The sequence below is a fragment of the Isoptericola sp. NPDC057653 genome (assembly GCF_042799955.1).
Taxonomy (GTDB): Bacteria; Actinomycetota; Actinomycetes; order Actinomycetales; family Cellulomonadaceae; genus Isoptericola.
On the sequence record NZ_JBHVHP010000001.1, the window covers coordinates 1,667,582 to 1,721,498 of the forward strand.

59 protein-coding genes (2 of these 59 cut by a window edge) are annotated in these 53,917 nt (G+C 75.1%); 29 read left to right on the forward strand and 30 right to left on the reverse strand.

Annotated features, from left to right (window positions below; all coding sequences use genetic code 11):
• On the forward strand, positions 1-589 hold the 3' portion of the coding sequence (gene truA / locus ACFU9A_RS07520; protein WP_430574609.1) for a tRNA pseudouridine(38-40) synthase TruA. 308 nt of this gene lie to the left of the window's left edge; the window shows 589 of its 897 coding nt (coding positions 309-897); the start codon falls outside the window, past its left edge; the stop codon is at positions 587-589.
• Positions 590-623: 34 nt separating this feature from the next.
• Here the strand turns inward: truA and ACFU9A_RS07525 are convergent, their stop codons facing one another.
• Positions 624-1,037 carry a DUF5709 domain-containing protein gene (locus ACFU9A_RS07525; RefSeq protein ID WP_430574610.1) on the reverse strand — a complete coding sequence of 138 codons (414 nt, stop codon included), beginning with the start codon at positions 1,035-1,037 and terminating at the stop codon, positions 624-626.
• Positions 1,038-1,174: 137 nt separating this feature from the next.
• On the opposite strand from ACFU9A_RS07525, the gene ACFU9A_RS07530 reads away from it, so the two are divergent.
• The 6 genes from ACFU9A_RS07530 (at position 1,175) to ACFU9A_RS07555 (ending at position 6,021) form a co-directional block, all read left to right on the forward strand.
• Positions 1,175-1,756 carry a DUF937 domain-containing protein gene (locus ACFU9A_RS07530; protein WP_430574611.1) on the forward strand — a complete coding sequence of 194 codons (582 nt, stop codon included), beginning with the start codon at positions 1,175-1,177 and terminating at the stop codon, positions 1,754-1,756.
• Between the two features lie 247 nt (positions 1,757-2,003).
• Positions 2,004-2,453 (forward strand): 50S ribosomal protein L13, encoded by a 450-nt coding sequence (rplM, locus tag ACFU9A_RS07535; RefSeq protein WP_430574612.1) that lies wholly within the window; start codon positions 2,004-2,006, stop codon positions 2,451-2,453.
• Between the two features lie 32 nt (positions 2,454-2,485).
• Positions 2,486-2,974: a 30S ribosomal protein S9 gene (rpsI, locus tag ACFU9A_RS07540; RefSeq protein ID WP_430574613.1), complete on the forward strand. Its 489-nt coding sequence runs from the start codon at positions 2,486-2,488 to the stop codon at positions 2,972-2,974.
• A 157-nt stretch (positions 2,975-3,131) separates the two neighbouring features.
• The gene (glmM, locus tag ACFU9A_RS07545; protein WP_430575355.1) at positions 3,132-4,496 is read left to right on the forward strand and encodes a phosphoglucosamine mutase; all 1,365 of its coding nucleotides are present in this window, start codon (positions 3,132-3,134) and stop codon (positions 4,494-4,496) included.
• Entirely contained in the window at positions 4,493-5,194 is a 702-nt protein-coding gene (locus ACFU9A_RS07550) for a peptide deformylase (protein ID WP_430574614.1), read from the forward strand. Before glmM ends, ACFU9A_RS07550 begins: the two co-directional genes overlap by 4 nt.
• A gap of 161 nt (positions 5,195-5,355) precedes the next feature.
• Positions 5,356-6,021, forward strand: coding sequence for a DedA family protein (locus ACFU9A_RS07555; RefSeq protein WP_430574615.1), 666 nt, complete (start codon positions 5,356-5,358; stop codon positions 6,019-6,021).
• 15 nt (positions 6,022-6,036) lie between these two features.
• On the opposite strand, the gene coaA is transcribed toward ACFU9A_RS07555, so the two are convergent.
• The gene (coaA, locus tag ACFU9A_RS07560; protein WP_430575356.1) at positions 6,037-6,996 is read right to left on the reverse strand and encodes a type I pantothenate kinase; all 960 of its coding nucleotides are present in this window, start codon (positions 6,994-6,996) and stop codon (positions 6,037-6,039) included.
• Positions 6,997-7,155: 159 nt separating this feature from the next.
• Between coaA and ACFU9A_RS07565 the strand changes: the two genes are divergently transcribed.
• Positions 7,156-7,503 (forward strand): pyrophosphatase, encoded by a 348-nt coding sequence (locus ACFU9A_RS07565; protein ID WP_430574616.1) that lies wholly within the window; start codon positions 7,156-7,158, stop codon positions 7,501-7,503.
• 13 nt (positions 7,504-7,516) lie between these two features.
• On the opposite strand, the gene ACFU9A_RS07570 is transcribed toward ACFU9A_RS07565, so the two are convergent.
• Positions 7,517-8,338, reverse strand: coding sequence for an alpha/beta fold hydrolase (locus tag ACFU9A_RS07570; protein ID WP_430574617.1), 822 nt, complete (start codon positions 8,336-8,338; stop codon positions 7,517-7,519).
• A 51-nt stretch (positions 8,339-8,389) separates the two neighbouring features.
• Here ACFU9A_RS07570 and ACFU9A_RS07575 point away from each other — a divergent pair, with 51 nt between their 5' ends.
• Entirely contained in the window at positions 8,390-8,740 is a 351-nt protein-coding gene (locus ACFU9A_RS07575) for a holo-ACP synthase (protein WP_380319364.1), read from the forward strand.
• 45 nt (positions 8,741-8,785) lie between these two features.
• Positions 8,786-9,589: an aminoglycoside N(3)-acetyltransferase gene (locus tag ACFU9A_RS07580; protein WP_430574618.1), complete on the forward strand. Its 804-nt coding sequence runs from the start codon at positions 8,786-8,788 to the stop codon at positions 9,587-9,589.
• Between the two features lie 51 nt (positions 9,590-9,640).
• Here the strand turns inward: ACFU9A_RS07580 and ACFU9A_RS07585 are convergent, their stop codons facing one another.
• Positions 9,641-10,696 (reverse strand): LLM class F420-dependent oxidoreductase, encoded by a 1,056-nt coding sequence (locus ACFU9A_RS07585; RefSeq protein WP_430574619.1) that lies wholly within the window; start codon positions 10,694-10,696, stop codon positions 9,641-9,643.
• 57 nt (positions 10,697-10,753) lie between these two features.
• Here ACFU9A_RS07585 and ACFU9A_RS07590 point away from each other — a divergent pair, with 57 nt between their 5' ends.
• Positions 10,754-12,355: a bifunctional ADP-dependent NAD(P)H-hydrate dehydratase/NAD(P)H-hydrate epimerase gene (locus tag ACFU9A_RS07590; RefSeq protein ID WP_430574620.1), complete on the forward strand. Its 1,602-nt coding sequence runs from the start codon at positions 10,754-10,756 to the stop codon at positions 12,353-12,355.
• Positions 12,356-12,393: 38 nt separating this feature from the next.
• The gene (locus tag ACFU9A_RS07595; RefSeq protein ID WP_430574621.1) at positions 12,394-13,026 is read left to right on the forward strand and encodes an acetyltransferase; all 633 of its coding nucleotides are present in this window, start codon (positions 12,394-12,396) and stop codon (positions 13,024-13,026) included.
• On the opposite strand, the gene ACFU9A_RS07600 is transcribed toward ACFU9A_RS07595, so the two are convergent.
• Positions 13,023-13,505 carry a glutathione peroxidase gene (locus ACFU9A_RS07600; RefSeq protein ID WP_430574622.1) on the reverse strand — a complete coding sequence of 161 codons (483 nt, stop codon included), beginning with the start codon at positions 13,503-13,505 and terminating at the stop codon, positions 13,023-13,025. The genes ACFU9A_RS07595 and ACFU9A_RS07600 overlap by 4 nt on opposite strands.
• A 52-nt stretch (positions 13,506-13,557) precedes the next feature.
• Here ACFU9A_RS07600 and ACFU9A_RS07605 point away from each other — a divergent pair, with 52 nt between their 5' ends.
• The 6 genes from ACFU9A_RS07605 to ACFU9A_RS07630 all read left to right on the forward strand — a co-directional run bounded on the left by ACFU9A_RS07605 (position 13,558) and on the right by ACFU9A_RS07630 (position 18,797).
• Positions 13,558-14,559 carry a pseudouridine synthase gene (locus tag ACFU9A_RS07605; protein ID WP_430574623.1) on the forward strand — a complete coding sequence of 334 codons (1,002 nt, stop codon included), beginning with the start codon at positions 13,558-13,560 and terminating at the stop codon, positions 14,557-14,559.
• A gap of 74 nt (positions 14,560-14,633) precedes the next feature.
• The gene (alr, locus tag ACFU9A_RS07610; RefSeq protein WP_430575357.1) at positions 14,634-15,896 is read left to right on the forward strand and encodes an alanine racemase; all 1,263 of its coding nucleotides are present in this window, start codon (positions 14,634-14,636) and stop codon (positions 15,894-15,896) included.
• Positions 15,893-16,444 carry a tRNA (adenosine(37)-N6)-threonylcarbamoyltransferase complex ATPase subunit type 1 TsaE gene (gene tsaE / locus ACFU9A_RS07615; RefSeq protein ID WP_430574624.1) on the forward strand — a complete coding sequence of 184 codons (552 nt, stop codon included), beginning with the start codon at positions 15,893-15,895 and terminating at the stop codon, positions 16,442-16,444. Before alr ends, tsaE begins: the two co-directional genes overlap by 4 nt.
• Positions 16,445-16,558: 114 nt before the next feature.
• Positions 16,559-17,290 carry a tRNA (adenosine(37)-N6)-threonylcarbamoyltransferase complex dimerization subunit type 1 TsaB gene (gene tsaB, locus ACFU9A_RS07620; protein WP_430574625.1) on the forward strand — a complete coding sequence of 244 codons (732 nt, stop codon included), beginning with the start codon at positions 16,559-16,561 and terminating at the stop codon, positions 17,288-17,290.
• Between the two features lie 104 nt (positions 17,291-17,394).
• On the forward strand, positions 17,395-17,895 hold the full coding sequence (gene rimI, locus ACFU9A_RS07625) for a ribosomal protein S18-alanine N-acetyltransferase (RefSeq protein WP_430575358.1): 501 nt from the start codon (positions 17,395-17,397) through the stop codon (positions 17,893-17,895).
• Positions 17,892-18,797 carry a sulfurtransferase gene (locus ACFU9A_RS07630; protein WP_430574626.1) on the forward strand — a complete coding sequence of 302 codons (906 nt, stop codon included), beginning with the start codon at positions 17,892-17,894 and terminating at the stop codon, positions 18,795-18,797. The genes rimI and ACFU9A_RS07630 overlap by 4 nt, the downstream gene beginning before the upstream one ends.
• An 89-nt stretch (positions 18,798-18,886) precedes the next feature.
• Here the strand turns inward: ACFU9A_RS07630 and ACFU9A_RS07635 are convergent, their stop codons facing one another.
• Both ACFU9A_RS07635 and ACFU9A_RS07640 read right to left on the reverse strand, forming a co-directional pair.
• Complete coding sequence (locus ACFU9A_RS07635; RefSeq protein ID WP_430574627.1) at positions 18,887-19,510, reverse strand: malonic semialdehyde reductase; 624 nt, start codon at positions 19,508-19,510, stop codon at positions 18,887-18,889.
• Positions 19,511-19,587: 77 nt separating this feature from the next.
• Positions 19,588-20,643 carry a substrate-binding domain-containing protein gene (locus ACFU9A_RS07640; RefSeq protein ID WP_430574628.1) on the reverse strand — a complete coding sequence of 352 codons (1,056 nt, stop codon included), beginning with the start codon at positions 20,641-20,643 and terminating at the stop codon, positions 19,588-19,590.
• Between the two features lie 86 nt (positions 20,644-20,729).
• On the opposite strand from ACFU9A_RS07640, the gene ACFU9A_RS07645 reads away from it, so the two are divergent.
• Positions 20,730-21,134 (forward strand): MarR family transcriptional regulator, encoded by a 405-nt coding sequence (locus ACFU9A_RS07645; RefSeq protein ID WP_430574629.1) that lies wholly within the window; start codon positions 20,730-20,732, stop codon positions 21,132-21,134.
• Here the strand turns inward: ACFU9A_RS07645 and ACFU9A_RS07650 are convergent.
• The 12 genes from ACFU9A_RS07650 to urtA all read right to left on the reverse strand — a co-directional run bounded on the left by ACFU9A_RS07650 (position 21,075) and on the right by urtA (position 31,835).
• Positions 21,075-22,058, reverse strand: coding sequence for a HoxN/HupN/NixA family nickel/cobalt transporter (locus tag ACFU9A_RS07650; protein WP_430574630.1), 984 nt, complete (start codon positions 22,056-22,058; stop codon positions 21,075-21,077). The two genes, ACFU9A_RS07645 and ACFU9A_RS07650, sit on opposite strands and share 60 nt — an antisense overlap.
• Entirely contained in the window at positions 22,055-22,816 is a 762-nt protein-coding gene (locus ACFU9A_RS07655) for an urease accessory protein UreD (protein WP_430574631.1), read from the reverse strand. The genes ACFU9A_RS07650 and ACFU9A_RS07655 overlap by 4 nt, the downstream gene beginning before the upstream one ends.
• Position 22,817: 1 nt before the next feature.
• Complete coding sequence (gene ureG, locus ACFU9A_RS07660) at positions 22,818-23,594, reverse strand: urease accessory protein UreG (RefSeq protein WP_430574632.1); 777 nt, start codon at positions 23,592-23,594, stop codon at positions 22,818-22,820.
• Positions 23,587-24,351 carry an urease accessory protein UreF gene (locus ACFU9A_RS07665; RefSeq protein ID WP_430574633.1) on the reverse strand — a complete coding sequence of 255 codons (765 nt, stop codon included), beginning with the start codon at positions 24,349-24,351 and terminating at the stop codon, positions 23,587-23,589. The genes ureG and ACFU9A_RS07665 overlap by 8 nt, the downstream gene beginning before the upstream one ends.
• A gap of 5 nt (positions 24,352-24,356) precedes the next feature.
• Entirely contained in the window at positions 24,357-26,060 is a 1,704-nt protein-coding gene (locus ACFU9A_RS07670; RefSeq protein ID WP_430574634.1) for an urease subunit alpha, read from the reverse strand.
• On the reverse strand, positions 26,060-26,458 hold the full coding sequence (ureB, locus tag ACFU9A_RS07675; RefSeq protein ID WP_430574635.1) for an urease subunit beta: 399 nt from the start codon (positions 26,456-26,458) through the stop codon (positions 26,060-26,062). Before ureB ends, ACFU9A_RS07670 begins: the two co-directional genes overlap by 1 nt.
• A gap of 70 nt (positions 26,459-26,528) precedes the next feature.
• A complete protein-coding gene (locus ACFU9A_RS07680) occupies positions 26,529-26,831 on the reverse strand; it encodes an urease subunit gamma (RefSeq protein ID WP_430574636.1) in 303 nt (100 codons plus the stop codon).
• A gap of 91 nt (positions 26,832-26,922) precedes the next feature.
• On the reverse strand, positions 26,923-27,624 hold the full coding sequence (locus ACFU9A_RS07685; RefSeq protein ID WP_430574637.1) for an ATP-binding cassette domain-containing protein: 702 nt from the start codon (positions 27,622-27,624) through the stop codon (positions 26,923-26,925).
• Entirely contained in the window at positions 27,621-28,481 is an 861-nt protein-coding gene (gene urtD / locus ACFU9A_RS07690) for an urea ABC transporter ATP-binding protein UrtD (RefSeq protein WP_430574638.1), read from the reverse strand. The genes ACFU9A_RS07685 and urtD overlap by 4 nt, the downstream gene beginning before the upstream one ends.
• The gene (gene urtC / locus ACFU9A_RS07695; RefSeq protein WP_430574639.1) at positions 28,478-29,629 is read right to left on the reverse strand and encodes an urea ABC transporter permease subunit UrtC; all 1,152 of its coding nucleotides are present in this window, start codon (positions 29,627-29,629) and stop codon (positions 28,478-28,480) included. Before urtC ends, urtD begins: the two co-directional genes overlap by 4 nt.
• Positions 29,626-30,510, reverse strand: a complete 885-nt coding sequence (gene urtB, locus ACFU9A_RS07700) for an urea ABC transporter permease subunit UrtB (protein ID WP_430574640.1) — start codon at positions 30,508-30,510, stop codon at positions 29,626-29,628. The genes urtC and urtB overlap by 4 nt, the downstream gene beginning before the upstream one ends.
• Positions 30,511-30,542: 32 nt before the next feature.
• Positions 30,543-31,835 carry an urea ABC transporter substrate-binding protein gene (urtA, locus tag ACFU9A_RS07705; protein ID WP_430574641.1) on the reverse strand — a complete coding sequence of 431 codons (1,293 nt, stop codon included), beginning with the start codon at positions 31,833-31,835 and terminating at the stop codon, positions 30,543-30,545.
• Positions 31,836-31,971: 136 nt separating this feature from the next.
• On the opposite strand from urtA, the gene tsaD reads away from it, so the two are divergent.
• Both tsaD and ACFU9A_RS07715 read left to right on the forward strand, forming a co-directional pair.
• Positions 31,972-33,021, forward strand: a complete 1,050-nt coding sequence (gene tsaD / locus ACFU9A_RS07710; protein ID WP_430574642.1) for a tRNA (adenosine(37)-N6)-threonylcarbamoyltransferase complex transferase subunit TsaD — start codon at positions 31,972-31,974, stop codon at positions 33,019-33,021.
• Positions 33,022-33,079: 58 nt separating this feature from the next.
• Positions 33,080-34,036, forward strand: a complete 957-nt coding sequence (locus ACFU9A_RS07715; protein ID WP_430574643.1) for a methyltransferase domain-containing protein — start codon at positions 33,080-33,082, stop codon at positions 34,034-34,036.
• Between the two features lie 12 nt (positions 34,037-34,048).
• On the opposite strand, the gene ACFU9A_RS07720 is transcribed toward ACFU9A_RS07715, so the two are convergent.
• Entirely contained in the window at positions 34,049-35,197 is a 1,149-nt protein-coding gene (locus tag ACFU9A_RS07720) for a glutamate--cysteine ligase (RefSeq protein WP_430574644.1), read from the reverse strand.
• A gap of 54 nt (positions 35,198-35,251) precedes the next feature.
• Positions 35,252-36,475, reverse strand: coding sequence for an SAM-dependent methyltransferase (locus ACFU9A_RS07725; protein WP_430574645.1), 1,224 nt, complete (start codon positions 36,473-36,475; stop codon positions 35,252-35,254).
• A 211-nt stretch (positions 36,476-36,686) separates the two neighbouring features.
• Between ACFU9A_RS07725 and groES the strand changes: the two genes are divergently transcribed.
• Entirely contained in the window at positions 36,687-36,983 is a 297-nt protein-coding gene (gene groES / locus ACFU9A_RS07730; protein WP_079572552.1) for a co-chaperone GroES, read from the forward strand.
• Between the two features lie 57 nt (positions 36,984-37,040).
• On the opposite strand, the gene ACFU9A_RS07735 is transcribed toward groES, so the two are convergent.
• Entirely contained in the window at positions 37,041-37,331 is a 291-nt protein-coding gene (locus ACFU9A_RS07735) for a WhiB family transcriptional regulator (protein WP_430574646.1), read from the reverse strand.
• A 203-nt stretch (positions 37,332-37,534) separates the two neighbouring features.
• Between ACFU9A_RS07735 and ACFU9A_RS07740 the strand changes: the two genes are divergently transcribed.
• Both ACFU9A_RS07740 and guaB read left to right on the forward strand, forming a co-directional pair.
• Entirely contained in the window at positions 37,535-38,659 is a 1,125-nt protein-coding gene (locus tag ACFU9A_RS07740; RefSeq protein WP_430574647.1) for a MerR family transcriptional regulator, read from the forward strand.
• A 96-nt stretch (positions 38,660-38,755) separates the two neighbouring features.
• Positions 38,756-40,273: an IMP dehydrogenase gene (gene guaB / locus ACFU9A_RS07745; protein ID WP_430574648.1), complete on the forward strand. Its 1,518-nt coding sequence runs from the start codon at positions 38,756-38,758 to the stop codon at positions 40,271-40,273.
• Between the two features lie 81 nt (positions 40,274-40,354).
• Here guaB and ACFU9A_RS07750 read toward each other — a convergent pair whose 3' ends face one another.
• Positions 40,355-41,980 carry a flavin monoamine oxidase family protein gene (locus ACFU9A_RS07750; RefSeq protein ID WP_430574649.1) on the reverse strand — a complete coding sequence of 542 codons (1,626 nt, stop codon included), beginning with the start codon at positions 41,978-41,980 and terminating at the stop codon, positions 40,355-40,357.
• A 274-nt stretch (positions 41,981-42,254) separates the two neighbouring features.
• Between ACFU9A_RS07750 and ACFU9A_RS07755 the strand changes: the two genes are divergently transcribed.
• A complete protein-coding gene (locus ACFU9A_RS07755) occupies positions 42,255-42,893 on the forward strand; it encodes a Rid family hydrolase (protein WP_430574650.1) in 639 nt (212 codons plus the stop codon).
• 72 nt (positions 42,894-42,965) lie between these two features.
• On the opposite strand, the gene ACFU9A_RS07760 is transcribed toward ACFU9A_RS07755, so the two are convergent.
• Both ACFU9A_RS07760 and ACFU9A_RS07765 read right to left on the reverse strand, forming a co-directional pair.
• Positions 42,966-44,501, reverse strand: a complete 1,536-nt coding sequence (locus ACFU9A_RS07760; RefSeq protein ID WP_430574651.1) for a helix-turn-helix domain-containing protein — start codon at positions 44,499-44,501, stop codon at positions 42,966-42,968.
• A 109-nt stretch (positions 44,502-44,610) separates the two neighbouring features.
• A complete protein-coding gene (locus tag ACFU9A_RS07765; RefSeq protein ID WP_430574652.1) occupies positions 44,611-45,381 on the reverse strand; it encodes an exonuclease domain-containing protein in 771 nt (256 codons plus the stop codon).
• A gap of 54 nt (positions 45,382-45,435) precedes the next feature.
• Between ACFU9A_RS07765 and ACFU9A_RS07770 the strand changes: the two genes are divergently transcribed.
• The 3 genes from ACFU9A_RS07770 to ACFU9A_RS07780 all read left to right on the forward strand — a co-directional run bounded on the left by ACFU9A_RS07770 (position 45,436) and on the right by ACFU9A_RS07780 (position 48,729).
• Positions 45,436-46,560: a GuaB3 family IMP dehydrogenase-related protein gene (locus ACFU9A_RS07770; protein WP_430574653.1), complete on the forward strand. Its 1,125-nt coding sequence runs from the start codon at positions 45,436-45,438 to the stop codon at positions 46,558-46,560.
• On the forward strand, positions 46,557-47,000 hold the full coding sequence (locus tag ACFU9A_RS07775; RefSeq protein WP_430574654.1) for a GNAT family acetyltransferase: 444 nt from the start codon (positions 46,557-46,559) through the stop codon (positions 46,998-47,000). Before ACFU9A_RS07770 ends, ACFU9A_RS07775 begins: the two co-directional genes overlap by 4 nt.
• 106 nt (positions 47,001-47,106) lie before the next feature.
• Positions 47,107-48,729, forward strand: coding sequence for a succinic semialdehyde dehydrogenase (locus ACFU9A_RS07780; protein ID WP_430574655.1), 1,623 nt, complete (start codon positions 47,107-47,109; stop codon positions 48,727-48,729).
• A gap of 27 nt (positions 48,730-48,756) precedes the next feature.
• Here ACFU9A_RS07780 and ACFU9A_RS07785 read toward each other — a convergent pair whose 3' ends face one another.
• The 3 genes from ACFU9A_RS07785 to ACFU9A_RS07795 are packed head-to-tail and all read right to left on the reverse strand — an operon-like array spanning position 48,757 to position 51,689.
• Entirely contained in the window at positions 48,757-49,404 is a 648-nt protein-coding gene (locus ACFU9A_RS07785) for a vancomycin high temperature exclusion protein (protein ID WP_430574656.1), read from the reverse strand.
• A 9-nt stretch (positions 49,405-49,413) separates the two neighbouring features.
• On the reverse strand, positions 49,414-50,364 hold the full coding sequence (locus ACFU9A_RS07790) for a DUF4031 domain-containing protein (RefSeq protein ID WP_430574657.1): 951 nt from the start codon (positions 50,362-50,364) through the stop codon (positions 49,414-49,416).
• The gene (locus tag ACFU9A_RS07795; RefSeq protein ID WP_430574658.1) at positions 50,361-51,689 is read right to left on the reverse strand and encodes a carboxylesterase family protein; all 1,329 of its coding nucleotides are present in this window, start codon (positions 51,687-51,689) and stop codon (positions 50,361-50,363) included. Before ACFU9A_RS07795 ends, ACFU9A_RS07790 begins: the two co-directional genes overlap by 4 nt.
• A 78-nt stretch (positions 51,690-51,767) precedes the next feature.
• Here ACFU9A_RS07795 and ACFU9A_RS07800 point away from each other — a divergent pair, with 78 nt between their 5' ends.
• Positions 51,768-52,286, forward strand: coding sequence for a gluconokinase (locus ACFU9A_RS07800; RefSeq protein ID WP_430574659.1), 519 nt, complete (start codon positions 51,768-51,770; stop codon positions 52,284-52,286).
• Here the strand turns inward: ACFU9A_RS07800 and ACFU9A_RS07805 are convergent.
• Positions 52,273-53,547 carry an acetate/propionate family kinase gene (locus tag ACFU9A_RS07805; RefSeq protein WP_430574660.1) on the reverse strand — a complete coding sequence of 425 codons (1,275 nt, stop codon included), beginning with the start codon at positions 53,545-53,547 and terminating at the stop codon, positions 52,273-52,275. The two genes, ACFU9A_RS07800 and ACFU9A_RS07805, sit on opposite strands and share 14 nt — an antisense overlap.
• A protein-coding gene (pta, locus tag ACFU9A_RS07810; protein WP_430574661.1) for a phosphate acetyltransferase crosses the window boundary here: on the reverse strand, positions 53,544-53,917 show its final stretch. Its footprint extends 1,765 nt past the window's final position; 374 of the gene's 2,139 nt are visible here — the last part of the coding sequence; its start codon lies beyond the right edge, outside the window; it ends in the stop codon at positions 53,544-53,546. The genes ACFU9A_RS07805 and pta overlap by 4 nt, the downstream gene beginning before the upstream one ends.

A 53,917-nucleotide genomic window follows, 5' to 3' on the forward strand; every position in this document is an offset into this window, starting at 1 on the left:
CCGCCTCGCGGGCGTCCTGCCGCCCGACGTCGTCGTGCACGGTGCCGCCCCTGCGCCCGACGGCTTCGACGCGCGCTTCTCCGCGCTGCACCGCCGCTACGCCTACCGCGTGGCCGACCGCCCGGCCCTGCGCGACCCGCTGCGCCGGGACTGGGTGCTGTGGAACCGGCGGCCCCTGGACGTCGAGGCGATGCACCGGGCGATGCAGCCGCTCGTCGGGCTGCACGACTTCGCGTCCTTCTGCAAGCCCCGTGAGGGCGCGACGACCATCCGCGAGCTCACCGAGCTGTCGTGGGACCGGCCGACCGGCGGCCCGGACGCGGGGCTGGCCGTGGCGACGGTGCAGGCGGACGCGTTCTGCCACTCGATGGTGCGGGCCCTGGTCGGCATGTCGCTGGCGGTGGGGGAGGGGCGCCGCTCGCCGGACGACCCCGCCGCGGTGCTGGCGGGCCGGTCGAGGTCCGCCGCCGCCGGCGTCGTCGCGGCGCGCGGGCTCGTGCTGGAGCGCGTCGCCTACCCGGACGACGACGAGCTCGCCGCCCGGGCCGAGCGCGTGCGGGCCAGGCGGGACCCGGGCGAGGTCGACTGACGTCGCGGGCCCGGCGAGGGTCGGTCGGGGACGCTCAGGGCTCCTCGACCCAGTGCACGGCGGCCTCCTCGGCGCTGGCCCCGGCGCCGTCGATGCCGGCGTCCTCGCCGTAGAGGTCGTTGTCGCGGCCACCGTCCTCGCCCGGGTCGGCGTCGCGGTCCTCGGTGAGGCGGCCGGCGCGGGTGGTGTCCGGGCGGTCGAGCGGGTCGAGCTCCCAGTAGTCCGGCTGCTCCTCGGCCAGGCGCTGGTCCAGCGGCTCGCCGGCGGACTCCTCCCAGGCCGTCTCGCCCCAGTGGTTCGACCTGGAGCGCTCCAGGGGCGAGTACCCCTCGTCCAGGACGTCGTCCAGGTCGGGGTCCCCGAGGGTGTCCTCGCGGGGGAGCTGGTCCTCGTCGCCCTCGGCCCCCGTCTCGGGGTCCGGGGCCGTGCCGGGTGTCGCGTCGGTCATGCCACCACGGTGCACCCGGAACGGCGCCCCTGCAACGAGGGCGGGGCCCGGCGGGCACCCGGTTGCAGGGCCTCCGGCGGCCGCTAGCGTGGCTCGCAGGTGCGCCCGCCGGGCGCGGCACGACTGAGGAGCCCACCATGGCCGGTGCATCCATCGACGACCTGCTCTCCGAGCTCCCGATCGACCAGATCGCCGGAGAGCTCGGCGTCGACGCCGACCATGCCCGGCGAGCCGTCGGGGGCGCGCTGCCCGCGCTGTTCGGCGGGCTGAAGGCGAACGCGGACGACCCCGCGGGCGCTCGGTCGCTCGCCGGCGCCCTGAGCCGGCACGACCCCGGCCTGGTGGAGGGCGGGGTCGACGTCGCCCAGGTCGACACCGCCGACGGCGCGAAGATCGTCGACCACGTGTTCGGCGCGCACAAGGACCAGGTCGTGGCGCAGGTGTCGGGGGCCGCGGGCACGGACCCGGGGGTGCTGCAGAAGCTGCTCCCGATCCTCGCGCCGCTCGCGCTGTCGTTCCTGTCCAAGAAGCTCGGCGCAGGCGGTCAGGCGGACGGCTCCGCCGGGTCCGGGGCCGAGACCCCGGCGGCGGGCGGCCTCGGGGACCTGCTCGGCGGGCTGCTCGGCGGCGGCGGGTCGGGCGCCTCGTCCGGCGGGGGGCTCGACGTCGGCGGGGTGCTGGGCAGCCTGGGCGGGCTGCTGGGTGGCGGCCGCCGCTGACCCGGCTCGCGGCCCCGCGCGCGGCCCCGCGCCGGCGTGACGGGGCTCGCTTTGACCCGTGTACCGGACGGCCGCTAAACTGGCTCGTCGTTGTGCTATGCCTCCGGCGTCCCGCGTCGTCAGCGCGCCCACTCGCACCGACGATGCCCCGGCCAGGACGCCACCCGGAGCACCCGCGCACAACAACCTGACTCTTCGGGCGCCGCTTCTCGCCCGACGACACCGAACACGAAAAGGTGACGCAACCGTGCGTACGTACACCCCCAAGCCCGGCGACGTCCAGCGCGACTGGTACGTCGTCGACGCGACCGACGTCGTCCTCGGCCGCCTCGCGAGCCAGGTCGCCACTCTCCTGCGCGGGAAGCACAAGCCGACCTTCGCCCCGCACGTCGACGGCGGTGACTTCGTCATCATCATCAACGCGGACAAGGTCGCCCTGAGCGGCAACAAGCGGGAGACCAAGCTGGCCTACCGCCACTCCGGCTACCCGGGCGGTCTGCGCTCCGTGGCCTACGGCGAGCTCCTCGAGAAGAACCCCGAGCGGGCCGTGGAGAAGGCCGTGCGCGGCATGCTCCCCAAGACCACCCTCGGTCGCGACCAGCTGGGCAAGCTGAAGGTCTACCGCGGCGCGGAGCACCCGCACGCGGCGCAGCAGCCCAAGCCGTTCGAGATCACCCAGGTTTCGCAGCAGGCCTGAGCCGCTGCCGGATGCAAAGCGAAGGATTCACAGTGGCCGAGACCACCGTCGACACCGAGCTGGACGAGAACACGCCCAGCACCTACACCTCTGAGTCCGCCGCGCCCGTCGCGGACGGCGGCCAGTCCATCACCGCTCCCGGCGCGGCCGTCGGTCGCCGCAAGGAGGCCGTGGCGCGCGTGCGCCTCGTCCCCGGCACCGGGACGTGGAAGATCAACGGTCGCACCCTCGAGGACTACTTCCCGAACAAGGTGCACCAGCAGCTCGTCAACTCGCCGCTGAAGCTGGTCGAGGTCGAGGGCCGCTTCGACGTCATCGTCCGCATCTCCGGTGGTGGCCCCTCGGGCCAGGCCGGTGCGGTGCGCCTGGGCATCGCCCGCGCGCTCAACGCGATCGACTCCGAGGCGAACCGCCCCGCGCTGAAGAAGGCCGGCTACCTCACGCGTGACCCGCGTGCGGTCGAGTCCAAGAAGGCCGGTCTCAAGAAGGCCCGCAAGGCGCCTCAGTACTCGAAGCGCTGATCGAGCGCTCCTGTCGACAGGAGCGTCAGCGCAAGGACGGCCCCGTCGGAAGTCTCCGGCGGGGCCGTCCGCACGTCCGGCTACGATCGGTGCGGCGTCCGACCGTGGACGTCGTGGGCGCCAGAGCGGAGCTCCCGCCGCGCCCGGAGGAGGAGACATCGTGCGACTGTTCGGCACCGACGGGGTCCGTGGCCTCGCCAACAGGGACGTCACCGCCGACCTGGCCCTCGGGCTCGGGAGCGCGGCGGCGCACGTCCTCGGCACGTCCGGGGACTTCGCGGGGCACCGCCCGCGCGCCGTGGTGGGTCGTGACCCCCGCGCGTCCGGCGAGTTCCTGTCGGCCGCCGTGAGCGCCGGGCTCGCCAGCTCCGGAGTGGACGTGGTCAACCTGGGCGTGCTGCCCACGCCGGCCCTCGCGCACCTCGTCGGTGCGATGGACATGGACCTCGGCGTGATGATCTCCGCGTCGCACAACGCGATGCCCGACAACGGCATCAAGTTCTTCGCCCGCGGCGGCTACAAGCTGGCCGACCACGTCGAGGACGAGATCGAGGCGCGCCTCGGCCAGGAGTGGGACCGCCCCACCGGCGCCGACGTCGGGCGCATGCGCTCCGACACCGGGATCGCCGCGCAGCAGTACGTGGAGCACCTCGTGGCCAGCATCGGCACGACGCCTGACGTGCGGCCCCTGGAGGGCCTGCGCATCGCCGTCGACGCGGCCAACGGCGCCGCCAGCCAGGTGGGCCCGGAGGCGCTGCGCGAGGCCGGCGCCGACGTCGTCGTCATCAACGCCAGCCCCGACGGCCGCAACATCAACGAGAAGGCCGGCTCCACGCACCCCGAGCAGCTGCAGGCGGTCGTCGTGGCGGCGGAGGCCGACTTCGGCGTCGCGTTCGACGGCGACGCGGACCGCTGCCTCGCCGTCGACCACGGCGGTGTGCTCGTCGACGGGGACCAGATCCTCGGCATCCTCGCCCGTGCGCTCAAGGAGGAGGGGCGGCTGCCCTCGGACACCCTCGTCGTCACGGTGATGAGCAACCTGGGCCTGCTGCTCGCGATGCGCGAGGCCGGCATCGCCACGATCCAGACGGGCGTGGGCGACCGGTACGTGCTCGAGGAGATGCGCGCGCACGGCTACGGCCTCGGCGGCGAGCAGTCGGGCCACATCATCCTGGCCGACCACGCCACGACCGGCGACGGCGTGCTCACCGCCCTGTACCTGGCCGCCCGTGTGAAGTCGAGCGGGCGCCGCCTGGCCGACCTCGCCGGCGACGTCCCGCGCCTCCCGCAGACCCTCGTCAACGTCAAGGGCGTGGACAAGGCGCGCGCGGGCGAGGACGAGGGCGTGCGCGCCGCCGTCGAGCGCGCCGAGGCGCAGCTCGGCGACACCGGCCGCGTGCTGCTGCGCCCGTCCGGCACCGAGCCGCTCGTGCGGGTGATGGTCGAGGCCGCCAGCCAGACGCAGGCCGACGGCGTGGCGAACACGCTCGCCGCCGTCGTGCGCGACCGCCTGGCGCTGTGACCGACCCGGTGACCGACGACGTGACCGGCCCGGCCAACCCCGGCCATGGCGGGCCGGCCGACGAGGCGCTGCGCGCCGCCGTCGTCGACCTGCTGGACCGCGCCGACGCGGCCGGGGACGGGCCGGGCACCGGCATCCTCCCGATCGTGCAGGCCGGCGCCCCCGTCCTGCGTGCCGTCGCCGCCCCGTACACGGGGCAGCTCGGCGACGTGCTGCCGCGCCTCGTCGAGGCGATGCGGCGCACGATGCACGCCGCGCCGGGCGTCGGGCTCGCCGCGCCGCAGATCGGCCTCGGGCTGGCGATCGCCGTCGTCGAGGACGCGGGGACCGAGGCGGACGACCCGCGCGAGCGGACGCCGCTGCCCTTCCGGGTGCTCGTCGACCCGCGGTACGAGCCCGCGCCCGGCCCGGACGGCGAGCCGGAGCGCGCGGCCTTCCACGAGGGCTGCCTGTCGGTGAGTGGCTGGCAGGCCGTCGTGGCGCGCCACCGCCGTGTCCGGCTCACCGGCCGCGACGAGACCGGGGCGCCGATCGACGAGGTCCTCACGGGCTGGCCGGCGCGCATCGTGCAGCACGAGACCGACCACCTCGCGGGCGAGCTCTACCTGGACCACGCGCACCTGCGGACCCTGACCTCGAACGAGAACCTCGTGCGCTACGGCCCGGTGGTGGAGCCGCGCCTTGTGGAACAGGGGTGAACATTCGGCGCTCAGGGTGGAACCGGGGGAATTCCCCATGCAGCCTGTGCCCCGGTTCTGCCTAGGCTGGGACCTGTGACGCCGTCCGGCGTCGAGCGACCGCCGGAGGCCCCCCTCCCGGCCGACGAACCGAGGGACAGTTGCTGGAGACTCTGTCGACGATGCTGGGTCAGCTGGAGAGCTGGATCCTCGACCTGGGCGCGTCCGCGTTGATCTACCCGGCCATGTACGTCTTCGCCACGATCGACGGGTTCTTCCCGCCGATCCCCAGCGAGTCGGTGGTCATCACCCTCACCGTCCTGGCGCACACGGAGGGCGTGCCGTGGCTGCCCGGCGTGCTCGCGCTCGCCATCGCCGGCGCATGGACGGGCGACCAGATCGCCTACCAGATCGGCCGCTCCGTCGGCACCGAGCGCTTCGCCTTCCTGCGCTCCGCGCGCGGGCGCAGGTCCGTCGAGTGGGCGCGGCACGCGCTCGACCACCGGGGCGCGTCGTTCATCCTCGCGGCCCGCTACGTGCCCATCGGCCGGGTCGCCGTCAACATGACCGCCGGCGCCGTGGGCTATCCGCGCCGCCGGTTCATGGTCTACTCCGGGATCGCCGCCGTCACGTGGGGCGTCTACTCGATGCTGATCGGTCTGGCGGCCGCGTCCTGGCTCGGCCACAACCCGCTGCTCGCGATGGTGGCCGGCGTGGTCGCCGGCATCCTGCTCGGCGTCCTGGTGGACCAGGTGGTGCAGCGCGTCGCCGGCCCCGCGAAGGTCGTGCCGGTTCCGGCCGACGAGGACGACGACGCCGAGACCGAGCCGACCAGCCGCGCGGCCTGACGCCCCGCGGCCGCCTCAGAGCTTGCGCAGCCGCACCCGCTGCACCGAGTGGTCCGAGCCCTTCGTCAGCACGAGCGTGGCCCGGCCGCGCGTCGGCAGCACGTTGTGCTCCAGGTTCGGCGCGTTGATCGACTCCCAGATGGACAGCGCCCGCTCCGTGGCCTCCGAGTCCGAGAGGTCCGCGTAGCGCCGGAAGTACGACTCCGGCCGGCTGAACGCCGTCTTGCGCAGCTGCAGGAAGCGCTCCACGTACCACTGGCGGATGTTGCGCGTGCGGGCGTCGACGTAGATCGAGAAGTCGAAGAAGTCGCTCACCGCGACCGTCGACTCGTCCACCGCGGACGGGCGCGCCGGCTGCAGCACGTTCAGTCCCTCGACGATGAGGACGTCGGGCTTGCGCACCACGACCTCCTCGCCCGGCACGATGTCGTACACGACGTGCGAGTACACGGGGGCGCGCACCTCCGCCTGCCCCGCCTTGACGCGGGACAGGAACCGGATGAGTGCCCGCCGGTCGTACGACTCCGGGAAGCCCTTGCGGTCCATGATCCCGCGGCGCTGCAGCTCCGCGTTCGGGTACAGGAAGCCGTCCGTGGTGACCAGCTCGACGTGCGGGGTGTCCGGCCAGCGCGCCATCATCTCGCGCAGGATGCGCGCCGTCGTCGACTTCCCGACCGCCACCGAGCCCGCGACCCCGATGACGTACGGCGTGCGCGGCGGCTCCTCGTGCAGGAACGTCGACGTGGCGCGGTGCAGCCCGGCGCTCGCGGCGACGTACAGGTTGAGCAGCCGGGACAGGGGCCGGAAGACGGCGTCCACCTCGGCCAGGTCGATCGGGTCGCCGAGGCCGCGCAGCCGCTCGACGTCGGCGTCGGTCAGCGGGAGCGGGGTCGACGCCGAGAGGCGGCTCCACGCCGCGCGATCGAGGTCGACGTACGGGGACGCCGGCGCGAGCCGGGTCAGGTGCTCGCCCAGCGGCTGCGGTGCGGTGCCGGGTGCGGTGTCGGAGGACTGCGGTGCCACCTGCACGATTCTGCCCGAGTCACCGGTTCGTCCCGCAACTCGGGGCGGGAAACGGGCGTGCCGGGGTGTCGGGCACGACGGGGCGGTCGCCCTCGTCCCTAGGGTGGGGGCGTGGAACTCACGGCGCTGGGCGACGAGGTCGAGATCATCTCGCGGGTGTACGAGCGGAGGTTCGGCGTCGCGCGCACCGACGACTGGCTGGTGCTGAAGCTGCACGAGGAGGTCGGCGAGCTCACGCAGGCCTACCTCGCGCGGTCGGGGCGGTCGCGGGACCGCGGCGAGGGCGACGGCGAGGTCGACGCGGCGTTCCGCGCGGAGCTCGCCGACGTGCTGGCGCAGCTGCTGCTCGTCGCCCGCCGTTTCGACGTCGACCTCGAGGCGGAGGTGGAGCGCAAGTGGTTCCGCTGGCGTCACCTGGTGGAGCCGCAGGACGAGGCGGGTGTCCGCCCGCCGGGCTGAGCCCGCGGCGCGGTCACCCGGCCGCGCCCGCCTCCTCGACGCGGTCGAGCCACTCGCGGACGAGGGCGTCGAACAGCTCCGGCTGCTCGATCTGCAGGTTGTGCCCGGCGCGGTCCAGGACGGCGAACGTGGCGCGCGGGTAGTGCTCGAGGAGCCGCCAGGCGTCGCGGTAGCCGGTGACGGCGTCCTGCCGGCCGAGCAGCAGGAGCGCCGGCCGGTCGTAGGGGTGCGGCTCGACCGGGAACGTGCCGGCGTAGTGCGCCCCGACCTGGCGGACCGTCTCCGGGTCGGCGGCCTCCAGCCCCGGGGTCACCTCCGCCTGCGTGCGGCGCCAGGTCTCCGGGGTCTGCACCACGCCGACGTCCTCCGCGTCGAGGGCCGCCGCGCCGACGTCGCGCAGCAGGCCGGCGTCGCGGACCAGCACCCGGTGCGGCGGGACGTCGCGCCGCTCGTGCTCCGGCACGACCAACGGGCACACGAGCGCGAGCCCACGGACCCGCTCCGGGTCGGCGGCCACGAGCCCGCGCGCCAGGTAGCCGCCGTACGACTCGCCCACCACGACGTAGGGCCCGGGCACGAGCCGGTCGATCGTGGCGCGGACCGCGGCCAGCACGTCGTCGGTGGACCCGACCCCCGACGGCGGGCTGGCGCCCATCCCGGGCAGGTCGAGGTAGACGCGGCGCCAGCCCGGGCGGGCGGCGAAGGCGCTCTCGAACGGCGTGAGCATGAGGCGGTGGTCCACGGGGAACCCGTGCAGCAGCACCACGGTCGGCGTGCCGGGCGCCGCGGCCGCGCCCCGCTCGACGTGGTGGAGCGGGGCGGGGAGGTCGGTCATGGCGGGCACGGTAGGTGACGGCACCGACAGCCGCGGACCTAGGCTGTGCGCATGATCATCGGCGTGGGCATCGACGTGGTGGACGTCGCCCGGTTCATGGCGACCGTCGAGCGGGTGCCGCGCCTGCGGGAGAAGCTCTTCACCGAGGCGGAGCGGGACCTCCCGGCGTCGTCCCTCGCGGCCCGGTTCGCCGCGAAGGAGGCCATCGCCAAGGCCCTGGGCGCCCCCGGCGACCTGCACTGGCACGACGCCACCGTGCACCGCGTGATCGGCGGGCCCCCGGAGGTCGAGCTGCGCGGCACCGTGCAGGCGCGGGCCGACGAGCTCGGCGTGAAGGCCTGGCACCTGTCCATCTCCCACGACGCCGGCATCGCCTCCGCCATGGTGGTCGCGGAGGGCTGACGGAGCCGGCGGGCCGGTGTCGGAGCCGTACGGCACGATCGGCGCATGGCGACATCCGGGGCCCTGCGCCACGACGAGATCCTCGACGGCTGGCGCGCGCTCGGTGTCCGCGCCGGGGACGTGCTCCTGGTGCACGCGTCCCTGTCCGCCTTCGGGCCCGTCGCCGGGGGTGCGGCCACCGTCGTCGACAGCCTGTGCGAAGCAGTGGGTGTCTCGGGCACGCTGGTCATGCCGGCGTTCACGCCGCAGATCGCGGACCCGGACCCGACGGTTCCCGGGCCGCCGACGCCGGACGTGCGGGCCAGGCGCGACGCCGTGCCCCTGTTCACCCCCGCGACGCCCAGCCGGATGGGCGCGGTCGCCGAGGAGCTCCGCGCGCGCGAGGGCACGCTGCGCAGCAGCCACCCCCAGGTGTCGGTCGTGGCTCACGGCCCGGCCGCGTCGCGCGTCGTGGCGCGCCAGAGCCTGGCCTACGGGGTCGGGGAGTCGTCGCCGTTCGGAGCGGTCCGTGCGCTCGGCGGCCGGGTCCTCCTGATCGGCGTCGGCCACAACCGCAACACGTTCCTGCACCACGCCGAGGGGCGCACCCCGCACCACCGCCGGAAGCTGCGCCGCTTCCCGACGTTGGTGGCGGGGGAGCGGGCCTGGGTCGAGACCCCGGACGTCGCGGACGACCTGGACACGCTGTTCCCCGTCGTCGGCGCGGAGTTCGAGGCGCGGGGGACGACCGCGACGCTCACCGTGGGTGGCGCCGTCTGCCGGTTGTTCGACGCCGACGAGCTGGTGCGGTTCGCGACCGGACGGTTCGACGAGCTGCTCCGCCCCGGGGTCGCCGAGCCCGCCGTCTGACAAGGACGCGGTCCCCCGCCCGCGGAGCCGCGGGCAGGGGACCGGCCGGGGTCAGTCCTGCAGGGCCGGGATGACCTGCCGCTGGAACAGCTCGATCTGGTCGCGGTCGGCCGCGACGTTCGGGAAGTACGTGATCGCGTACGTCATGCCGCGGGCCTTGAGGTCCGTCAGCTTCTCCACGATCTGTTCGGGCGTCCCGACGAGCGGGCCGTTGCGCCAGCTCGCGATCTCGCCCTCGCCGCGCTCGCCGGGGGCGTGCTTGCCGAAGTGGGACTCGATCCACGCGAACCGGTCGTCGATCTCGGCCTGGTTCTCCCCGATGACCACGTTGTAGTCGGCCGAGCGGGTGATCTCGCCGAAGTCGCGGCCGAGGTCGCGGCAGTGCTGCTCGAGGACGGACGACTTGTGCGTGAAGCCCTCGGGCGTGCCGTCGAAGTTCGTGTACTGCGCGAACCGCGCCGCGATGCGCAGGGTCTTCTTCTCGCCGCCGCCCGCGACCCACACCGGGATGCTGGGCACCTCGGCGCCGCCGTCGCCCACCGGCAGCCGCTGCAGCGGCTGCGGGTAGCAGAGCGCGCCGTCCACCTGGTACGTCTCGCCGTCGAACGTCCCGGACGACCCGGTGCGCCACATCTGCGTGATGATCTGGAGGCCCTCGTCGAGGGCGCGCAGCCGTTCGCCCGCCCGCGGGAAGCCGTAGCCGTACGCGCGCCACTCGTGCTCGTACCAGCCGGCGCCGATGCCGAGATGGGCCCGGCCGCCGGAGATCGCGTCCACCGTGGAGGCGACCTTCGCCAGGTAGGCCGGGTTCCGGTACGACATGCACGTGCACATCTGCCCCAGCTTGACCCGCTGGGACGCGGCGGCGAACGCCGCCATGAGCGTCCACGCCTCGTGCGTGGCCTCGGTGCTGGGGACCGGGACGGTGTGAAAATGGTCGTAGACCCAGACGGAGTCCCAGGCCCACGGGCCGCCGGGGAGGGGCTCCCCGGCCGCGGCGTTGTCGGCGTAGTGGAGGAGAGACAGCATCGTCTCCCAGTGCTGTTCCGGGGGGACGTCGGTGAGCGAGTGGCGCCAGCCCTGCGGGATGAAGAGTCCGAATCGCATGGGTGCGAGCCTATGCCCCACCTGCGACGTCAGGGCGGGAACGGCAGGATGCGTCTCATGATCCCGTCGTGGCCCGCGTCCGCCGTCCGTGCCGCCGAGGAGCCGCTGCTGGCGGCGGGCGTGCCCCTGATGGAGCGGGCGTCGTTCGCCCTGGCGACGCAGGTCGTGCGGGACGTGGCGGCGCGCCGTGGCCCGGTGCGTGGCGCGGGGGTCGTGCTGCTGGTGGGCGCGGGGAACAACGGCGGTGACGCGCTGCACGCGGGCGCGGTGCTGGCGCGGCGCGGGCTGGCGGTCACCGCCGTGCTGGTCGCCGAGCGGTTCCATACGGGCGGCCGCGCGGCGCTGGAGCGCGCGGGCGGGAGACTCATGGAGCTGTTCGCCGCCCCCGGGGGCCTGGGCGCGGCGGCCGAGGCGGCCGCGCGGGCCGACGCCGTCCTCGACGGCCTGGTGGGCATCGGCGCCCGCGGCCCGCTGCGGGGGCTCGCCGCCGACCTCGTGAGCGCGGTCTCGGGGGCGATCGAGGAGCGAGCTCGCCCCGGGGCCGCGGTCGCCACGTCCGGTCGGGGCCGGCCGTGGGTGGTGGCGGTCGACGTGCCCTCAGGCGTCGGGGTGGACGACGGCGCGGTGGCCGGACCGGTGCTCGCGGCCGACCGCACCGTGACGTTCGGCGCCGCCAAGCCGGGGCTGCTGCTGCCGCCGGCGGCCGCGCTCGCCGGGGAGCCGAGCGTCGTCGACCTCGGCCTGAGCCTCCCGGGGGACCCCGCGGTGCGCACCCTCGAGCCGGCCGACGTCGCGCGGTCGTGGCCGGTGCCGGGCCCCGAGGACCACAAGTACACCCGCGGCGTGGTCGGCGTCGTCGCGGGCACGGCGACGTACCCCGGCGCGGCGGTGCTCGCGACCACCGCCGCGGTGCGGGCGGGCGCGGGGATGGTGCGCTTCCGCGGGTCGGGGCCGGTGGCCGGGCGGGTGCTGACCGCTCGCCCCGAGGTCGTCACCGCGCCCGGGCGGGTGCAGGCGTGGGTGGTCGGGCCGGGCGTGCCGGGCGGGCCGGAGGCCGCGCACGAGGGCGAGGACACCGGCCAGGACGACGGGCAGCACGAGCGGGGCCGGGCGGGGCTCGCGGCCGCGGCGGGCCGCCTCGCCGGGACGGCGGGCGGGCCCGTGCCCGCGGTCGTCGACGCGGGCGGCCTCGGCCTGCTCGACGAGCGGGTGCCGCCGTGGTTCGTGCTCACGCCGCACGCGGGCGAGCTCACGTCGCTGCTGCGCTCGCGGGGCGAGGACGTGCGCCGCCCCGACGTCGAGGCCGAGCCCCTGCGCTGGGCCCGCCTGGCCCACGAGCTGACGGGCGCGACGGTGCTCCTCAAGGGCGGGGTGACGGTCGTCGTCGGGGAGGGCGTGGCGTACGCGCAGGCCGACGGGCCCGCATGGCTCGCGACGGCGGGCGCCGGCGACGTGCTGGCCGGCGTCCTGGGCGCGATGCTCGCGGCCCGCTCGACGGAGGCGGTCGAGCGCCCGGCGCTCGCGGCCGAGGTGGCGGCCGCCGCGGCGCTCGTGCACGGCCGCGCCGCGCACCGCGCCAACCCGGGCGGCCCCGTGGCCGCCCTCGACGTCGCCGACGCCGTGCCGGCCGAGGTCGCGGCGCTGCTCGACGCCCGGTGAGCCGCCCCGCCGCGGGGCCACCGCTACGCTGCGCCCCGATGACGACGAACCAGAACGCCGTGCGGGTCCTGCGCTCCGACGACCCCGAGGCCGCCCGGCTGCTGGACCTCGGCGCGCGCGTCGAGTCCGAGTCGTGGGGCGCCCGCCTCACCGTCACGCCGGAGGTGCTGGCCGGCTGCCGCGCGGCCGTCGACGCCGCCCGGTCGGCGGGCTGGGCGGTCCGCGCCCTCGCGCCGGAGGAGGCCGCGGCGCTCGTCGCGCTCGACACCACCGCCGCGGCGGACTACCCCGTGACGGCCGCGACCACGCACGACGTGCCCGACGCCGCGGGCCTCGCCACCGCGCTGGCGGCGGGGGAGCGCTGGGCCTTCGGGGCGTTCGCCGCCGACGGCCGGCTCGACGCCGCGACGGTGCTGTACCCCGAGCGCGACCGGGTCGACATCGACCTCACCGTGACGCGCGCGGCCGCGCGGCGCCGCGGGCTGGCGACCGCCGTCAAGGGGGCGGCCGTCCTCGCGCTCGCCGACGCCGGGCACACCCTCTTCGGCACCGGGGGCGCCGGGGACAGCGTGGCGTCGCGGCGCGCGAACGAGGCGCTGGGCTACGTGGTCACCGAGCGCTGGCTGCACCTGCGGGTGCGGTCGGCGGACCGGGCCGGGGCCGCCGACTAGCGGGGCAGCCCCTTCTCGATGAGGGCGACGATCTCCGGGGCGTCGGGCACGGTCTGCGGGGAGAAGCGGTGCACGTCGGCGCCCGGCAGCACGAGGAACTTCTCGAAGTTCCACCGCACGCGCCCGTCGTGCCCGCCGTCGTCGGGCGTCTTCTTCAGCTCGACGAACAGCGGGTGCGCGTGCCGCCCGTTGACCCGGACCTTGGAGACCACGGGGAACGTGACGCCGTAGGTGGTGGAGCAGAACTCGGCGATCTTCTCGTCGGTGGACAGCTCCTGCAGGAACTGGTTCGAGGGGAAGCCGAGCACCGTGAAGCCGCGGTCGGCGTAGTCCTTCTGCAGCTGCTCCAGCGCCTCGTACTGCGGGGTGAGCCCGCACCGCGAGGCGACGTTGACCACCAGCACGACGTCGTCGCGGTGCTCCGCGAGGGTCGTCGTCGTGCCGTCCATGCGCTCGAACGGGATGTCGTAGAGGCTCATGCGCCCATCATGCCCCCGCACCCCGAGAGCCGGGAGCCGGGAGAATGGGGCCGTGCCTCCCAGCCCCCGCCCGCACCGCCCGCCGCTGCCGGTGCGCGACGGGCTCAACCCGACGCGGCTCGTGCTGCCCCACGACGCGGCGAGCACCGCCCGGTTCGCGACGGCCGCGCAGTACCTGCTGGAGCGGTTCGCGCACGACGCCGACCGGCTGCGCGAGAAGCTGGCCGCCGGCGAGGTGGTGACGGGGGAGGGCGCCGTCGTCGACGACGCCACCCCCTACCAGCCGCGCGGCTTCCTCTACCTGTACCGCGACCCGCCCGCCGACGAGCCCGAGGTGCCCGCGCTCGCGGAGCTCGAGGTGCTGCACCGCGACGACGACCTGCTGGTGGTCGACAAGCCGCACCTGGTCGCGACGATGCCGCGCGGGCGGTGGGTGACGCGCACCGTGCTGGTGCACCTGCGCGCCACCCTCGACCTGCCGGAGCTGGTGCCCGCGCACCGCCTGGACCGGCCCACCGCGGGCGTGCTGGTGCTCACCGTCCGCCCCGAGGCGCGCGGCCCGTACCAGACGGCGTTCCAGGACCGCGCCGTGCGCAAGGTGTACGAGGCGGTGGCGGCGCTGCCCGCGCCGGGCAGCCCGCTCGACGTGGACGGCACCACGACGGTCCGCTCGCGCATCGTCAAGCACCGCGGCGTGGTGCGGGCGCAGGAGGAGGCGGGGGAGCCGAACGCCGAGTCGCGGGTGACGCTCGTCGCGCGGGACGACGCCCGCGGGCTGGGCCTCTACCGGCTGGAGCCGCACACGGGCAGGACGCACCAGCTGCGCCTGCACATGGCGTCCCTGGGTCTGCCGCTGCTGCACGACACGTTCTGGCCGGAGCTGCGCGAGGACGCGCCCGACGACCCGGCGCGGCCTCTGCAGCTGCTCTCGCGCTCGCTGGCGTTCGTCGACCCGCTCAGCGGCGAGCCGCGGGAGTTCCGCTCCCGGCGGCGGCTCGCGGAGTGGCCCGCGGCCCCCGACGGGGGCGACGGCGGGAGCCCGGTCGCGCGGTGAGAGAATCGGTGATCGTGAGCACCGAGGTCCCCTCCGAGGTCCCGACCGCCCCCACGGGTGACGCCGCCGTGGACCTGCCCTTCCCCGCCGACGCCCTCGCGCGCGCCGTCGTCGACCTGTCGGCCGTGCGCGACAACGTGCGGGCGCTGGCGGGGCACGCGCCGACCGCCGCGGTGATGGCCGTGGTCAAGGCGGACGGCTACGGGCACGGCATGCTCCCGGTGGCGCGGGCGGCGCTCGCGGGCGGGGCCACGTGGCTCGGCACCGCGGTGCCCGCCGAGGCGCTCGCGCTGCGCGCCGGCGGGATCACGCCGGCGGACTCCCGCGTCCTCACCTGGCTCGCGGCCCCCGGCGCGCCGTTCGACCGGCTGGTCGCCGCGGGCGTGGACGTGGGCGTCGCGGCGCCCTGGGCGCTGGACGAGGTGGCCGCCGGGGCTCGTGCCGCGGCCGTTCCCGCGCGGGTGCACCTCAAGGTCGACACGGGCCTCGGGCGCAGCGGGATCACGCCCGCGGACCTGCCGGACGTCGTGCGGCGCGCGGCCGCGCTGGAGGCCGAGGGCGTGCTGCGCGTGGTGGGCGTGATGTCCCACCTGGCGTGCGCGGACGACCCCGGGCACCCGTCGATCGCCCTCCAGGCCGCGGCCTTCGACGACGCCGTCCGCGTCGTCGAGGGCGCCGGGCTGAGCCTGGAGGTGCGCCACCTGGCCAACTCGGCGGCCGTGCTCACCGACCCGCGCCTGCACCACGACCTCGTGCGTCCCGGCGTCGCGGTCTACGGGCACTCGCCCGTGCCGCAGCTCGGCGCGCCCGGCGACTACGGGCTGCGGGGCGCGATGACCCTCCAGGCCCGGCTCGCGACGGTCAAGGACGTGCCCGCCGGCCACGGCGTGTCGTACGGGCACCACTACACGACGCCGCGGGCCACGCGCCTCGGCGTGGTGCCGCTGGGCTACGCGGACGGCATCCAGCGGCACGCGTCGGGCGGCGACCTCGGCGCCGGCGGTCCGGTGGCCGTCGGCGGGGGCGGCCCGGCGGGGGCGGGCGAGGCGCGCGTGCTGCGGGTCGCGGGCCGCGTCTGCATGGACCAGTTCGTCCTCGACCTCGGCCCCGACGCGCCGGAGCGCGCGGGGGACGTCGTGACGCTGTTCGGGGAGTCCGACGGCGTCGAGCGCGGCGCCGCCCGGCCGAACGCCGAGGACTGGGCCCGCGCCGCGGGCACCATCAGCTACGAGATCGTCACGGGCATCGGGGCGCGCGCCGCGCGCGTGTACACGGGCCTCGACCCGGCGGCCGTCACGGCGGCCGACACGCAGACCAGGAAGGAAGTGCAGCGGTGAGCGACGTCGTCGTGCGGACGGAGACGGACCTGCCGGACGCGGAGGCCACCCGCGCGCTGGGGGCGGCCCTGGCGGGCGTGCTCCGGGCGGGGGACCTCGTGATCCTCACGGGCGACCTGGGGGCGGGCAAGACGACGCTCACCCAGGGCCTCGGGGCCGCGCTGGGCGTGCGGGGCCAGGTGGCGTCGCCCACGTTCATCGTGGCGCGCGAGCACCCGCCGCTGCCCCGGGAGGACGGCACCCGCGGGCCCGCTCTCGTGCACGTGGACGCGTACCGCCTCGGCAGCCTCGACGAGCTGGACGCCCTCGACCTGGACTCCTCGCTCGAGGAGTCGGTGACGGTCGTCGAGTGGGGCCGCGGCCTGGCCGAGGCGCTCACGGAGGACCGCCTGGAGATCGACCTGGAGCGCCCGCGCGGCCGCGCCGCCGACGCGTCCGCCGCCGACGCCGAGGAGGCCGACCCGGGCGCCGGCACCCGGCACGCGACCCTGCGCGGCCTCGGCGACCGCTGGGCCGGCGTCGACCTGGCCGCGCTCGCCGCGCGCTGACCCTGCCAGGGGCATCGAGCGTGCTGGCTTGATCCTCAAACCTCAGGTTTGAGGATCAAGCCAGCACGCTCGACGCGTCCCGCGGTCGGTCCGGGGGAACCGTAGGCTGGGGCCGTGGCAGTTCTCGCTCTAGACACGTCCGCAGCCGTCGCCGTCGCACTCGTCGACGAGACGGGCGCCCGGCTCGCCTCGCGCTCGGCCGACGAGCGCCGCCGGCACGCCGAGTCGCTCGGCCCCCTCGTCGCCGAGGTGCTCGACGAGGCCGGGCTCGACCGCTCGGCCCTCACCGCCGTCGTCGCCGGCACCGGGCCCGCGCCGTTCACCGGCCTGCGGGTCGGGCTCGTCACCGCGCGCACCCTCGCCCTGAGCCTCGGGATCGACGTGCTCGGCGTGCCGAGCATCGACGCGGTCGCCGTGCAGGCGGTCGCCGACCTGGGCCTGACTCCGGGCGACGAGGTGCTCGTGGCGACCGACGCGCGCCGCAAGGAGGTCTACTGGGCGCACTACCGCGTCGTCGCGCACGAGGGCCCGCACGGCGTGCCGGTCGTCGAGACGCTCGCGGGCCCGGGCGTGGACAAGGCCGCGGAGGTCGGGGCGCGCCTCGAGGACGCCCCGACGGACGGCCGCCTGGTCGTCGTGGGGGAGGGCGCCACGCTGTACCCCGAGCACCTGCCCGCCGACGAGGACGCCCCGCTCGTGCCCGACGCCGCGGTCCTGGCCCGGCTCGCGCTCGCCCGCCGGGCCGCCGGCGAGGACCTGCCCACCGAGCCGCTGTACCTGCGCCGGCCCGACGTGCAGGAGCCCGCTCCGGCCCGCCTCGTGCCCGCCACCGGGAGCCCGGCGTGACCACGGACCAGCCGGCCGCCGGGCCGTCCGCCGAGCCGGCCGCCACGCCGGAGGCCGGGCCCGCGGCGCCCGACGCCGGCGGCCTGCCGCGCGTCGTGCAGCACGTGTACGCGCCGTCCTGCCGCCTGCGGCCGCTGCGCAGCACCGACTTCGACCGGGTGCTGCAGCTGGAGCGGGTGCTGTTCGGCGCCGGGGCGTGGACGTACGGCATGCTCACCGACGAGCTGGCCGGCCTCGGCCGCTGGTACGTCGTCGCCGAGCCCACGGGGACCGACGCCGTGGCCGTGTACGGCGCCGGGCCGAAGCCCGTGGTGGGGTACGCGGGGCTCTGGTTCGACGGCGACGTCGCGCAGGTCATGACCATCGGCGTGGACCCGCTCTACCAGCGGCACGGCGTCGGCCGCGCGCTGCTGGAGGCGCTCGTGGAGCGCGCGCGCACGCTGCGGGCGAGCGCCGTCCTGCTCGAGGTGCGCGTGGACAACGACCCGGCGCTGGCCCTGTACGAGCGGCTCGGCTTCGAGCGGATCGGGCTGCGCAAGCGGTACTACCAGCCGGAGGACAAGGACGCCTTCACCATGCGCCTGGACCTGGGGAGCGCCTCGTGAGCGCCGACGGGACGCCCCGCGCGCGGGTGCTCGTCTCCGTCGCCGAGCTCGCCGCGGACCTGCGCCTCAGCCCCGGGCCGGACCCGGCGGACGGGGCGCCCGTGCTCCTCGACGTGCGCTGGGCGCTCGGCATGACCGACGGCCGCGAGCGCTACCTCGAGGGCCACCTGCCCGACGCCGTCTACGTGGACCTGGAGTCGGAGCTGGCGGCCGAGCCGTCGCCGGAGGAGGGCCGGCACCCGCTGCCCTCGGCGTCGTCGTTCCAGCGCAGCGCGCGGGCCTGGGGTCTGCGCGACGGGTCGCGCGTGGTCGTCTACGACACGGTGGGCGGGCTGTCCGCGGCGCGCGCCTGGTGGCTGCTGCGCTTCTTCGGCGTCGACGACGTGCGCATCCTCGACGGTGGCCTGCCGGCCTGGGTGCGCGCGGGCTACGCGCTGGAGAGCGGCGACGTCGTGCACGCGCCCGGCGACCTCGTGGTGCGCCCGGGCCACCTGCCCGTGCTCGACGCCGACGACGCGGGGGAGCTGGCGGAGACGGGCACGCTCCTGGACGCCCGCGCCGCCGAGCGGTACCGGGGCGACACGGAGCCGGTCGACCCGCGCGCCGGGCACGTCCCCGGCGCCGTCGGCGCGCCGACCGCGGCGAACCTGGGCGACGACGGCACGTTCCTCGACGACGAGGCGCTGGAGGCGCGGTTCGCCGACCTCGGCCTGAGCGCGGCGGGCGCCGGTGGCGACGACGACGTGCTGTCCGTGGGCGTGTACTGCGGCTCCGGCGTGACGGCGGCGCACGAGATCGCGGCCCTGGCGTGCGCGGGCATCCCGGCGGCGCTGTACCCCGGGTCCTGGTCGCAGTGGTCGAACGACGACACCCGGTCCGCGGCGGTGGGCGACCGCCCGTAGCCGTCCGCGGGCTCCTCGGGCCCCTCCGGACACGGGTCGAGCCCGCCGGGACGGATCTCGACGGGCTCGACCGTGGTGCGGGCGGCGGGTCAGAGGACCTGCGCGACCTCGTCGAAGGACAGGCGCGGGGCGCGCGGGTACGGGGAGCCCTCGCCCTCGGCGTGGCCGACGTTGATGACGAGGAACGACTTCCAGCCGGACTCGCCGAAGAACTCGGTGTCCACGCCGGCGAAGTCCATGCCGTTCATCGGGCCGGCGGCGAGGCCGGCGGCGCGCAGGCCGACGATGAGGTACCCGGCCTGGATGAGGGCGTTGTTGCGGGCCATCTGCTCGCGGACGTCCGCGGCGGGCTCCAGCTGGTCCTTCATGCCCGGGTAGGCGGGGAACAGGGTGTCGAGGTGCTGGTGGAACGCCGGGTCGGCGGCGAGCACGAGCGAGACGGGCGCGTTGGCGACGCGGTCCTTGTTGTTGCCGCCCATGTGGGCCACGAGGCGCTCGCGCGCCTCGCCGGAGCGCAGCACGAGCACGCGCAGCGGCAGCGTGTTCATCGCGGTGGGCCCGAACTTGGCGAGGTCCCAGGCGGAGGTGAGCTGCTCGTCGGTGACGGGCTCGTCGGTCCACAGGGAGGTGGTGCGGGCGGCGCGGAACAGGAGGTCCGCCACGTCGTCGCCGACGGCGAGGGGCGTGGTCGGGTGCGTCAGGGTCTCGGTCATGGTTGCCTCAACCGATAGATGCAGACGCATGATTCCGGCCGGGGCCGTGACGTGCCCCACACCGATCCCGCCGCAGGTCAGAGTGCGGTGAGCGGCTCGAAGTCGTACCCGTCGGCGCGCGCCAGGTACAGCCGCTGCTCGGCGTGGTTGCCACGGAACCGGACGAGGCCGCGCGGCCCCTCGTACGCCAGGCCGTCGACCGAGCGGTCGGTCGCGGCGACGGCGGCGCTGCCCGCGTGCTCGACGATGGAGCGCAGCGCGAGGATCCCCTCGTAGCAGGCCTCCGCGGCGGCGCCCACCGCCGGGGCGTGCAGCCCGTGGTGCGCGGTGTACCGCCCCACGAGGTCGAGGGCCTCGCCGGTGGCCAGGCTGCGGAACCAGCCGCCCGCGGAGTACAGGTTCGCGGTGGCGGCGGCCCCGCTGCCCATGAGCATGTTCTCCTCCATGAGCGTGCTGAGCCGCACCACCCGCTCGTGCAGGCCGCGCCGGGCGAACATGCGGTTGAACCGCACCCCGTTCTGCCCGACCATCAGCAGCAGCACGCCCTCGGCGCCCGAGAGCTCGACCTCGTCGAGCGTGGCGCCGAGCTGCGCGGCGCTCGCGCCCTGCTCGGGCAGGAAGCGCGCGCCCGCGAACCCCGCGCCGAGGGCGGCGAGCTGCGGCGCCAGCGCGGCGTACGTGCCGCGCGGCCACGCGTAGTCGTCCCCGACGACGAACCACCGCCGCGCCCCCGTCTCCGCCCGCAGCCGGTCGATCGCGGGGAAGAGCTGCGCCGACGGCACCTCGCCGGTGACGTACAGGCCGGGCCGGGTCTCGGCTCCCTCGTAGGCCGCCGGGTACACGTACGGGACCCGGCGCTGCACCAGCGGCACGACGGCGTTCCGCACCGCCGACGTGTGCCAGCCGGTGAGGCCGTGCAGCCGACCGGCGTCGAGGGTGGCGCCGAGCCGTCGCCGCAGCCGGGGCAGCGGCTGTCCCGCGTCGAGCAGCTCGGCGCGCACCGGGCGCCCGAGGATGCCGCCCGTGGCGTTGAGCTCGGCGACCGCGAGCTCCGTGACGGCCTGGCACGAGGGGCCGTAGATCCCGCCCGGCCCCTGGAAGTGCAGCAGGACGCCGACGACGAAGTCCGACATGACGTCCCGTCCGCGCGAGGGGCACGTGTCCGGGCCCCGGCCTGTGATGGCCGGTAGTGTACGAGCACGGGAGAAGGCGGGTCAGCATGCGGACGGCAGCAGGTGCGGGCACCACGACGGTCACCGGCGCGACCGCGCCCGCGGAGCTGCTGCGCGAGTCCGTGCTCGCCGGCCGCAGGGCCGCCCGGAGCGCCGCCGAGATCCTGGCGGGCGCCGGCTGCACCGTGGACGAGTGGCTCGTGCTGGACGCGCTGGGGCGCCGGCCGGGGGCCACGATGTCCGAGCTCAGGTCGGCCACCGTCACGGACAAGGCGACGCTCGGCCGCCGCGTCGACGCCCTCGTCACCCGGGCGCTGGTGTTCCGCGAGGTGGACGCCTTCGACCGGCGCGTGATCCGGGTCCACCTGTCGTCCCGCGGCCGGGACCTGCTGTCAGGCCTCGGCGCGCGGCTGGCGCAGGCAGAGCAGCCCGACCACCCAGGCGACGAGTAGCACCCCGGCGAGCACCAGGCCGTACGGCTCGAGGCCGACGGACGCGCCCGGGACGCGGGCGAGCGCCGGTAGGTGCTCGGCGGCCACCTGCAGCAGCGTCACCCCGCCGATGCCCACCGCCGCGGCCGCGGACACGCCGGTGACGAGCACGTCGTAGCGCAGGCGGCCGCGGCCCGGGGCGCCGGTCCCCGCCTGGGCGTACGCCCGGCGCGCGGCCGAGCCCTGGACCGAGTCGAGCAGCGACATCCCGGCGGCGAACAGGACGGCCAGGGGCAGCGGCGCGTACCAGGGCACCTGCCCGAGCGCGGCCGACGCGGTCATCGCGAGCAGCCCGATCTCCGTGGCCGTGTCGAAGCCGAGCCCGAAGACGAGGCCCACGCCGTACATCCGGCCCGGGCGGTCGGTGGCCCAGGAGAACCGGTGCACCGCCCAGGCGACCGGGCCGCCGGCGGGCCCGTGGTCGTGGGTGGCGCCGGGCCCGCCGGAGCGGGCGGCGCGCAGGGCGCGTCGGAGCAGGAGCACGTTCACCACGGCGACGGTCAGCAGGAACGTGCCCGACACCACCGGCCCCCACACGCCGGTGAACCGGCGCCAGGGCGAGGACTCGTCCTCCAGCGCAGGCGCCAGCGCCTGCACGCCGACGGCGAGGAGCACCGCGGCCCCCACGACCACCGTCGAGTGACCGAGCGAGAACCACAGGCCCACCCCGCGCGCGTCGCGCCCCTCGCGCACCAGGCGGCGCGTCGTGTTGTCGATCGTGGCGATGTGGTCGGCGTCGAAGGCGTGCCGCAGCCCCAGCCCGTACGCGGTGAGCGCCATGACGAGGGTGATCGACCCGGCGCCCCCGTCGAGGACCAGGGTCGCGGCGAGGCCGCCGATCCCCACGACGTGCAGGGCGGCGACGACGAGGGCGGTGCGGGTCATGCTGTCTCCAGGGGTCGGACGGTCGGCGCGGTGCCGGACCGGTACGGGTGAGACCGGTGCAACGGGCTGAGATGAGCGGCGGCGCCGAGCCATCGCGTCAGGACGCCGCCGCGCTCCAGGCGCAGCGTGACGGCGCCGTCGGGGGCAGCGCCGACCGCGGTGACCTCGGGCTCGTCCTCCGGGGCGCCGTGCAGCTCGGTGAGCGTGTCGATCACGCGCTGCCCGCCGAGCACCCCGGGCACGGGCCGGTCGCCGGCGGCCGCCACCTCCTCGACGAGCAGGGGGCCCTCGTCGTCGTGCACGGCGCTGCGCAGCACGACCCGGCCGCCGCGCTCGCCGTCGCGGCCGAGCACGACCGTCTCGCGCAGCGTCAGCCGGGCGCCGGGGCCGAGCGCGACGTCGGTCGAGCGGGTGACGTCGGCGCCCGTCGAGACGACGAACGGGAGCCCGTGCCACGTGAGCCGGCTCCCGGCGCCGAGCCGCACGTCGACGTCCCAGCGGCAGGGCACGCCCTCGCCGTCGTACGCCACGGTGCCGCCGACGTCGGTCAGGGTGAGCGCGCACCCGTCGGCGACGCGCACGCGGACGGCCACGTGGTCGCCGCCGAGCAGCACGGCGCCGGTCGCGACCAGCGCCACCTCGGCGTGCGCCGTCCCGCGCGCGACGGTGCGCGCCGCGAGCAGGTCGTCCCGCGTGCGCACGCGCACCGGCGCGCCGGGCACGGCGCCGCGGTCGACCTCGACGAGGGTGAGGCGCATGTCAGCGCGCGTGCTCGTGGTCGTGCGCGTGCGCCCCGTCGCCGCCCTCGTGGCTGTGCAGCACGCCCTCGCCGTCGGCGTCGGCGTGGAAGTGCGGCGCCATCGGGCCCGGGTCCTGCGCCACGTGGACGCCGTCGCGGAACCGGTCCAGGACGCCGAGCAGCCAGGCCCGCAGGGCGGCGACGGACGCGGCGTCCGTGCGGGACAGCGCGACGACGTCCCGCCCCTCGCGGGCGGCCGTCGCGTCGGCGACCATCCGCTCGACGTCCACGCCCACGTAGGGCGCGAGGTCGGTCTTGTTCACCACGAGCAGGTCGGCGCGGCCGATGCCGGGCCCGCCCTTGCGGGCGACGTCGCCGCCGCCCGCGACGTCGAGCACGAAGATCTGCGCGTCGACGAGGGCGGGGGAGAACGTCGCGGTGAGGTTGTCCCCGCCGGACTCGATCACGACCAGGTCGAGCGGGGCGAAGTCCCGCTCGAGGTCCTCGGCCGCGAGCAGGTTGGCGGTGACGTCGTCGCGGATGGCGGTGTGCGGGCAGGCGCCCGTCTCGACGGCGCGGATGCGCTCGGGGTCCAGCACCCCGGCGGACCGCAGGAACCGCGCGTCCTCGTCGGTGTAGATGTCGTTGGTGATGACGCCGATCCGCAGCTCGTCCGCCAGCGCGCGGCACACCGTCGCGATGAGGGAGGACTTGCCGACGCCGACGGGGCCGGCGACGCCGAGGCGCAGGGCACGGGCGGGGGCGGCGGGGATCACGGGGGGAGCGGTCTCAGGCACGGAACAACCTCTGGGTCTGGCGGGCGTGGGCCTCGGCCCACCCCTCGGTCAACGGGGCACCCGAGGCCGGGACGGACTCCGGGGTGGCGCACGCCGCCACGCGGAGCACGTGCTCCTCCGTGGCGGCGCACGCGTCGAGGACCCACCGCGCGGGGGCGAGCGGGTCCAGCGGCTCGAGCTTGAGCAGGGCCGACGCCGCGGTCTGGGCGTCGTCGTAGACGGTCAGGCGCACCACGTCCTCGGGCGGCAGGCCCGCCGCCGCGGCGATCGCGCCGAGGACGACGGCGCGCGGCACGGTGCCCGTCCCGCGCGCCGTCTCGTAGGAGACGGCGGCGCGCACGGCCGCGCTGCCGGGCCACAGCGCGCGGGCCACGCGCAGGTAGCCGCGGCCGAGCAGCCGGGACGCGTCCCGCAGCGCGCGCGACGGCGTCCGCGCGGCCCAGGCGCGCACCACCGCGTCGAGGCGGTCCGCGGTCCCTGCCGTCCCGGCGGATCCGTCCCCGGGCGGCGGGGCGTCCGCGAGCAGCCGCGCGGCGACCACCGCGGTGCCGGCCTCGACCAGGCTGACCGTGGTGGCCCGCCCCACCATCCACGCGGGGACGTCGGCGGGGGTCAGGCCGCCGCGCAGCGCGGGCTCCAGGCTCGCGGAGTGGGCGTGCCCGCCGCCGGGCAGGCGCGCGTCGGCGAGCAGCAGCGCCACCGTCACTGGGTGCGGCGTCGCGCGCTCGGGGGCCCTGGTCGGGCTGTCGGGGCTCATCGGCGTCAGAACATCGAGTAGAGCTGGGCGAGGGGCAGCCGGACGGCGGGGGCGGGCTCCACGAGGTCGCCGTCCACGCGGATCTCGAACGTGTCCGGGCGGATGTCGATGGCCGGGAGGGCGTCGTTGTTGCGCATGTCGGCCTTGGTGAGGCCCCGCGTCGAGGCGATCGGGGCGAGCTCGCGGCGCAGGCCAAGCCGCCCCGCGAGGCCGTCGTCGATCGCGGCCGGCGCGACGAAGGCGAGCGAGAGGTCCGCGCCCACCGCGTCGCCGAAGGCGGGCCGCTGGAGCACCGGCTGCGGGGTGGGGATCGACGCGTTCGGGTCGCCGAGCGCGGCCCAGGCGATGACCCCGCCCTTGAGCACCACCTCCGGCCGGAACCCGAAGAACCGCGGGTCCCACAGCACGAGGTCGGCCAGCTTGCCGGGCTCCACGGAGCCGATGTGCGCGTCCACGCCGTGCGCGACCGCCGGGTTGATCGTGTACTTCGCGACGTACCGCCGCGCCCGCTCGTTGTCCGCCGGCTCCGCGGCCGACAGAGGGCCGCGGCGGTGCTTCATCACGTGCGCCACCTGCCAGGTGCGGGTGATCACCTCGCCGATGCGCCCCATCGCCTGGGCGTCCGAGGACGTGATCGAGATCGCGCCCATGTCGTGCAGCACGTCCTCGGCGGCGATCGTCGTCGCGCGGATGCGGGACTCGGCGAACGCGAGGTCCTCGGGGATCGCCGGGTTGAGGTGGTGGCAGACCGTGAGCATGTCCAGGTGCTCCGCCACGGTGTTGACCGTGTGCGGCAGCGTGGGGTTGGTCGACCCCGGCAGCACGTGCGGCAGGCTCGCGATGGTGAGGATGTCGGGGGCGTGCCCGCCGCCGGCGCCCTCCACGTGGTACGCGTGGATGCCGCGCCCGTCGATCGCGTCGATCGTGGACCGCACGAAGCCGGCCTCGTTGAGGGAGTCGGAGTGCAGGGCCACCTGCAGGCCCCACTCGTCCGCGGCCCGGAGCGCGGCGTCGAGCGCCGCGGGCGTGGACCCCCAGTCCTCGTGCACCTTGTAGCTCGCCGCCCCGGCGAGCGCCTGCTCGGCCAGCGACGCGGCGCTCACCGTGTTGCCCTTGCCCAGCAGCAGCACGTTGAGCGGCAGGGCGTCGAGCGCGCGCAGCATCGACCGCAGGTGCCAGGAGCTCGGCGTCACGGTGGTGGCCTTCGACCCCTCCGACGGGCCGGTGCCGCCGCCGGCGACCGTCGTGATGCCCGTGGCCAGGGCCTCGTGCAGGGCGGACGGCGACAGCAGGTGCACGTGCGGGTCGAAGCCCCCGGCCGTGAGGATCCTGCCCTCGCCCGAGATCACGTCGGTGGACGGGCCGATCACGAGGTCCGGGTGCACGCCGTCCGCGACGTCCGGGTTCCCGGCACGGCCCAGCGCGACGATCCGCCCGTCGCGCAGCCCCACGTCGGCCCGCACCACGCCCCACCAGTCGAGCACCACGGCGCCGGTGATCACCGTGTCGAGGGCGCCCTCGGCCCGGGTGCGGGTGGACTGCGCCATCGACTCCCGGATCGACTTGCCACCGCCGAAGACCGCCTCCTCGCCGCCCACCGTGCGGTCCTCGGTGACCTCGATCCACAGGTCGGTGTCGCCGAGGCGCACCTGGTCCCCGACGGTCGGCCCGTACAGGGCCGCGTAGCGCTCGCGGTCGATCCAGACCATCAGTCCTCCTGCTCCGTGTCCTGCTCGGCGTCCTGCTCGGTGTTCTGCTCGTGCCGGACGGCGCCGAGCGCGCCGCCGTCGTGCTTGCCGCGCTGGATGCCGGGGACCCTCCGCGCCCCGCGGATCGTCACGGCGTCCACCTCGCGGCTCACCCCGGGCTCGAACCGCTGCGAGGTGCCCGACGGCACGTCGAGCCGGAAGCCGTGGGCGGCCGCGCGGTCGAACCGCAGCGCGGTGTTGGCGTCGGGCAGGTGCACGTGCGAGCCCACCTGCACGGGCCGGTCGCCGGTGTTCTCGACGACGAGGCGCAGCCGTTCGTGGGCGGGGCGGGCGTTGAGCTCGATCCGGCCGGGGGCGACGCGGATCGCGCCCGGGCCGGTGGACGGGGCAGCGGACACGGGACCTCCTGTCAGTGCGGTTCGGGGTGGGGTCGGGACACCGGGGTCCAGGGGCCGGTCACGGGGCAGGTCACGGGACCGGGTGGTGCAGGGTGACGAGCTTGCGCCCGTCCGGGAACGTGGCCTCGACCTGCACGTCGGTGAGCAGCTCGGGGACACCGTCCATCACCTGCTCGCGGCCCAGCACCTCGCGGCCGGTCCGCATGAGCGTCGCGACGTCGGCGCCCTCCCGGGCGCGCTCGATCAACCAGCACGCCAGCAGCGCGACGGACTCCGGGTGGTTGAGGCGCACGCCGCGGTCGAGCCGGTCGCGCGCCACCATGCCCGCGACGGCGAGCAGCAGCTTCTCGGTGTCGGCGGGGGTCAGGTGCACGGTGCGTCCTCCGGACGGGTGGTGGGCGGGGTCGCAGCTCGGCTCGCTCTCCGGCTCGCTGCTCGGCTGGCTCCTCGGGTCACGTCCCGGGTCACAGGGCCATCGCCTCCCGGGCACCGGCGACGGCCGCCGCCCCGCCGCCCGAGCCCCGGCGCGTCACGCGGCCGGAGGCGAGCACGGCGTACTCGGCCGCGTGCTCCACGGCGAAGCCGAGGTGCTGCTCGACGAGCAGCGCCGACAGCCCGCCCGAGCCCGTCAACGTCGTGATCGCGGCGTAGATCTCGCTCACGACGTTCGGCTGGATGCCCTCGGCCGGCTCGTCGAGCACCAGCAGCCGCGGCCCGGTGACCAGGGCGCGGGCGATGGCGAGCTGCTGGCGCTGGCCGCCGGAGAGCAGGCCGGCCTGCCGGCCCAGCAGCTCGCGCAGCGCGGGGAACAGGTCGAGCGCGTCGTCCGTGCGCCGGCGCCCGGCGGCGCCGTGGGCGTCCGCGACCACCTGGAGGTTCTCGCGCGCGGTGAGCTGGCCGAACGACTGCTGGCCCTGCGGGACGTACGCGATCCCCGCCCGGACCCGGCGGTGCGTGGGCAGGCGGGTGACGTCCTCGCCGGCGAGGCGCACCGTCCCGGCCCGCGCCGGCAGCAGGCCCAGCACCGCCTTGAGGAGCGTCGTCTTGCCCGCCCCGTTGTGGCCGAGGACGGCGGTCAGCGCCCCGTCGCCCACGGCGAGGTCGACGTCGTGCACCACGACCGTGCGGCCGTACCCGGTGCTCAGACCGCTCAGCTCGAGCATCATGCGCCCGCCTCCGTCCCTGTGGTGGTCGCGCCCGCCGTGTCGACGGTCGGGGCGCCGAGGTACACCTCGACGACGGCCGGGTCCTGCTGCACCTCGGCGACGGTCCCCTCGGCGAGGACGCGGCCCTGGTGCATGACGGTCACGGAGTCGGCGTACGAGCGCAGGAACTCCATGTCGTGCTCGACGACCACGACGACGCGCTGCGAGCCGACCCGGCGCAACAGCTCCCCGGTCTCCTCGCGCTCCGCCTGCGTCATGCCGGCCACCGGCTCGTCGAGCAGCAGCAGGTGCGCGTCCTGCACCAGCAGCATCCCGATCTCCAGCCACTGCTTCTGACCGTGGGCGAGGACGCCGGCCGGGACGTCGCGCAGCGCGGCGAGCCCGACGGTCTCCATCGCCTGCTCCACGGCCTCGGGCGGGGCGCCGCGCCGCCGGAGCATCGTCGCCGGGCCGCGGCGGGCGCCCGCGGCGACGTCGAGGTTCTGCAGCACGGTGAGCTCCTCGAACACGCTCGCCGTCTGGAAGGTGCGGCCCACCCCGGCGCGCGCGACCCGGTGGGTGGCGCGGCCCAGCAGCTCGGCGCCGCCGAACCGCGCGGAGCCCGCCGCGGCGCGCACCAGGCCGGTGACGGCGTCGATGAGGGTCGTCTTGCCGGCGCCGTTGGGCCCGATGAGGAACCGCAGGTCGCCCTGCGTCACCGTGAGGTCGACGTCGCGGACGGCCACGAAGCCGCCGAACTCGACCCGCAGGCCGCGCACCTCGAGGTAGTCGTGCCGGAACCGGGCCGTGTCGTCGCCCAGCAGCGCCTCCGCGGCGGCGAGGTCGATCTCGGGCGTGGTGGTCGGCTGCTCGCTCATGCGCGGCTCCCCTCGGGCACGAGGTCGGATGACGGGGCGTCGTCGGGCACGACGTCGCCGGGCCCACGGTCCCGGGCGCGGAGCCGGCGCCGCGCCGACGTCACGAGCGACGCGAGACCGCCCGGCAGGAACGCCACGACGAGCACGAACAGCGCGCCCTGCAGGTAGATCCAGCCCGACGGGAACTGCTCCGACATCGTGGTCTGCGCCCAGCTCACGGCGACGGAGCCGAGCACCGGCCCGAGCAGGGTGGCCCGGCCGCCGATGGCGACCCCGACGAGGAAGCCGATGGACGGCACGACGCCGACGTCGGCGGGGGACACGATGCCGACGATCGGCACGAAGAGCGCCCCGCCGACGGCGGCCATCACGGCCGCGACCACGTAGACGACGGTCTTGACCGCGGCCGGGTCGTAGCCGAGGAACCGCACGCGGTCCTCCTGGTCGCGCACGGCGACGAGCACCTCGCCGAACCGGGACACCATGAGCTGCCGGGCCACGGCGACCATGACGAGCAGCACCCCGGCGGCGATGAGGTAGAGCATGCGCTGGTTGACCGGGTCCGCGAGGTCGTAGCCGAAGAACGACCGGAACCCGTTGAGCCCGTTGGTGCCGCCGGTGGTCTGCTGCTGCCCGATCAGGAGGATGGCGAAGGCGGCGGCGAGCGCCTGCGACAGGATCGCGAAGTACGCCCCGCGCACCCGTCGCGTGAAGACCGCCCAGCCGAGCACGGCGGCCAGGGCCGCCGGCAGCAGCAGGACCAGGGCGACCGCGACGCCCGGCGAGCGCAGCGGCTCCCACCAGCCGGGCAGCTCGCCCGTGCCGTACAGCAGCATGAAGTCGGGCACCCCGCCGGGCCCGGCGTCGGCCAGCTTGAGGTGCATCGCCATGAGGTAGGCGCCCAGGCCGAAGTAGACGCCCTGCCCGAGGGTGAGCAGGCCGCCGCGGCCCCAGGCCAGGCCGATCCCGACGGCCACCATCGCGAGGCAGAGGAACTTGCCCAGCAGGCCGAGCCGGAACGGGCTCAGGAGGACGGGGGCGACCGCGAGCAGCAGGACGGCGGCGAGGCCGAAGCCGGCCAGGGCGCGGGCGCGTCCGGAGCGGGTCAGGGCCGTGAGCCGGGACCGGGCGGGTGCGGGGGTGGTCATGCGAGGCTCCTGGTCCGGACCGAGACGAGGCCCTGGGGTCGTACCTGCAGGAACGCGACGATGACCACGAAGACGAGCACCTTCGCGACGGACGCCGTGGTGGAGAACTCGAAGAACGCCTGCAGCAGGCCGAGCGCGGTGGCCGCGATGACGGTCCCCTTGATCTGCCCGATGCCGCCCGCGACGACCACGAGGAACGCGTCGACGATGTAGCTGGTGCCGAGGGTCGGGCCGACGGAGCCGAGCAGGGTGAGCGCGACCCCGGCCACCCCGGCGAGGCCGGAGCCGACGAAGAACGTCAGACGGTCGGTGGCGCGCGAGGAGATCCCCGACGCCTCGGCGAGGTCCCGGTGCTGCACGACGGCCCGGATCCGCCGCCCGAGCGGGGTGCCCCGCATGACGAGGGCCAGCGCGACGACGCAGACGACGGCGAGCGCGAGGATGAAGAGCCGGGTCTTCGGCAGCGCGAGGCCGCCGACGGCGACCGCGCCCGACAGCCAGCCGGGCGCGGCCACGTCCACGTTGGGGGCGCCGAACACGTCCCGGGCCACCTGCTGCAGCAGCAGCGCGACGCCCCAGGTGACGAGCAGGGTGTCGAGCGGGCGCCGGTACATCCGGTGGATGAGCGTCGCCTCGAGCAGCAGCCCGAGCGCCCCGCCGACGACGAAGCCGAGCGGCAGCGACACGAGCAGGCTCGCGCCGGGGTCGCCGACGAGCCCCTGGATCACGAACGCCGTGTAGGCGCCCGCCATCATGAACTCGCCGTGGGCCATGTTGATCACGCCCATCTGACCGAAGGTCAGGGCGAGGCCCAGGGCCGCGAGCAGCAGCACGGAGCCGAGGCTCAGGCCCGCGAAGAGCTGGGAGAGGAGGGTGTCCATGTCGTGTCCGCCGTCGTGTCCGCCGCGCCGGGTCAGGAGAGCCCGTCGGCCCAGTCGTAGCCCTTGAGGAACGGGTCGGGCTCGATGGGCTCCTCGGAGCTCCACTCGGTGTGGATGAGGCCGTCGTCGCCGATGCGGCCGATGAGCGCCGTCTTGGCGACGTGGTGGTTCTCCCCGTCGACCACGACCGTGCCCTCGGGGGCGTCGAAGGTGACGCCGCCGGCCGCCTCCTGCACGTCCGCGACGTCGAAGGACCCGGCCTTCTCGACCATCGCCCTCCAGAGGTACAGCGACGTGTAGGCCGCCTCCATCGGGTCGGACGTCGGGCGGTCCTCGCCGTACTCGGCCTTGAACGCCTCGACGAACGCGTCGTTCTCGGGGCTGTCGACCGTCTGGTAGTAGTTCCAGGCGGTGAGCTGGCCCTCGACGTTGTCCACGCCGATGCCGCCCACCTCCTCCTCGGCGATGGACACCGACACGACGGGCATGTCGTCGGCCGACAGGCCGGCGTTGTTGTACTCCTTGAAGAACGCGACGTTGGAGTCGCCGTTGAGCGTGTTGAAGACGGCGTCCGCGCCGGCGGCCTTCACCTTGTTCACGATGGTGGAGAAGTCGGTGTGGCCGAGCGGCGCGTACTCCTCGCCGACGATCTCGATGCCGTGGGCGGCCGCGTAGGCGTTGATGATCTTGTTCGCCGTGCGCGGGAACACGTAGTCGGACCCGACGAGGAACAGGGACTTCGTGCCCTGCTCGGCGAGGTAGTCGAGAGCCGGCACGATCTGCTGGTTGGTCGTGGCGCCGGTGTAGAAGATGTTCGGCGACGACTCGAGGCCCTCGTACTGCACCGGGTAGAACAGCAGCGAGTCGTTCGCCTCGAACACGGGCAGCATCGCCTTGCGCGACGCGGAGGTCCAGCCGCCGAACACCGCCGCGACGCAGTCGCTGGTGATGAGCTTGGTGGCCTTCTCGGCGAAGACGGTCGGCTCGGACTGCCCGTCCTCGGAGACGATCTCGAGCTGCTTGCCGAGCACGCCGCCGTCGGCGTTGATCTCGGCGGCGGCCAGCTGGAGGGAGTCGTGCACCGTCTGCTCGGAGATCGCCATCGTGCCCGACAGCGAGTTGAGGAAGCCGATCTTGACCGCGTCGCCCGACGTGTCGACACAGCTCGCCGCGGCGGAGGACGAGGCGTCGCCACCCGCGGCGTCGACCCGGGACCCGCACGCGGAGAGGGCCGCGACGGCGAGGACGGCGAGCGCGGCGACGACAGGTCGGGTGGTGCCGGTGCGCGTGGTGCCCGTGGTGCCCGCGCTGCTTCGAGGACGCATGGTGCTCCGTTCGTGGCGGTGGCCCGAGGGCCTGGTTAGGTTCAGATGAACCCAAGTACGTCCACGTGTCCCCGCCGTGAGTTCGGCGTCACCATCGTGTTACGGCTGCCCCGGGCGCGGGTGCGATCATGGGGGCATGGCACACGGCGACCCCCTCGTCCTCGGTATCGAGACCTCCTGCGACGAGACGGGCGTCGCGCTCGTCCGCGGCGACGAGCTGCTGGTGGACGCCGTCGCCAGCTCCATGGACGAGCACGCGCGGTACGGCGGGATCATCCCGGAGGTCGCCAGCCGCGCCCACCTCGAGGCGATGGTCCCGACCATCACCCGGGCGCTGGGGGAGGCCGACGTCGACCTGTCCGAGATCGACGCCGTCGCCGTCACCGCGGGACCGGGCCTGGTCGGCCCCCTGACGATCGGCGCCTCCGCGGCGAAGGCGCTCGCGATCGGCCTGAACAAGCCGCTGTACGGCGTCAACCACGTCATCGGGCACGCCGCGGTCAACCAGCTCGTCGACGGCCCGTTCGACGGGCGCACGATGGCGCTGGTCGTCTCGGGCGGCCACAGCACCCTGATGCTCGTGGACGACATCGCGACCGGGGTGACGGAGCTCGGCTCCACCCTCGACGACGCGGCGGGGGAGGCGTTCGACAAGGTCGGCCGCCTGCTCGGCCTGCCGTACCCCGGCGGCCCGCACGTGGACCGCCTCGCGCGCGAGGGCGACCCCGAGGCCATCCGCTTCCCGCGCGGCCTCACGGCCGCCAAGGACCAGGCGAAGCACGCCTACGACTTCTCCTTCTCGGGCCTCAAGACCGCCGTGGCCCGCTGGATCGAGGCCTGCGTGGACTCCGGGCGCGAGGTGCCGGCGGCCGACGTCGCCGCGTCCTTCGCCGCGGCCGTGGCGGACGTGCTCACCGCCAAGACCATCGCCGCGTGCCGCCGGCACGACGTCGGCACGCTGGTCGTGGGCGGCGGGTTCTCCGCGAACAGCCAGCTGCGCGGCATGGCCGCAGAGCGGTGCGCGGAGGCCGGCATCGACCTCCGCATCCCGCCCATCCGGTACTGCACCGACAACGGCGCGATGATCGCCGCGCTCGGCTCCGCCGTCGTGCGCGCCGGGGCGGCGCCGTCGACCCTCGACTTCCCCGTCGAATCGTCGATGCCGATGACCACCATCACCGTCTGAACGGCTGCGCCGGAAAAGGTCTCGTCGCCGCGGGGGCGCGTCGGTAGCGTCGCGACCCGTGGACACCGCGCGCCCGAGCATCTACCAGCACCCGCTCGCCTACCTCGTCGGGCTCGAGGGGGTGGCGCTGATGCGGGCGTTCGCCGGCGAGCACGACCGGGCGTTCGTCGAGGCGCGGCTGGCCGACGTGCGCGCCCTGCTGGACGCGGCCGACCGGTTCGGCGACGGCCACGACGTGCCGCCGATCAGCACCCAGGACGGCTACCGGCACTGGGCCCCCCGCTACGACGGCCCGAACGGGTTCTGGGGGATGGAGGAGCCGCTCGTCCGGCCCCACCTGGAGCGGGCGGAGCCGGTCGTGGTGATCGACGCCGCGTGCGGCACGGGCCGGCACACGGAGTGGCTGGTGGAGCAGGGGCACGACGTGCTCGCGTTCGACTCCTCGCCCGACATGCTCGCGGTCGCCCGCGCGAAGGTGCCCGGCGCCCGGTTCGCGCAGGCCGACCTGTCCGCCCTGCCGGTGCCCGACGCCTCCGCTGACCTCGTGGTCGTCACGCTCGCCCTGTGCCACGTGCGGGACCTGGGCCCGGTGCTCGCCGAGCTGGCGCGCGTGCTGCGCCCCGGCGGCCGGCTCGTCGTCTCCGACACCCGCGGGTACTTCGTCGGGTCCCCGCTGTACCCGCTCGTCGAGGGCGCGGACGGCGAGTTCGGGTACATCCCGAACTGGCGGCACTCCACGAGCGAGTACCTGCAGGCGGCCCTGCCCGCGGGGCTCGTGCCGCGGTTCTGCCGCGAGTACGCCGGGGGCGGCGCGGACGACGTCGACGGCGGCCGCGAGTACACGGCGGCCGCGGACGCCGGCACCGGCGCGTTCGACCCGGCCGCCGACCTGGCGTTCGAGGACCCGACGAGGCCGCCGAACATCTGGGAGATGATGCCGTGGGTCGCCGCGGCCTCCCACGCGGCCTACTTCCGCGCGCCGGTGCTCATCGTGTGGGACTTCGAGAAGGCGTAGCGACCGGCGTCGTCAGGCCGCGGGCAGGGGGCGGCCCGCGTGCAGCTCGGCGACCAGCGACGCGACGACGGCCTCGAGCCCGTCCTGCCCGCCGCCGTGGGCGCGGGCCACGGCCCGCTGCCGCTGGTACGACGCGCCGGTGCGCACGATCTCCCGCACGCCGTCGAGCTCGGCGGCGCAGCCCAGCCGGTCCGCCACGGGTTCGAGGGTCGTGAGGAGGCGCGGGAGGGCGTCGGTGACGAGCTCCTCCTCCCCGGCGTCGTCGAGGATGATGATCGCGTCGGTGCCGTAGCGGGCGGCGCGCCACTTGTTCTCGTGCACGAACCATGGCGGCAGGGTGGGCAGGCGCCGGCCCTCGTCGAGCATCGTCGACAGGTGCTCCACGAGGCAGTGCACGAGCGCACCGAGCGCGGCCAGCTCGAGGGTGTTCGACGTGCCGTCGCAGATGCGCACCTCGACGGTGCCGAAGTGCGGGGCCGGGCGCACGTCCCAGCGCACCTCGGTGAAGTCGTCGATGACTCCGGTGTGCAGCATGTCGGCGACGTACCGCTCCAGCTCGGCCCAGCCGCCGAACTGGTACGGCAGCCCCGCCGTGGGGAGCTGCTGGAAGATCATCGTCCGCATCGAGGCGTAGCCGGTGTCGTCGCCCCCGAAGAACGGCGACGACGCGGACAGCACCTGCAGGTACGGCAGGTGCACGAGCAGCGAGTTCACGATCGGCAGCACCTTGGCCCGGTCCTCGATGCCCACGTGCGCGTGCACGCCGTAGACGATCTGCTGGCGCCCCACGACCTGCGCCCGGTCGACGACGGTGGCGTACCGCTCCTTGTCGGTGACCTTCTGCTGCGACCAGTGCGCGAACGGGTGCGTGCCCGCGCCCATGAGGTCGACCCGCATCGGGCCGGTCGCGTCGTGGATCGCGGCGATCCCGCGCTCGAGGTCGGCGATCGCGTCGGGGACCGTGCGCCGCACGCCGCTGATCACCTCGACGGTGTTGCGCAGGAACTCGGGCTTGACGTAGCGGTGGCGCACGTCGTCCGCGACCGCCTCGATGACCGCGGGGGCCACCTGCCGCAGGTTGCCGGAGTCGGCGTCGACCAGCGCGAGCTCCCACTCGAGGCCGACGCTCGACCGGTCGGAGGCGGCAAATTCCAGCACCATGCGGGCAATGCTTCCACGCCCGGGCGCTCGGGCGCGCGTCGGTCCCGCGGGGTCTCAGCGCAGGGGCTCGACGACGAGGACGTGCTGCACCCCGCCGACGCGCGTGAGCACGAGCGTCGCCTCCGCGTCGCCCTTCGGCGAGAGCTGGGCGCGCAGCTGCTCCGGCGTGACCGCCGTGCCGCGCTTCTTGATCGTCAGGCGGCCCACGCCGCGCTCGCGCAGGTACGCCTTGAGGCGCTTGAGGTTGAACGGCATGACGTCGAGCACCCGGTACCCCGTCGCCACCGGAGCGGCTCCGGCGGCGGGCGGCGGCGCGGGCTGGTCGGTGGTGACGTACGCGATGGTCCGGTCGAGCAGCCGGCCGCCGAGCTCGTCCGCGGCGTGGGCGACGAGCCCGGCCCGGATGACGGCGCCGTCCGGCTCGTACAGGTAGGCGCCGGCGGGCCCGACGTCGGGCACGAGGTCCGAGCCGTCGCCGTCGGAGCGCAGGGTGCGCGAGGCCGTCGCGCCGTCGCGCGTCGTGAGCACGAGGGCGGAGCGCCCGGGCCCGTCGGCCGCGAGCGGCCCGAACCACAGGCCCGCCTCGACGACGTCCCCGTCCACGGAGACCCACTGCGTCTCGGCGTCCGCGGGCAGGCCCTGGTGCGGGATGCCGGGCCCGACCTTGATGCCGAGCGCGGGGACCTGGTCGCGCAGCGCCCAGACGGCGTCGAGCGGGGGAGCGTAGGCGGCCGGGTCGAACACGCGCCGCCCGCCGCGGGTGCGCCGGGCCGGGTCGGCGTACACGCCGTCCACGCCCTCGGCGGCGAGGTCGAGCGCGAGCCCGTCGGTGTGCCGTACCTCCGCCTCGGGGAAGTGGCGCAGGTTCACGGTGGCGAGCGCGGCCGTCATCTCGTCGATGTCCGTGGCGAGCACCTGGAGGCCCACGCCCGCGAACGCGAGCGCGTCCGCGCCGATCCCGCTGGTGAGGTCGGCGACCTTCGAGACGCCGGCGGCGAGGTAGCGCCGCGCGTGCAGCGCCGCCACGACGAGGCGCGTCGCCTGCTCCACGCCGTCGGGCGTGAACAGCATCCCGTCCGCGAAGTCGCCGAGCTTGGCGCGGGCCTTGGCGCGCAGCCGCGACTGGGTGAGCGCGGCGGCGGCGAGGTCGGCGTCGACCCCCTCGGCACGCAGCCGCGTGGCGAGCGCCATCGCCTGCTTCTCGTCGTACGGGGGGAGCGAGTTGAGCAGCGCCCACCCGTCCGGGCTCAGCAGCTTGCTCACGGAGGCGGCGTCCATCGGGCCATCGTCTCAGGCGCCGGCGCGAGGGAGTTCGCATGACGCCCACGGCGAACTGCTGGCACTCGACTTGTCAGAGTGCTAACGCCTGCCTAGATTTGTCGTCAGCGACCGCAAGGCTGTACCGGCACCCGCGACGACGGCCAGCCCTCGGACGCGACCTGGTCAATCAGCAAGTCCATCCACGCATCGCGAATCAAGGAGGTCCGACGTGTCGGTCCCCATCAAGCCGCTCGAGGACCGGATCGTCGTCAAGGCCATCGAGGCCGAGACCACGACCGCTTCCGGCCTGGTCATCCCGGACACCGCCAAGGAGAAGCCCCAGGAGGGCGAGGTCCTGGCCGTGGGCGAGGGTCGCTTCGACGACAAGGGCAACCGCGTCCCGGTCGACGTCAAGGTCGGTGACAAGGTCATCTACAGCAAGTACGGCGGCACCGAGGTCAAGTACGCCGGCGAGGACTACCTCGTCCTGTCGGCCCGCGACATCCTCGCGGTCGTCGTCGCCTGACGACTCCGTGACGCAGAAGGCCTCGCACCGTCGTCGGTGCGGGGCCTTCGTGCTTCCTCAACCGGTCTTGCGCGCTCCGCCGGCGAGGATGGCCGACCGCTCGTCCTCGCTGAGCCCGCCCCACACCCCGTAGGGCTCGCGGACCCGGAGCGACTGCTCCCGGCACTGCATCATCACGGGGCAGGCGCGGCAGATGGCCTTCGCCGCCTCGGCCCGGCGTCGACGGGTGGACCCGCGCTCGCCCTCCGGGTGGAAGAACAGCGTGTCGTCCTCGTCGCGGCACGAACCCTGGTACTGCCACTCCCACAGCTCCATCACCGGGCCGGGCAGCCTCGAGATCTCCGTCATGTCGAACAACCTACAAGTTGTGCAGAAGTTGTTCAAGATGCCGATTTGTGACGAGGTTCGATGATTCAGTGTTCAACTTTTCGCCCGTCGCTGAACTGGTTCGACCGGGTTCTGAACCGCTTTGACCTGCATCGTCGACGTGTTCCGCGGCGCGCCCGGCGGCGCGGTGGCGACCCTCCGGTCCTCTCGGCAGAATCGACGCCATGACCTCATCCCGACCCGCCCCTCACGGGGGCGGGTCTCGCGCGTCGAGCCCGGGCCTCGCCGTCGCGGCGGTCGCCAGGCGCCTCGGGGTGGCACCCGCCACCCTGCGCACGTGGGACCGCCGCTACGGGCTCGGCCCGTCCGCCCGCACCGCAGGCTCGCACCGTCGCTACACGCCCGAGGACGTGGCGCGGCTGCTCGTCATGCGCCGGCTCACCCTGGAGGGGGTCGCGCCGGTCGACGCCGCCAAGGCGGCGCTCGATGCCGGCGTGGAGGAGCTGGAGGAGGCGACGGAGCAGGCCGCGTCGTCGGCGTCCGGCGAGGCCGACCAGGACGTCCCGGAGGGCGAGGACGAGCGCCCCGCCGCCCCGGCGGGCGAGGAGGCGCCGCGGCCCGGGCGCGCGCACCTGCGGGCGCTGCCCGGCGGCGGCGAACGAAGCATGGCCGCCAGCAGCCACGTCCCGGGTGGGAGCGCTTCCGGCCGGGTGTCCGCCGTCGTCGACGCCGCCCTCGCGTACGACCAGCAGGCCTGCGACGAGATCCTGGCCATCCCGGCGCAGGGCGACCCGGCGGTCTGGTGGACCGAGATCGCCGAGCCGGCGTGGCAGCGCGTCGCCCAGCGGACGGTGCTCGCCGGCCCCGGCGCCGTCCCGGAGGTCGTGCTCGCGACCGCCGCCCTGCGCGCGCTGCGCGACTTCACCGAGGCGTTCGAGCGGGCCATGGTGGCCGGGGGAGCGCCGCCGGCCAACCACCCGAGCCGGATGCGCAAGATCGTGCTCATCTTCGCCGCGCCCGACGAGGTGGTGCCGCTGTCGGCGCACGCCCTCGCCGCCGCGCTGACCGCCAAGGGCGCGACCGCGCGGATCGTCACCGGCCCCGCCAGCACCCACCGCTCGCTCGAGCTCGTGACGATGGTGCGGCCCGCCGCCCTCGTGCTCGCCACGTCGCAGCGACGCCCTGACCTCGACCTCGTCCACGCCGTGCACGAGGGGTTCGCGGAGCTGCCGATCATCGTCAGCCTGCGCCGCGACGACGCCGCCAGCGAGCTGCCGCTCGCGCCGACCGTGCAGCGGGTGCGGTCGTTCACCGCGATGCTGCACGAGGCCCTCGCCGTCGTGACGTGACGGCGGGCCGGGCCGGCGGCGTGAGGTCGGCCACGTGAGGTCCCGTGGGGCGGGACGGCCGGAATAAGGCCGGCGCCCAGAACGTAGACTCCTGTCATGACGGACTCGACCTCGCCCGCGCACGACCCGTTCGGATTCCTCGGCCTCACCTACGACGACGTCCTGCTGCTGCCGGGGTACTCGGACCTGGCCCCGTCGGACATCGACACCACGTCGCGCCTGACGCGCGAGATCTCCCTGCGGGTGCCGCTCGTCTCGGCCGCGATGGACACCGTCACGGAGTCGCGGATGGCGATCGCGATGGCCCGCCAGGGCGGCATCGGCGTCCTGCACCGCAACCTCTCGATCGAGGACCAGGCGTACCAGGTGGACCTGGTCAAGCGGACGCAGACCGGCATCATCTCCAACCCGGTGACGATCGGCCCGGACGTCACCCTCGAGGAGCTCGACAAGCGGGCGGGGGAGTACCGCATCTCCGGCTTCCCGGTCGTGGACGCGGGCGGCCGCCTCACCGGCATCGTCACCAACCGCGACCTGCGCTTCACGCCCGTCGCCGAGTGGGCCACGACCAAGGTCTCCGAGGTCATGACGCCCGCGCCGCTCATCACGGGCCCGGCCGGGATCTCGCGCGAGGACGCCACGCTGCTGCTGCGCAAGCACAAGCTCGAGCGCCTGCCGCTGGTCGACGAGGAGGGCCGCCTCGCCGGCCTCATCACCGTCAAGGACTTCGTGAAGTCCGAGCAGTTCCCGAACGCCTCCAAGGACGGCCAGGGCCGCCTGCTCGTCGGCGCGGCCATCGGCTACTTCGGCGACGCGTGGCAGCGCGCGACCACGCTGGTCGACGCCGGCGTCGACGTGCTCGTGGCGGACACCGCGCACGGCAACGTGCGCATGCTGGTCGACATGGTCCGCAAGCTCAAGACGGACCCCGCCACGCGCCACGTCCAGGTGATCGGGGGCAACGTCGGGACGAAGGAGGGCGCGCAGACCTTCGTCGACGCGGGCGCGGACGCGATCAAGGTCGGGGTCGGCCCGGGCTCGATCTGCACCACGCGCATCGTGACGGGCGTCGGCGTGCCGCAGATCACCGCGGTGTACGAGGCGTCGCTGGCCGCGCGCGCCGCCGGCGTCCCGGTCATCGCCGACGGAGGCATGCGCCACTCGGGCGAGATCGGCAAGGCTCTGGTGGCGGGCGCGGAGACCGTCATGCTCGGCTCGATGCTGGCCGGCACCGAGGAGGCGCCCGGCGACACGATCCTCGTCAACGGCAAGCAGTACAAGGCGTACCGCGGCATGGGCTCCATGGGCGCGATGTCGTCCCGCGGCAAGAAGTCCTACTCGAAGGACCGCTACTTCCAGGCCGAGGTCGCCAGCGACGACATGATCGTGCCCGAGGGCATCGAGGGGCAGGTCCCCTACAAGGGCACCCTCCACACGGTCGCCCACCAGCTCGTGGGCGGGCTGCACCAGTCGATGTTCTACGTCGGTGCGCGCACCATCCCCGAGCTGCAGGCCAAGGGGCGGTTCGTCCGCATCACGTCGGCGTCGCTCAAGGAGAGCCACCCGCACGACGTGCAGATGACCGTCGAGGCGCCGAACTACGCCGGCTTCTGAGCCGCGGTCCCCGCCCACGATGACGGCCCGGGCCCTCCCTCGCGGAGGACCCGGGCCGTCGTCATGACCGGACGAGGGCGGTCAGGACGCCATCACGCGCGCGTGCAGCGCCTGCACGGCGTACCGCGCGGACCAGAACGCGCCGTGCTGCCAGGCGGACACCTCGGACATCCAGTCGCCCGCGAAGAAGACGCGGCCGGCGCCCTGCTGCAGCAGCCTGAAGCCCGCCGACGACGTGTCCGGGTAGGCCCAGGCGCCCTCGATGTACGGCACCTTGTGCCAGGCGATCGAGAACGACGACTCCAGCTCGGTGCGGTACTTCTCGCCGTGGATCTTCACGCCCTGCGCGACGGCGCGCCGCTCCCGCTCGCGGGGCGTGAGGTCGGCGTAGGTGCGGGCGTTCGTCCCGGTGTTGTAGTAGCCGACCACGAGCCCCTTGCGCTCCCCGTACCCGTACGACGGGTACCAGACGTGCGCCAGGTCCATGTCGGTCTCGGTGATGCCGCCGAAGATGCGGTGGTCGTCCTCCCACCACCGGGACCGGTACTGCAGGCCGATCTTGCCGGCCGGCGAGCCGACGGCGAACTCGCCCAGGGCCGCGTCGATCCCGGCGCCCCAGTTCGTGTCCCACGTCCGCATCTGCCCGGCCGGCGCGGCGACGACGGCGAAGTCCGCCTCGATCTGCCGGGGCCGCCCGTGCGCGGGGGTGTACGTGACGCGCACGCCGCCCGGGGTGTTCTCGACCCCCGTCACCGGGGAGCCGAAGTGCACGTTCTGCTTGCCGATCGCCTTGACGAAGTACTGGTACGTGGTGTCCATCCCGCCCTTGGGCTGGAACATGAGCATCGACTGCTCCCAGTTGATCTCGAACGGGAAGTACTGCCCCACCTTCGAGGCGAGCACCTCCGAGACCGTGCCCGGGCCGGCGAGCGGCGTGCCGTGCTCGTTCCACGCCGACGGGTACGTCGCGAAACCGCGGTTGTCGCCGCCCGCGTAGGTGCCGTCCGCCTTCAGCGAGCCCCAGCTGCGCAGGAAGGAGCGCAGGTTCTCCTTGTCCGCGGCGGTGAGCCGCTGGTCCAGCGCGCCCTGGTCGGTGGCGTAGGACAGCAGCTCCGAGGTGTACCCGAAGACGTCCGCCTTGGCCGTGCGGTAGCGGACCGGGTTCCCGGGCGTCGCGCCGCTCTTCTCGTTGTAGAGGTAGGCGTCGGCGTTCGCGTTGGTGAACACCTCGTACGGCACGCCGAGCTCGCGCAGGTAGTCCATGGTCACCATCCACTGCGCGATGCGGCCGGCGCCGGCGTTCATGTAGACGCCGTCGTCGAACCGCGCCGTCTGCGTCACCCCGTCGACGTCGGTCTCGGAGTCCCCGCCGCGGATGGTCAGCGTGCGGCCGCCGGGCCGGTGCCGCGCCTCGAGCACCGTGACCCGGTACCCGGCCTTCTGCAGCTCGTACGCCGACGCGAGCCCTGCCGGGCCGGCCCCGACGACCACGACCTTCTTCGCCGAGCGTCCCGTGAGCGTGAAGTCGCTGCCGCGCGGCGGGGTCCAGGCGGCGGCGGTGGGCTGGGCGGCGGCCGTGGGGGCGAGGCCCATCGCCCCCATCGTGGCGAACATGACGCCGGCGCTGGACCCCACGCCGACGGCCTGGAGGAAGTTACGGCGGGAGAAGCCGGACGGGCGGCCGTCGGTGACGGTGTCAGTGACCATGGGCACTACCTCTCGTGTCGAAAGGCCTGACGGACGGACGCGGACGGCCCTCGATGCCGGGCGCCGCCGTCAGCACCGCGCCCGACGGTAGGAGGGGCGCGTCACGGCACGGGGTCGGTGGCGTTACCGGGTCGTCGCCCGCGGTAACGAGTGCGTTTCGACGACGTCGTCGCAGGTCGGAAGGCCGTGCCGCCACCTGCGGCGCCGCCGGCCGACCCCGGACGGACCCGCGGCCGTCATCCGGGCGAAACGGCGCGCACCTACGTTCCCGGGCATGAAGAACACCACGAAGGTCGTCCTCGCGGTCGTCGTCACGACCGCCGTCGCCGTGCCCGCCACCGCCGTCGCGGGCGGGCGTCTCTTCGAGCCCCGGCCCACCGAGGCGCACTCGTTCGTCACCGGCGACACCCCGTCGATCGCCGACGGCGTCGCCATCGGCAAGAACGTGGCCTGGTACAAGTCGTCCGGGCTGGGGCCGTCCGCGCTGAACCGGGCCCCGGGCGTGTCCGCCGAGGAGCGCTACGTCCCCACCGACGTGTTCCCTGGCGGCGAGCTGCCCGACGGGGTGACGCTCACCGAGGCCCAGGGGATCAACGCGCTGATGCGCATCGGGGAGAACCTCGAGCGCGCGGGCCTGTCGTACGACGACGTCGTCTCCATGCGCGTGTTCCTGCAGAACCCGGACGGCGAGGAGGCGATGGACTTCGCGGGCTGGAACCGCGCCTACCGCCAGTTCTTCGCCAACACGAACCTCGCCACCGGCAGGACCCTCGACGTCGCGCTGGGCTCGAAGACCGGCGCCCCCCTGGTGGTCAACGCGGCCCGGCCCTCGCGGTTCGCCCTGGAGATCGAGAACCTGCCCGTCGACGGGTGGCTGGTGGAGGTCGAGGTCGACGCCGTGTACGACCGCTAGGCCGACGGCGCGAGGGACGCGACCTCCCGGGCGGCGGGGCCTTCCGGCCCGCCGCCCGGGAGGTCGGGCGGGTCAGTCCTTGAAGGTCTCGATGTTGGCGCCGAGCTCGCGCAGGCGCTCGGTGAGGCCCTCGTAGCCGCGGGCGATGATGTCGACCCCGCGGAGCACGGAGGTGCCCTTCGCGGCGAGCATCGCGAGCAGGATGACGACGGCGGGCCGCAGCGCGGGCGGGCAGCTCACCTCGGCGCCGGACCAGCGCGTGGGCCCGGTGACCTGGAGGCGGTGCGCGTCCAGGAGCCGCACGTCGGCGCCGAGGCGCGTGAGGTCCGTGAGGTGGACGGCGCGGCCCTCGTAGACCCAGTCGTGGATGAGGGTGGTGCCCGTCGCGTTCGCGGCGATGACCGCGAAGAACGGCAGGTTGTCGATGTTGAGACCCGGGAACGGCATCGGGTGGATCTTGTCGATCGGCGCGTGCAGCTCGCTCGGGTGCACGGTGACGTCGACGAGGCGCGTGCGCCCGTTGCGTGCGAGGTACTCGTCGCTCTGGGTGTAGCGCAGCCCCATCTCGGCGAGCGTGGCGAGCTCGATCTCCATGAACTCGATGGGGACGCGGGCCACCGTGATCTCCGACCCGGTGACGATCCCGGCGGTGAGCAGGCTCATCGCCTCGACCGGATCCTCGGAGACGGCGTACTCCACGTCCACGTCGATGTCCGTGCGCCCGTGGACGCGGAGCGTCGTCGTGCCGATGCCCTCCACCCGGACGCCGAGCAGCTCCAGGTAGAAGCACAGGTCCTGGACCATGTAGTTGGGGCTGGCGTTGCGGATGGTGGTCACGCCGTCGCGGCGGGCTGCGGCCATGAGCGCGTTCTCGGTGACGGTGTCGCCGCGCTCGGTGAGTACGACGGACAGGTCGGCGCCCGACGCCGGCGCGACCGTGGCGTGGTAGTTGCCGCCGGTCGCGGTGACGGCGAGGCCGAACGGCCGCAGCGCGATCATGTGCGGCTCGACCGTGCGGGTCCCGAGGTCGCAGCCGCCCGCGTACGGCAGCTCGAAGGTGTCGCGCAGGCCCAGCAGCGGGCCGAGGAACATGATGATCGACCGGGTGCGGCGCGCCGCGTCCACGTCGATCGCGGCGAGGTCGAGCTGGTCGGGCACCACGATCTCGAGGTCGCGGCCGCCGGTGGTCCAGGTCGCGCGGACGCCGACGGAGCGCAGCACGTCGACGATCCGGTCGACCTCCACGATGCGGGCGACGCCGCGCAGCGTGGTGCGGCCGCGGTTGAGGAGCGACGCGCACAGCAGCGCGACCGCGCCGTTCTTCGAGGAGTTGACGTCGATGCGGCCGGAGAGGGTCTGGCCGCCGCGCACGCGCAGGTGCGCGTGCTTGGGGCCACCGAGGCTGATGATCTCGGAGTCGAGCGCGAGGCCGATCCGGTTCAGCATCTCGAGGCTGACGTTCTGCGCGCCCTGCTCGATCCGGTGGACGGCGCTCTGGCTGGTGCCGAGCTGTTCAGCGAGCTGGGTCTGGGTGAGGCCGCGGTTCTGGCGGGCGCCGCGGATGAGGGCGCCGACCTGACTCAGGGGTGCATCGTCGATCATCGTCATGCGAGCGACGATATCTCATGGATGAGATATTGGAGACCCGATCGACCCTCGTGACGCCGGATCCGACCTTCTGGGCAGGTCCTTCATCCGTGTGGTGAGATGCGACTCGTCAGCGGGCGCCCGCCGCCGGCCAGGCCGTCGAGGTGGGCGGTCGGCTGTCGGCCTCGGCGGCGCGCTCGGCGTTGACCCGCTCGGCCCACGCCCGGTGCGCGCCCGACTGCGCGGCGTGCAGCGCGTCGAGGGCGACGCTCCGCAGGTGCGGGTGCGCCGCGAGCTGGGCGTCGAGGACGTCGAGGGTGGCCAGGACGTCGACGTCCGCCGTGTGCAGGGCGCCTTCGCCCTCGATCCCGTACAGGGCGCACAGGTCGCCGAGGCGGCGCTTGCCCGCGCGGGCGCCGTCGAGCCAGCGGTCGAGGACGAGCGGGTCGAGGACCGGCGCGACCGGGCGGCCGAGCCGCTGCGGGACGGTGGGCAGGCCGTGCCGGGCGAGCTCGACGTCCAGGAGCGTCAGGTCGAAGGAGGCGTTGTACGCGACGAGGGGCACGCCGTCACGCACCTGGGCCACGAGGATCGCGGCGATCTCCTCGAGCGCGCCGATGGGCTCGCGCCCCTGCGCCCGGGCGTGGGCCGTGGTGATGCCGTGGATGGCGGTGGCCTCGGCGGGGATCTCGACGCCGGGGTCGAGCAACCAGGTCCGCACGGTGCTTCCGCCGCCGGGGGAGCGCAGCACGAGCGCCGCGGTGACGATGCGGTCGGACCCGACGTCGAGCCCCGTGGTCTCCGTGTCGAAGCCCAGCAGGGGGCCGCGGGACCAGCCGGGCTCGGGCGGGGTCGCGACCGGCGCCGCCCCCGCTGCCTCGTGGTCCGCGTACGTCGTCATGTCCACGGACTGTGCCACCGGCCACCGACAGGACCGCGCCGGTAGGCTGTCCTGGTGAGCAACGAGATCGAGATCGGGCGCGGAAAGCGCGGCCGCCGCGCATACTCCTTCGACGACATCGCGATCGTGCCCTCGCGGCGCACGCGCGACCCGAAGGACGTCTCGGTGGAGTGGCAGATCGACGCGTACCACTTCGACCTGCCGATCCTGTCGGCGCCGATGGACTCCGTCATGAGCCCCGCCACCGCCGTCGCGCTCGGCAACCACGGCGGCCTCGGCGTCCTCGACCTCGAGGGCCTGTGGACGCGGTACGAGTCGCCCGAGCTGCTGCTGGCCGAGATCCGCGACCTGCCCGCCGAGTCCGCGACGCGGCGCATGCAGGAGATCTACGCCGAGCCCATCAAGCCCGAGCTGATCACGCAGCGCCTCAAGGAGATCCGTGCCGCGGGCGTCACCGTCGCCGGGGCGCTGTCGCCGCAGCGCACGCAGGAGCACTACCAGACCGTGGTCGACGCCGGCGTGGACCTGTTCGTCATCCGCGGCACCACCGTCTCCGCCGAGCACGTCTCCGGCAACGCCGAGCCGCTGAACCTCAAGAGGTTCATCTACGAGCTCGACGTGCCCGTCGTCGTCGGCGGCGCGTCCACCTACACCGCCGCGCTCCACCTCATGCGGACCGGCGCCGCCGGCGTCCTCGTCGGCTTCGGCGGCGGCGCGGCGCACACCACCCGCGTGGGCCTCGGCATCCACGCGCCCATGGCCACGGCCGTGTCCGACGTCGCCGCGGCCCGCCGCGACTACCTCGACGAGTCGGGCGGGCGCTACGTGCACGTCATCGCCGACGGCGGCGTGGGCCGCTCCGGCGACATCGTCAAGGCCGTCGCCTGCGGCGCGGACGCCGTCATGCTCGGCGCGGCGCTCGCGCGGGCGTCCGAGGCGCCCGGCCAGGGCTGGCACTGGGGTCCCGAGGCGCACCACTCGGTGCTGCCGCGCGGCGAGCGCGTGGCGGTCGGCACGGCGGGCACCCTCGAGCAGATCCTCTTCGGGCCCAGCGGCACCGCCGACGGCACGCTCAACCTCGTCGGCGCGCTGCGGCGGGCCATGGCCACGACCGGCTACTCCGACCTCAAGGAGTTCCAGCGGGTCGAGGTCGTCGTGTCGCCTTACCAGCCGCGGTGACGGCCGACGCCCCGACGCGGGACGCGCTCGACGTCGCGTTCCGCGAGATCGAGGACGGCGACGTCGAGCAGGTCGTCGCGCTGTGGGAGGCCTGCGGGCTGACCCGGCCGTGGAACGACCCGCGCCTCGACGTCGCCGACGCGCGCAGCACCCCGACGTCGACGGTCCTCGTCGGCCTGGCGGGCGACCGCCTGGTGTCGTCCGCGCTCGCCGGGTACGACGGGCACCGCGGCTGGCTGTACTACGTGGCCGTCGACCCGCAGGCGCAGGGGAGCGGCCTCGGCCGCGCCACCGTGGCCGCCGCGGAGGCCTGGCTGCGCGGCCGGGGGGTGCGCAAGGTGCGCCTCATGGTGCGGTACGGCAACGAGCGGGTGCTGGGGTTCTACGACGCGCTCGGGTACGCCGACTCCGAGTGCGTGGTGCTGGGGCGCGACCTGTAGCCCGTCTCCGCAGGTCGGCGTCCGCGGCGAGTTCCCGGTCGCGCTGAGAGCGAACCTGGGGACGACGGTTGCGGCGTGGTCGGCCGACCCGCGTAGGGTGGCCGCCATGCCGACCGCGCACGAGGGCGAAGGCGCTCTCGGGGAACTGCTGGACCCCGAGCTGCCCGCCGCCACCTATGTCCTGGAGCCCGACGTCGTGGAGCCGCTCTCGCGGCGCATCGTCACCTCCCACACCGCCGGGACGCACCGCTCGACGCTGCCCTTCACCGGCGCCCCGCTCGCCGCGTTCCCGCTGTCCTCGCCGGAGGACGTGGCGACGGCCGTCGGCCGCGCCCGGGCCGCCCAGGGTGACTGGGCCCGCACCCCCCTGCGCGAGCGGGTCGCCGTCCTCGACCGTCTCGGCGTGCTCGTGCTCCGGCGGCAGTCGGAGATCCTCGACCTGATCCAGATGGAGTCGGGCAAGGCGCGCCGAAGCGCGTTCGAGGAGGTCGCCGACGTCGCGATGGCCTGCCGGCACTACGCCGTGCGCGGCCCGGGGTACCTGGGCGCGCGCCGGGTGCCCGGCATGCTGCCGGTCCTCACCGGGGTGCGCGTGCACCGCCGTCCGGTGGGCGTCGTGGGCGCGATCTCGCCGTGGAACTACCCGCTGTCGCTCGTGCTGTCCGAGGCCGTGCCGGCGCTGCTGGCCGGGAACGCGGTGGTGCTCAAGCCGGACCCCCAGACGACGCTGTCGGCGCTCTGGGTCGCGGAGGTGCTCCAGGACGCGGGGCTGCCTGACGACCTCTTCCTCGTCGTCGCCGGCGGCGGCGACATCGGCGCCGCCCTCGTGGAGCACGTGGACCACATCGTCTTCACCGGGTCGACCGCGACGGGCCGCAAGGTGGCCGCGCGCGCCGGGGAGCGGCTCATCGGCACCACGCTCGAGCTGGGCGGCAAGAACCCGCTGTACGTGGCGGCGGACGCCGACCTGGACTCCGCGGTGCCCGGCGTCGTGCGGGCCTGCTTCTCGAACTCCGGCCAGCTGTGCATGTCCATCGAGCGGCTGGTGCTGCACGAGCGGATCGCCGACGAGTTCCTCGACCGGTTCACCGCCGCCGTGCGCGACCTCACGCTGGGCACCGGGCTGGACTACACCGCCGACGTCGGCTCGCTGGTCTCCGCCGCGCAGCTCGACCGGGTCGTGGAGCACGTGGACGACGCTCTCGCCAAGGGCGCCCGCGCTCTGGTCGGCGGCGTGCACCGCTCCGACGTCGGGCCGTACTTCTACGCCCCGACCGTGCTGGACGACGTCCCCGCCGACGCGCTGTGCGCCCGTGAGGAGACGTTCGGGCCGGTGGTGTCGGTGACGCGGGTGGCGTCCGACGACGAGGCGGTGCGCGTCATGAACGACACCGAGTTCGGTCTCAACGCGAGCATCTGGTCCACGGACGTCGCGCGGGCCAGGCGCCTCGCGGCCCGCGTGGAGTCCGGGACCGTGGTGATCAACGACGGCTACGCGTCCGCCTGGGGATCCGCGGGCGCGCCGATGGGCGGTTTCAAGGCCTCCGGGCAGGGGCGGCGCCACGGGCGCGAGGGCATCGAGGCGGTGACGGAGGTCCAGACCGTCGCCGTCCAGCGGGGCGCGCGTCTCGGCGCCTCCCTCGACACCCTCTACGCGCTCGGCGGCGAGACGCCGAGCCGCGTGCTCACGGTCGCGCTCGGCGCCATGCGGCGGCTGCGCCTGCCCTGACGCGGCGTGTCCGCCCGCGGGCGGCGGTCAGAGCTCGCGGACCGCGGCGCGCCACGACGCGGGGACCTCGCGCACGTGCCACCACACCCAGTTCCGCGGGGTGGCGCTGGCCGACGAGACGCCCACGCCCTGGGCGTCGAGCCCCGCGCGGGCGCAGCTGAACAGGGCTCGGCGCAGGTGGTAGTCCTGCGTGACGACGACGGCGGTGCGGGCCCCGGTGAGGTCCGCGGTGCGGCGGCACGACGCGGTCGTGTCGAGGCCCTGGCGGTCCAGGGTGAGCGCCTCGTCGGGCACGCCGCGCCCGAGGATCCACTCGCGCATCGAGGCGGGCTCGTCGTAGGGGGTCCCGTCCGGGCGGGGCTGGCCGTCGCCGCTGAGCACCACCCGGTCGGCGACGCCCGCGTGGTAGAGCTCGGCCGCGGCGTCGACCCGCCGCCGCAGGTACGTGGACGGGGTGCCGTCGGGGCGCAGCCCCGCGCCCAGCACGATGATGGCGTCGACGGGCTCGACCGCCTCGACCGACGGGCGCACGCGGGCCTGGCCGAGGAGCTGCACCCACGCCACCGGGACCGCGAGCGCGAGGGCGAGCACGCCCAGCGTCGTGGCGGTGGCGACGAGGGCGCGGCGGCGGCGCGGGCGGGCGACACGTCCGGCGGCGGGCGGGGTCGGGGTCACGACCGCAACCTAGCGCCCGGCGTCGAGCCCGTCCCGCTCGGCGCGCAGGTTGCGCCGCGCCGCCTCGCCCCAGCGCCCCGCGGCGGCGGGGGAGCGGTAGAGGTGCGGCAGCCCCGCGAGCTGGTCCAGCACGGCGGCGCGGCCGGAGCGGAACGCGTCGTCGGGCACGTGCCCGTACTCCGCGCGGACCTGCGCGGCGTACCGGGCGTAGCGGCTCGGGTCCGCGCCGAGCACGGCCAGGTCGGCGTCGCTGACGAGCGCCCCGGAGGCGTCGTGGGGCGCCGGCGCGTGGTCCGTCGTCACGAGGACGAGGCGCGCGACCTCGGCGACGTCGTCCTCCGTCAGCCCGAGCGCCCGGCCGGCCGGCCGTGCGCGCCCGGCGAGCGGCCCGAGCAGCGCGCCGACGAGCTCCGCCGAGCGTTCCTCGTCGCGCCCCGCGTCGCCGTCGTGCACGGCGTCGTGGAACCACAGCGCGACGGCCGCGTGCCAGGCGTCGCCGGGGGCGCCGTCGGCGGCGAGCAGGCCGAGCGAGTCGAGGGAGCCGGCCAGGTGCAGCCGCGAGTGGTAGACGCGGTGCGGCTCGCGCCAGCGGTCCACGAGGTCCCGCCCGACGGGGTCGACACCGGCGGCACCGTCCGTCGCCGAGGGGTCCCACAGCCGCGCCCACCGCGCGAGCAGCGCGTCGCGGGAGGCCCGCCTGCGCTCCCACCCCGGGACTCGCAGGACCGAGCCGGCGAGCCGCCGCGACAGCTCGCCCCCCGTGACGGGCACGGCGCCCGCGGCGACCAGCGCGTCGTGCAGGTCCGCGGGGACGTCGTAGTGGTCGAGGTCGAACGCCCGGTCGCGCACCCCCTGCGCGCGGGCGAAGGCCCGCAGCTCGTGCAGGGAGCTGTCGGAGACGAGGTGGGACCACAGCGTGCCGTGGGCGGGCCACGCGGGCGGGTCGAGCCAGAGCGTCATCGGCCCGCCCTCCGGTAGACGAGCGCGCCCGGCACCTCGCCGCGCGCGCCGAGGTCCTCGCCCCGCGCGAAGGCGCCCCACACGGCGCGCACCCCGCGGGCGCTGCGCTGCAGGTCCTCCCAGGGCGCGCCGTCGGTCAGCGCGGCGGTCGCCCACGCCTTCTCGTCGCCGAACAGGAGCGGCAGGTCGACCGTGTGGGCGGCGCCCCAGGGGTTGCCCGGCGCCGCCCACGTCACGACGTACCGGTACGCGGTGCCCCCGGCCGCGGCGTGCCGGGCGGCGAACCGGCGCGCCGGGCGCCCGTAGACCCGGGCGGTGACGGCGGCGACCATGGCCCGGCGCGCCCACGGCCCGACGACGGGCAGCGCGGCGAGCCGGCGCACGGCGGGCAGGCGCCGCACGAACAGGCGGGCCTCCTCGGCGGTGCTCCCGACGAGCACCGCGACCTGCGGGGCCGCCGCGTCCCACGCCGCCGCGACCTCGTGCTCCGGCGGCAGCGGGTCGTGGCCGTACTGGGTGCCGAACGGCATCGCGGCACGCAGCCCGAACCCGCGAGCGACCTCGCCGACCCGTGCCTCGGCGGCCACGACGTCGTCGACCGGCGTGCGGGCGGAGACCCCGGCCGCCGCGCGCGCCATGGCGGCGTTCATCCGCGCCCGCCCGCGGGAGATGCCGAGGGGCGCGCTCTGCACGATCGCGCGCGAGAACAGCCCCGCCGCGGCCGGGGCCGCCATGAGGTGCGCGACGGCGTCCCCGCCCGCGGACTGCCCGAACAGCGTGACGCGCGCCGGGTCGCCGCCGAACGCCGCGACGTTGCGCCGCACCCAGCGCAGCGCCTCGAGCTGGTCGAGCAGCCCGAGGTTCGCCGGGCGGTCGGGGCCGTCGTCGCCCAGGTAGCCGAACAGGCCCAGGCGGTAGGTGACCGTCACGACGACCACCCGCTGCTCCGCCACCAGCGGGCGCGGGTCCATGATCGGCACGTCCCCCGCACCGGAGGTGTACGAGCCGCCGTGGAGCCACACCATGACGGGCAGCCGGTCGTCGGGGCCCGCGTCGGCGGGCATCGTCACGGACAGGCGCTGGCAGTGCTCGTCGGTGGGGACGCCCGACCCGGCCGGGCCCAGCACCTCGTCGAGGAACGGCACCGGCGCCTGCGGGCACGCGGGCGACCAGGACGTCGCCTCCAGCACCTCGACCCGGTCCGGGACGGGCGCGGGACGCCGGAAGCGCTCCGCGTGCGCGTAGGGGATGCCGGTGGCCCGGCGGACGTCGCCGTCCGCCCAGCCGTGGACCGGGCCGCAGGGAGGCGTGAAGTGCAGCGTCACGCGTCGAGACTACGGCGGGAGGGCGCGACGCGTGCCCCCGGCTTGCGGCGGGCCCGTCCCGCCGGGAATGCTCGGCGCATGACTGCCACGGGGGACGGCGCCCACCTCGTCGTCATGGGCGTCGCGGGGTCCGGCAAGACGACGGTGGCGGCGCTGCTCGCCGACCGCCTCGGCCTGGAGCTCGCGGAGGCCGACGACTTCCACCCGGCCGCGAACGTCGAGAAGATGCACGCGGGCATCCCGCTGACCGACGAGGACCGGGCCCCGTGGCTGCTCGCCATCCGCGACTGGCTGGACGGGCACTCGGGAGGCGGCCGGCACGCCGTCGTCACGTGCTCCGCGCTGAAGCGCGCCTACCGCGACGTGCTGCGCACCGCCCAGAGCCCCGTCCGGTTCGTGCACCTGGACGGCTCGCGGGAGCTGCTCGCGGCGCGGCTCGCGGCCCGCAAGGGTCACTTCATGCCGCCGTCGCTGCTCGCCTCCCAGCTGGAGACCCTCGAGCCGCTCGACCCCGACGAGGACGGCTTCACCGTCGGCATCGAGGCCGAGCCCGAGGAGATCGCGGACGAGATCGTGGAGCGGCTCAGCCGGCCGTGACCGACGCGGCGGGGCCGAGGTGCTCCACGGCCTCCACGCACTGCCGGGCGATCGCCAGCTCCTCCATGGTGGGGATCACCATGACCAGCGTGGACGTCCAGTCCGGGGAGACGATCCGCTCGTCGTGCCGCGACGCGCCGTTCCGCTCCGGGTCGACGGCGATCCCCATGCCCTCGAGCCCCTCGCAGACGGCGGCCCGCACCGCCGCGTCGTTCTCCCCGACGCCCGCGGTGAAGGCGACGACGTCCACCCGCCCGAGGAGGGCGGCGTACGCGCCCACGTACTTCTTCAGCCGGTGGACGTAGACGTCGAACGCGAGCGCCGCCGCCTCGTCGCCCCCGTCGATCAGCCGGCGCAGCTCGCGGAAGTCGTTGACGCCCGAGAGCCCGAGCATCCCCGAGCGCTTGTTCAGCAGGGTGTCCAGCTCGTCGATGCTCATCCCGGCGTTCCGGGCGAGGTGGAACACGACGGCCGGGTCGACGTCGCCCGAGCGCGTGCCCATCACCAGCCCCTCCAGGGGCGTCAGGCCCATGGACGTGTCGATCGGCACGCCGCCGGCCACCGCCGACGCCGACGCCCCGTTGCCCAGGTGGAGCACGATCGTGTGCAGGTCCTGCACCCGCCGGCCCAGCACCCGCGCCACCTTGCCGGCCACGTACTGGTGGCTGGTGCCGTGGAACCCGTACCGGCGCACGTCGTAGGTCGCGGCCACCTCCCGGTCGATGGCGTACGTGTACGCCTCGGCGGGCAGCCCCTGGAAGAACGCGGTGTCGAAGACGGCGACGTGCGGCACGTCCGACAGCAGCTCGCGCGCCACCCGGATGCCCTGCACGTTGGCCGGGTTGTGCAGCGGCGCGAGCGGCACCAGCGCGTCGATGCGCGCCACGACGTCGTCGTCCACCACGACCGGGCCGGAGAACTCCGCGCCGCCGTGCACCACGCGGTGCCCGACGGCGTAGATGCCGGCGTCCGCGAGGCGGGGGCCGATCTCGTCGAACATGCCGAGGGCCAGCCGCAGCGCCTCGCCGTGGTCCGGCACCTCGAGCTCCCGGCGCGTCCTGTTGCCGGCGAACGTGTGCGTGACGATGCCCGACGGCTCGCCGATGCGCTCGATCGTGCCCGCCGCGATGGCCTCGCCGCCCACGGGGTTGACCAGCTGGTACTTCAGCGACGACGAGCCCGAGTTGAGGACCAGCACCGACCCGTGCGCGCCGTAGGCGCTGTACGGGGTGGGGCGCTCGGCCTCGGGGACGATGCTCATGCGGTGGCCTCCTGCGCCTGTTCCTGTGCCTGGTCCTGCGCCTGCGCCTGGATCGCGGTGATGGCGACGGTGTTGACGATGTCGGCCACGAGCGCGCCGCGGGACAGGTCGTTCACCGGCTTGTTCAGTCCCTGCAGCACGGGGCCGACGGCCACCGCGCCCGCCGAGCGCTGCACCGCCTTGTAGGTGTTGTTGCCCGTGTTGAGGTCCGGGAAGACGAACACCGTCGCCTGCCCGGCCACCGCCGACTCCGGCAGCTTCGACTTCGCGACCGACGCGTCGACGGCGGCGTCGTACTGGATCGGGCCCTCCACGGACAGGTCGGGGCGGCGCTCGCGGACCAGCCCGGTGGCCGTGCGCACCTTGTCGA

Excerpts from the sequence above, each read along its gene's own strand:
- ACFU9A_RS07525 (WP_430574610.1), bottom strand. The coding sequence starts at position 1,037 with ATGACCGACGCGACACCCGGCACGGCCCCGGACCCCGAGACGGGGGCC.
- ACFU9A_RS07530 (WP_430574611.1), top strand. The coding sequence starts at position 1,175 with ATGGCCGGTGCATCCATCGACGACCTGCTCTCCGAGCTCCCGATCGAC.
- ACFU9A_RS07555 (WP_430574615.1), top strand. The coding sequence starts at position 5,356 with ATGCTGGGTCAGCTGGAGAGCTGGATCCTCGACCTGGGCGCGTCCGCG.
- ACFU9A_RS07570 (WP_430574617.1), bottom strand. The coding sequence starts at position 8,338 with ATGACCGACCTCCCCGCCCCGCTCCACCACGTCGAGCGGGGCGCGGCC.
- ACFU9A_RS07575 (WP_380319364.1), top strand. The coding sequence starts at position 8,390 with ATGATCATCGGCGTGGGCATCGACGTGGTGGACGTCGCCCGGTTCATG.
- ACFU9A_RS07580 (WP_430574618.1), top strand. The coding sequence starts at position 8,786 with ATGGCGACATCCGGGGCCCTGCGCCACGACGAGATCCTCGACGGCTGG.
- ACFU9A_RS07585 (WP_430574619.1), bottom strand. The coding sequence starts at position 10,696 with ATGCGATTCGGACTCTTCATCCCGCAGGGCTGGCGCCACTCGCTCACC.
- ACFU9A_RS07590 (WP_430574620.1), top strand. The coding sequence starts at position 10,754 with ATGATCCCGTCGTGGCCCGCGTCCGCCGTCCGTGCCGCCGAGGAGCCG.
- ACFU9A_RS07595 (WP_430574621.1), top strand. The coding sequence starts at position 12,394 with ATGACGACGAACCAGAACGCCGTGCGGGTCCTGCGCTCCGACGACCCC.
- ACFU9A_RS07600 (WP_430574622.1), bottom strand. The coding sequence starts at position 13,505 with ATGAGCCTCTACGACATCCCGTTCGAGCGCATGGACGGCACGACGACG.
- ACFU9A_RS07635 (WP_430574627.1), bottom strand. The coding sequence starts at position 19,510 with ATGACCGAGACCCTGACGCACCCGACCACGCCCCTCGCCGTCGGCGAC.
- ACFU9A_RS07640 (WP_430574628.1), bottom strand. The coding sequence starts at position 20,643 with ATGTCGGACTTCGTCGTCGGCGTCCTGCTGCACTTCCAGGGGCCGGGC.
- ACFU9A_RS07645 (WP_430574629.1), top strand. The coding sequence starts at position 20,730 with ATGCGGACGGCAGCAGGTGCGGGCACCACGACGGTCACCGGCGCGACC.
- ACFU9A_RS07650 (WP_430574630.1), bottom strand. The coding sequence starts at position 22,058 with ATGACCCGCACCGCCCTCGTCGTCGCCGCCCTGCACGTCGTGGGGATC.
- ACFU9A_RS07655 (WP_430574631.1), bottom strand. The coding sequence starts at position 22,816 with ATGCGCCTCACCCTCGTCGAGGTCGACCGCGGCGCCGTGCCCGGCGCG.
- ACFU9A_RS07665 (WP_430574633.1), bottom strand. The coding sequence starts at position 24,351 with ATGAGCCCCGACAGCCCGACCAGGGCCCCCGAGCGCGCGACGCCGCAC.
- ACFU9A_RS07670 (WP_430574634.1), bottom strand. The coding sequence starts at position 26,060 with ATGGTCTGGATCGACCGCGAGCGCTACGCGGCCCTGTACGGGCCGACC.
- ACFU9A_RS07685 (WP_430574637.1), bottom strand. The coding sequence starts at position 27,624 with ATGATGCTCGAGCTGAGCGGTCTGAGCACCGGGTACGGCCGCACGGTC.
- urtD (WP_430574638.1), bottom strand. The coding sequence starts at position 28,481 with ATGAGCGAGCAGCCGACCACCACGCCCGAGATCGACCTCGCCGCCGCG.
- urtC (WP_430574639.1), bottom strand. The coding sequence starts at position 29,629 with ATGACCACCCCCGCACCCGCCCGGTCCCGGCTCACGGCCCTGACCCGC.
- urtB (WP_430574640.1), bottom strand. The coding sequence starts at position 30,510 with ATGGACACCCTCCTCTCCCAGCTCTTCGCGGGCCTGAGCCTCGGCTCC.
- urtA (WP_430574641.1), bottom strand. The coding sequence starts at position 31,835 with ATGCGTCCTCGAAGCAGCGCGGGCACCACGGGCACCACGCGCACCGGC.
- tsaD (WP_430574642.1), top strand. The coding sequence starts at position 31,972 with ATGGCACACGGCGACCCCCTCGTCCTCGGTATCGAGACCTCCTGCGAC.
- ACFU9A_RS07720 (WP_430574644.1), bottom strand. The coding sequence starts at position 35,197 with ATGGTGCTGGAATTTGCCGCCTCCGACCGGTCGAGCGTCGGCCTCGAG.
- ACFU9A_RS07725 (WP_430574645.1), bottom strand. The coding sequence starts at position 36,475 with ATGGACGCCGCCTCCGTGAGCAAGCTGCTGAGCCCGGACGGGTGGGCG.
- ACFU9A_RS07735 (WP_430574646.1), bottom strand. The coding sequence starts at position 37,331 with ATGACGGAGATCTCGAGGCTGCCCGGCCCGGTGATGGAGCTGTGGGAG.
- ACFU9A_RS07740 (WP_430574647.1), top strand. The coding sequence starts at position 37,535 with ATGACCTCATCCCGACCCGCCCCTCACGGGGGCGGGTCTCGCGCGTCG.
- guaB (WP_430574648.1), top strand. The coding sequence starts at position 38,756 with ATGACGGACTCGACCTCGCCCGCGCACGACCCGTTCGGATTCCTCGGC.
- ACFU9A_RS07750 (WP_430574649.1), bottom strand. The coding sequence starts at position 41,980 with ATGGTCACTGACACCGTCACCGACGGCCGCCCGTCCGGCTTCTCCCGC.
- ACFU9A_RS07755 (WP_430574650.1), top strand. The coding sequence starts at position 42,255 with ATGAAGAACACCACGAAGGTCGTCCTCGCGGTCGTCGTCACGACCGCC.
- ACFU9A_RS07760 (WP_430574651.1), bottom strand. The coding sequence starts at position 44,501 with ATGACGATGATCGACGATGCACCCCTGAGTCAGGTCGGCGCCCTCATC.
- ACFU9A_RS07765 (WP_430574652.1), bottom strand. The coding sequence starts at position 45,381 with ATGACGACGTACGCGGACCACGAGGCAGCGGGGGCGGCGCCGGTCGCG.
- ACFU9A_RS07780 (WP_430574655.1), top strand. The coding sequence starts at position 47,107 with ATGCCGACCGCGCACGAGGGCGAAGGCGCTCTCGGGGAACTGCTGGAC.
- ACFU9A_RS07790 (WP_430574657.1), bottom strand. The coding sequence starts at position 50,364 with ATGACGCTCTGGCTCGACCCGCCCGCGTGGCCCGCCCACGGCACGCTG.
- ACFU9A_RS07800 (WP_430574659.1), top strand. The coding sequence starts at position 51,768 with ATGACTGCCACGGGGGACGGCGCCCACCTCGTCGTCATGGGCGTCGCG.
- ACFU9A_RS07805 (WP_430574660.1), bottom strand. The coding sequence starts at position 53,547 with ATGAGCATCGTCCCCGAGGCCGAGCGCCCCACCCCGTACAGCGCCTAC.